Here is a 42,731-nt window from a genome sequence, read left to right on the forward strand (position 1 = left end):
AATTAATTGATCTGGTGGCAGATGCAGGACTGGAATGTGTGGAAGTTGCATGTTGGCCTGTGGAAAAAGCAGAGCGAAGATATGCTGGCGTGAGTCACATAAATGTCGAAAAAGTCTTAACAGATGAAGCATATTGTTGTCATATCCTGGATTATGCAAAGAAGAAAAAAATCGAAACTTCTTCTTTGGCTTATTACCCGAATACTATGGATGGAGATATAGAGAAAAGAAACCGTGCAGTATCACATTTAAAAAAGGTAATTTGTGCGTCAGCAAAATTAGGTGTCAATATGGTAACGACTTTTATAGGACGTGACCAAAGTAAGAATGTTGAAGACAATTTGCAGCTTATGAGAGAAATTTGGCCGCCAATATTGAAATTAGCTGAACAGGAAAATGTAAAAATAGCAATTGAAAACTGCCCGATGTTATTTGGACAAGATCAATGGCCAGGTGGACAAAATTTAATGACCTCACCTGTAATCTGGCGAAAAGTATTTGAAATTTTGGACAGTCCTATGTTAGGTATCAATTATGACCCATCCCATTTTATCTGGCAAAAAATGGATTATATCAAGCCGTTATATGAATTTAAAGATAAGATTTTTCATGTACATTTTAAAGATATAAAAGTCTATGAGGATAAATTGAAGGAAGCCGGAGTAATGGCATATCCTTTGGATTATATGACACCTAAGATTCCTGGTTTAGGGGATGTAAACTGGGCAAAATATGTTTCAGCATTAACAGACATTCAGTTTGATGGATATGGTTGCATAGAAATAGAAGACCGTGCTTTTGAAGCTTCGCTGGATGAAAAGATAAAATCTGTTAAAATTAGCACAAAATATCTGAGAAGTTTTGTGATTTAATTAAAATGAGTAAAAAGGCTATTGCACTATAAAGTGTGCAGTAGCCTTTTTAAATTGTGCGCCCGGTGGCGCACGTTTCTAACGGGTTAAAGTCCCGAATCCACCCGGTAGTGGGAAGGATATAGCCGAAGGCAAGGGTGTCCATCGTGAGGTGGAATCTGAAGGAAGCCGGATGTGGGAACAGACTAACCACGGGCAAATCTCTGGTCTGACGAACAGAAATCTCATATAAGGTCATGCATGAGGGTAAGGCAGCGAGTCAAGTCGAAGCCCAATAACTACACGGAATTATACAGTGTGAATATGCTGGATAATATGATGCTTGGAAGCTATGATCAGAATGCACTTTCCGGGGCAGCCACTGTGAACCAGATTTTCTTTGTTGTAAATCAGCTTGCCATTGCGATCGGAAATGCCCTGATCGTAATGAGTTCCCAGTACTGGGGGAAAAAAGATACCTGTGCGATCAGGAAACTGACAGGAATTGTACTGATATTCAGCCTGCTGGCAGCAATGCTCATCCTTGCAGTGTGTTCGGCATTTCCGGAACAATTGCTTGGCCTGTTCACAACATCACCGGATATTATTATGGAAGGCCAGACTTATCTTAAGATATGGAAATGGACGTTTGTCTTATTTCTGATCAGTAATCTTCTAATCTCCATGCTGAGAAGTGTGGAGACAGTGCAGATTTCATTTATTGTTTCTGTGATATCTCTGATCGTAAACGGTGGAATTAATTATACATTGATCTTCGGACATTTTGGATTTCCGGAAATGGGGATTAAAGGTGCTGCAATAGGAACACTGACAGCCAGAAGCCTGGAGTTTCTGATCGTTCTGTTTTATGTGGCAAAGATTGATAAGAAAGTCCGGATATTTGAAGGTGGCTTGTTAAGAGGAACATTCACAGCTGAGAACAGAAAACTGTGCAGGGATTTTATTAAAGTATCCACTCCTGTCATCCTTTCCGGACTGGTCTGGGCAATTTCGATTCCTATGCAGACTGCAATACTGGGACATCTTTCTTCGGATGCGATTGCAGCGAATTCCGTAGCGACAACATTCTTTCAGTATTTAAAAGTAATAGTAGTAGCGATCGCTTCTGCTTCCTCTGTAGTAATCGGAAAGTCTATCGGTCAGGGCGACAGAAATGAAGTGAAGGCTGTTGGACGGATGTTGTCAGTAATCGATATTTCCATAGGAATTATACTGGCAATAGTTTTACTTATTTTGAGAAAACAGTTGCTGTCTATGTATAATCTCACAGAGGAGGCAACAATCCTTGCAGACCACCTGATGATAGTCATGAGTGTGGTTATGGTGGGAATGTCCTATCAGATGCCTGTTTCTGTAGGTGTTATTCAGGGCGGCGGAGATACAAAATTCCAGATGTATATGAATCTGATCTCAACATGGGGAATTGTAATGCCCCTGTCTTTCCTGGCTGCGTTCGTATGGAAACTTCCGGTGGAATGGGTAGTTGTAGCCGTCCAGTCGGATCAGCTGTTTAAATGTGTGCCTGTGTTCCTGAGATTCAGAAGTTATAAATGGATCAGGAAGCTGACCTGACACATTAGTTACCACGATTGCTATAAAAAAGAGGTTATGCACACATCATATGTGCATAGCCTCGATCCATTCTTTCTCCCTGAATCCGGTAAGTACAAAGTTATCTCCGGTTACCAGCGGCCGTTTCACCAGCATTCCATCTGTAGCAAGGAGTTTCAGCTGCTCATCTTCAGACATATCTTTTAACTTATCTTTTAATCCCATTTCCTTATAGAGCATTCCGCTTGTATTAAAGAATTTCTTCAGTGGAAGACCACTTTTTGCGTACCATTCCTTTAGTTCTTCGTAAGCAGGATTTTCTTCTTTAATAGCCCGTTCTTCATAATTGATATTGTGTTCGTCCAGCCATTTCAGGGCTTTCATGCAGGTACTGCATTTGCGGTAAACTAAAACTTTCATAGACATTCTCCTCGTTTAGATTTATCGTAACTATTTACAGGTAATTACTTCCTTTATTATTGTTCCGGATAGATATATCATAAATTGGAAAGGGCGATTTTGCAAGAGAATGTTATGGAAGAATTGTAAGGCTTAGATTTTCATGTTAATATATCCATATACAAAAGAAAAATGGAATATTTGACGGTGATATAAAAAGGATACAAAAATATTCACATATAAAATGGTCAGAGCCATTTCGGAAGGAGGCAGGTAAAATGACAGGATTTGGAGATAGGATTTACGAAAGAGGAATGCGTACAGGAGAACAAAATGGAATACAGAAAGGAATACAACAAGGACGTCATGAGGGAATGATTCTTGGTGCTCTTATGAGTGGAAAAACTCCGGAAGAGGTTGCTGAGATGCTGAATCTGCCTCTGGAGGAAATAAAAAAAGTTCAGGAACAACAGATGACTGCAAACAGATAGTAGAAGAAAATTACTGATATAAAGTTAATAGGGAACCGGGAAATTTAAAATTGAGAGAGGCTATGCACGTTATGGGTGTATAGCCTCTTTTGTGTTGGTATTTATGTATTGTAAATATCTGCCTGAAATCAATTTTCTGATTTTAATGCATTTTCCAGGAATTTCACCGCATCTCTGACACAGTCATCACAGGAGCGGATTACCTTTCCGGTCTCCACACCCTTTAAGTCTTTACATATTACAGTTCCATTCTGCTGTTTAAACTGATTCATGACAGAGCGGACAGTCTGAGAGGTTCCTGCCTTGTCCTGGTTAATAAGTCCTGCTACAACTGCAGCACCGGAGATTGCTCCGCATGTACCGGCCATAGTGCCAAGACCTGCACCGAATCCCTGTGTGATCTTTTTGAGTGTATCCTCATCCATAGATGCCTCTTTACAGAAAGAACAGGCCACAGCCTGTGCACAGTTATAGCCGTTATGTTTCTTTTCTACTGCTTTTTCACATCTTAAGTTTTCCATATATAAAATCCTCCTGCATATAAATTTTAAACGAAGATATAGCTTATGATAGCATCTGGAGCCTGTTTTTACAACCTTCACAAAAATTTTCAATTTACAAAGATTTTACTTTAGCGTGATTTTACATTTAACTTTGGATTCCTATAATAGCACTTGTAAATGAGGCAACAAGTTATAAAACATAAAAATATTAAAAAGGAAATGAGCCTTTCACTTTATCTTAAAATTAAAAAACATGGCTCATGGGAAGAGGAGAAAATTATCATGAAGAAAAAAATCGCAACAATCCTTACAGCAGCAGTTATCGGAGCAACAGCTTTCACAACAATCGTAAGTGCAGCAAGCGGAGACATCACAGTTGTATCCCGTGAGGACGGTTCCGGTACACGTGGAGCATTCGTAGAACTGTTTGGAATTGAAGAAGAAAAAGATGGCGAGAAAGTAGATATGACTACAGATGAAGCAAGTGTAACAAACAGCACATCTGTTATGATGACAACAGTTGCAGGTGATGAGAATGCGATCGGTTATATTTCACTTGGTTCTCTGGATGATACAGTAAAGGCAGTTAAGATCGACGGCGTAGAAGCTACTGTAGATAATGTTTCCAATGATTCTTACAAAATCGCACGTCCATTCAACATCCTTACATCTGATAAAGAAAGCGATGCAGCAAAGGATTTCGTAAACTACATCATGAGCTCTGACGGACAGAAGATCGTAGAGGACAACGGATATATCAAAGAAGCAGCAGATGCTAAGGCTTATGAAGCAGCAGACGGAGTTTCCGGTAAAGTAGTAGTTGCAGGTTCTTCTTCTGTAACACCGGTTATGGAGAAACTTGCAGAAGGCTATGAAGCAGTAAATAAAGACGTAACTGTAGAAGTTCAGCAGAGCGATTCCACAACAGGTGTAAACATGGCGGCAGAAGGAACAGCAGATATCGGTATGGCATCCCGTGACCTGAAGGATGAAGAGAAAGACCTTGGTCTTACAGCTACAGTTATCGCAAGAGATGGTATCGCAGTTATCGTAAACAAAGACAATGACATTGATGAACTTACAAGTGATCAGGTAAAGGCTGTATACACAGGTGAGACTACTACATGGGAAGATCTTGCTAAATAATGTAACAGATTTAGTTTCAGAGCAGTTCGCCTGTGGATGAAATAATACAGCAGGCGGGCTGTTTGTATGTCGAAAATCATATTTTCAGAATTGCTGTAAAAGTGACAGGTTATGATTTTTGATACAGGGAAAGAAAGGTGTAATGAATGAACCACTTTAAAGAAAAAGCAATGAAATGTGTGTTTCTGATCGCAGCCTGTACTTCAGTGCTGGCAGTATTTCTGATCTGTGCATTTCTGTTTGCAAATGGTGTCCCGGCTATCGGGGAAATCGGTCCGCTGAAGTTCCTGTTGGGAACAAAGTGGAAGCCGTCAAATGATATTTTTGGAATCCTTCCAATGATCGTAGCAAGTATCTATGTAACTGCAGGTGCCATTCTTCTTGGTGTGCCGATCGCACTTTTTACTTCTGTTTTTATGGCACGTTACTGTCCGAAAAAAATCTACAGACCATTGAAATCAGGAATTGAACTGATGGCAGGTGTACCTTCTATTGTATATGGTTTCTTTGGATTGATTCTCATTGTTCCTCTGATCAGACAGATTTTCGGTGGAACAGGAACCAGTATGCTGGCAGCTTGTGTTTTGCTTGGAATGATGATCCTTCCGACGATCATCGGAGTTACGGAATCTGCAATCCGCAGTGTGCCTGAGAGCTATTACGAAGGTTCACTGGCACTGGGAGCAACCAAGGAGCGAAGCATCTTTTTTGTCATGCTTCCGGCAGCAAAGTCAGGTATTCTGGCAGCTGTAGTGCTTGGAATCGGTCGTGCGATCGGTGAGACAATGGCTGTTGTAATGGTTGCAGGTAACCAGCCGAGAATGCCACAGGGAATCCTGAAAGGTGTCCGTACCATGACTGCAAACATTGTTACTGAGATGGGTTATGCAACAGGTCTTCATAGGGAAGCACTTATTGCAACGGCAGTTGTGCTATTTATCTTTATCCTTATCATTAACCTGAGTCTTTCTTTACTGAACAGGAGGGCAGAACATGCAAATTGATACAGCAGCGGCAATTGATTTGTCCAAAGAAAAAAAGCAGAATGAGTCTTCGTTCTCAGATCAGATGAAGGCATATATTAAGCATCCGGGATCAGGTGTTCTTGCATTGCTTACCCTTTTGGGTGCAGTCCTGACATTTGCATTACTGTTCTTTCTGATCGGATATATTCTGGTCAAGGGTGCACCGTATCTGTCAACAGACTTATTCAGTTTAACTTACGATTCAGAGAATCTTTCCTTACTTCCTTCTCTGATCAATACATTTATCCTGACGGTCGTTTCTCTTGTGATTGCGGCACCGTTGGGAATTTTTGCAGCAATCTATCTGGTAGAATATGCGAAAAAAGGAAGCAAGCTTGTAAATGTGATCCGTATCACAGCCGAGACACTTTCCGGTATTCCATCTATTGTATATGGTCTTTTCGGTATGTTGTTTTTCGTGACAGCACTTCACTGGGGGCTGTCACTTTTATCCGGTGCGTTTACACTGGTGATCATGATTCTTCCTCTGATCATGCGTACCGCAGAGGAAGCTTTGAAATCTGTTCCGGATTCTTACCGTGAAGCAAGTTTCGGACTTGGCGCAGGTAAGCTGCGTACAATTTTTACGATCGTTCTGCCGTCAGCAGTACCTGGAATCCTGGCTGGCGTGATTCTGGCAATCGGTCGTGTGATCGGTGAGACAGCAGCACTGATCTATACAGCAGGTACGGTTGCAGAAGTACCGAAGAATCTGATGGGTTCCGGCCGTACACTGGCACTTCATATGTATGTGCTGTCCGGTGAGGGCCTTCATATGAATCAGGCATCTGCGACAGCAGTTGTTATTCTGGCATTTGTTCTTGTGATCAATTTCCTGTCCGGAGCGGTTGCCAAACGAATTGCGAAAGGATAAAAGACATGGGTGAGAATGCAAAAATAACAGTTGAGAATATGAATTTATATTACGGGAAGTTCCATGCATTAAAGAACATCAATATGGAGATTCCTGAGAAAGAAATCACAGCTTTTATCGGTCCGAGCGGTTGTGGTAAATCCACTCTTCTGAAGTCTTTAAACCGAATGAATGATCTGGTAGAGGGCTGTGTGATCACCGGTAAAGTACAGCTTGACGGTGAGGATATTTACGGAGATATGGATGTCAATCTGTTACGAAAAAGAGTGGGAATGGTATTCCAGAAGCCGAATCCATTTCCGATGAGTATCTATGATAACATTGCATATGGACCAAGAACACATGGAATCCGTTCTAAAGCAAAACTGGATGATATCGTAGAGAAATCCCTTCGCGATGCAGCTATCTGGGAAGAGGTGAAAGACCGTCTGAAAAAAAGTGCACTGGGAATGTCCGGTGGACAGCAGCAGAGGCTTTGCATTGCCAGAGCACTTGCGGTTCAGCCGGAAGTGCTCCTGATGGATGAGCCAACATCCGCACTTGACCCTATTTCAACTTCCAAGATCGAGGAGCTGGCAATGGAGTTAAAGAAGGATTATACGATTGTTATGGTAACTCATAATATGCAGCAGGCAACCCGAATTTCTGACAAAACAGCGTTCTTTTTACTGGGAGAAGTCATTGAATTTGCAGATACGGATAAGCTGTTTTCCATGCCTGCGGATAAACGTACAGAGGACTATATTACAGGAAGGTTTGGTTGATTATGTCAAAGTATTTCGAGAGACAGCTGGAGGAACTGCATGTCCAGCTTATTACTCTGGGAAGCTACTGCGAGAAGGCTATTTCTTTTTCCGCAAAAGCGATCCAGAAGGTGCAGAATGAGGAAATTGTCCGTCGGGTTTTTGAGACGGACAGAGACATTGATGCGAAGGAAAGAGAGATTGAGAACCTCTGTCTGAGTCTTCTGCTTCATCAGCATCCGGTGGCAAGAGATTTAAGAGAAATCTCCGCTGCATTGAAGATGGTTTCTGATATGGAACGTATCGGGGATCAGGCCGCAGACATTGCAGATCTTTCCTTATATATTGCAAAGGATACCAGTGCGATACCGGATACGATCACAAAGATGGCAGAGGACACAGTGAGTATGGTGACAGAGAGTGTGGATGCATTTGTAAAGAGTGATCTGGAGCTGTGCCGAAATGTCATTGACAGAGATGATGTGGTGGATGATGCGTTTAATGAGATCAAAGAGAAACTTGCAGATATGATCTACGGGGGAAAACTGGATGCCAAGACCGGACTGGATCTCCTTATGACTGCCAAGTATTTCGAGCGTATCGGAGACCATGCGGTAAATATTGCAGAATGGGTGGAATATTCTATCACAGGCCAGCACAGGAATAATGAACATCAGGATTATCTGAATAATTAACTGAATGATGGAGGTCTCGTGTTATAAGCGACGAAAGTTTGCAGACAGAGACGATATATATCCGCAGGCGGGAACCGTTTGCGGATATTTGAGTATATTTAAGGCTGTAAATACACTGTTGACTTATAGCAATTTTCAAAAATAATGCAATTAATCCAGACCATCAGAGAGTGAAGTCCCGCGTCAGATATCTTTGTCGTGCGCCAGCACGCCGGCAGATATCTTCCTTGCCCTTCGCACTCTGCTGGACTGTCTTATTTGCATTATTTTGTAGAATTGCTATAGGTTATTTTATAGAAAGAATGATATATGGTAATATAACTGAAATCATATAATGAAGGGATGGGAAGAGAAGTGACAAAGAAAATTTTTAAATCTATGATGCTGGTGTGCGCAGTGGTTCTGGCAGCAGGACTGGCACTGGTTCTGGGGATTCTTTACAGAAATTTTGACAGACAGATGCGAGATGAACTGGTAAAAGAAGCTGCTTATCTGGAATATGGAGTGGAACAGCAGGGCGCAGATTATCTTAAAAATATCAAGGATAAGAGTGCCAGAATTACATATATTGCTCAGGATGGAACGGTGCTTTTTGACAATGAGGCAGATGTTTCTGAGATGGAAAACCATAGGGACAGAGATGAATTTCAGAAGGCTGAGAAGTATGGTGCGGGAGAATCTTCGAGGTATTCAGATACTCTTTCCGAAAAAACGACCTACTACGCTCTACGCCTGAAAGACGGTACGGTTCTCAGGGTTTCGGGAACGCAGGATTCGGTGTTTGCTCTGGTGGAGAACCTGGTGCTGCCGTTGTGCTGGATTCTGCTTATTATGCTTGTTCTTTCAGGAATTATTGCGTCTGTGATATCAAAGAAGATCGTGAAACCGGTGAATGAACTGGATCTGGAGCATCCGGAAGAGAATCAGATTTATGAGGAACTTTCACCCTTATTGAGTAAGATACACAGGCAGAACAGGGAGATTCAGAATCAGCTGGAACTGGCAAAACAGCAGCAGCAGGAATTTTCACTGATTACAGAAAATATGCAGGAAGGTCTGATCGTGATCGATAAATATACGATGATTCTTTCGGCTAATTCCAGTGCATGGAATCTGTTCCGGATGGACAAGGTGCGTCAGGGAGAAAGTGTTTACTGTCTGGATCGCGCGGAGGATTTCCGCCATGCAATTGAACATGTTCTGGAAGGGGAACATGAGGAGCTTGTCCTGAAATTAAATGGAAGTGATATTCAGCTGATCGCCAATCCTGTGATACGGGGACAGAAGACGGAGGGTGCGGTGATCCTGCTTGTGGATGTGACAGAGAAGCTTGAGAGGGAGAATCTGCGCAGGGAGTTTTCTGCAAATGTTTCCCATGAATTAAAGACGCCTCTGACTTCTATTTCCGGATTTGCGGAGATTATTCAGGGTGGTTTTGTGAAGGAGGAGGATATTCCTAAGTTTGCAGGACGTATCTATAAGGAGTCACAGAGGTTGCTTCAGCTTGTGGAAGATGTGATCCAGATTTCACAGCTTGATGAGGAGAAGACGCCTTATGTATGGGAGCCGGTGGATGTTTATCAGGTTTGTAAGAGTGCGTTTGACAGTCTGAAGGAGAAAGCATATAAGATGAATGTGCATCTTTATATCTGTGGAGAGTCGATGAAGATGGAGGCAATCAGGACTCTTCTTGAGGAGGCTGTTTATAATGTTTGTGATAATGCGATTAAGTATAACAGGAATGATGGTAGTGTGAGTATCTTTCTGGAGCAGACGGCACAGGAGGTGCAGATTGTGGTTAAGGATACGGGGATTGGAATTCCGAGGGAAGATCAGGATCGGGTGTTTGAGAGATTCTATCGGGTGGATAAGAGTCATTCTAAGGAGATTGGGGGCACTGGATTGGGGCTTTCGATTGTGAAGCATGCGGTTAGTACTTTGGATGGTAGTGTTGGACTTAGAAGTGAGGTGGGAAGTGGAACTGAAATCTGTATGAAGTTTCCGAAGGTGCATAAAGAATAATTGGGAACTGGTTGTGGTAGTTTTTTTGAATAGAGGATGTTACTTGCTTTAAGGGTGGTAGGTAACATTCTTTTTTGGTTGGTTGGTTATTTTTCTGTAAATATTTGGTGTTTCCAATGGGAGGGTTTTCTGATAAGATGGGAAATGGTAAATATTTTGAAAGGTCATTGGGAATGCCATTGCAGTGGTTGAGGTTGTACAAGGGTGTGTGTGATGGCTTTTGTGGAGAAAGGAAATAGATATTATGAATAGTTATAAGCTGGATTTGGAGAAGTATGCTGCATTGGCGAGACAGGCTGTGGCTGAGGGGTGTGTGTTGCTGGAGAATGAGGGGCAGGCGCTTCCGTTGAGAGATGGGGAGAGGGTTGCTGTTTTTGGGCGTATGGCGTTTCATTATTATAAGAGTGGGCTTGGCTCTGGTGGTTTGGTGAATACGAGGTATGTCGTGGGGATTCTGGATGCTTTGAAGGAGTGTGAAGGGGTTCATCTGGATGAGAAGCTGATGGGGATTTATGAGGATTGGATTATGGAGAATCCTTATGATGAAGGTCAGGGCTGGGGGCGTGTGCCCTGGTGTCAGAAGGAGATGGATGTGACAGAGGAGATGCTTGACTGTGCGCGCAGGAATGATGTTTCTCTGGTTGTTATTGGCAGAACTGCGGGTGAGGATCAGGATAACAATGCGAAGGCTGGCAGTTATTGTCTGACGGAGACGGAGGAGGATATGATCCGCCGTGTCTGTGAGGTGAGTAAGCGTACAGTTGTTGTGCTTAATGTTGGTAATATTATTGATATGAGCTGGGTGGAGAAGTATCGTCCGCAGGCTGTTCTGTATGTATGGCAGGGGGGCCAGGAAGGTGGAAATGGTGTGGCTGATGTGCTGACTGGTAAGGTTTGTGCGTGTGGTAAGCTGACGGATACGATTGCTGCTGATATTAAGGATTATCCGTCTACTGAGAATTTCGGGGATCCGTTTAAGAATTATTATAAGGAAGATATTTATGTCGGATATCGTTATTTTGAGACGTTTGCGAGGGATAAGGTGCTTTATCCGTTTGGATATGGGTTGTCTTATACAACTTTTGAGATGAAGGCGGGGGTTCTTAAGAATACAGGGGATGAGATTACGGTGTCTGCAACGGCTACCAATACCGGTGAGGTAAAGGGGAAAGAGGTTGTTCAGGTTTATGTGAAGGTTCCGCAGGGGAAACTTGGAAATCCGGCGAGAAAGCTGATTGGGTTTGCGAAGACGAAGGAGCTGGAGTCTGGAGAGCAGGAAGAGGTTTGTATTGTTATTCCGAAGTATGATATGGCTTCTTATGATGACAGTGGTGTGACCGGGCATAAGTCTTGTTATGTTCTGGAAGAGGGAACTTATGAGATTTTTGTCGGCAGTGATGTGAGAAGTGCGGTATCTGTCGGATGTTATGAGGAAGAGTTCCGGGTGATTGAGGAGCTTGAGGAGGCTTATGCGCCGGTTGAGAAGTTTCAGAGGATGAAGGCTGTTTTGTTGCCGGATGGGACTTATCAGGCAGTGACTGAGGATGTGCCGGTCCGTACGATTGATCCTCAGGAGCGTAGGGCGAATGAGATACCGGAAACTTATGTCTATACAGGCGATAAGGGATATAAGCTGGTGGATGTGCTGGATAAGAAGGTTTCCATGGAGGAGTTTGTTGCGCAGATTAGTGAGGAGGATCTGATCGCGATGTTCCGGGGTGAGGGTATGTGTAGCCCGAAGGTTACTGCGGGAACGGCGGCTGCTTTTGGTGGAGTGACAGATGGCCTGACTGCGCTTGGAATTCCGGTTGGATGTTGTTCGGATGGTCCGTCCGGTATTCGTATGGATTGTGGTACGAAGGCGTTTTCGCTGCCGAATGGAACTTCTCTTGGCTGTACTTTTAATGTGGAGCTTGTGGATGCATTGTATGAGATGACTGGTAAGGAGCTTCGTCTGAATAAGATTGATTCTCTTCTTGGACCGGGTATGAATATTCACAGAAATCCATTGAACGGACGTAATTTTGAGTATATTTCTGAGGATCCGATTCTTACAGGCAGGATTTGTGCAGCTCAGGTGAAGGCTATGGCGAAGTCTGGAATCGGAAGTACGATCAAGCATTTCTGTGGTAATAATCAGGAGGTTGGAAGAAGTACTTCGGACTCTGTGATCTCTGAGAGAGCTTTGCGTGAGATTTATCTGAAAGGTTTTGAGATTGCGGTAAAAGAGGGCGGTGCGCGTTCTGTGATGACGACTTATGGAAGCGTGAACGGGCTCTGGACGGCTGGAAGTTATGATTTGTGTACGACTATTCTTCGTAAGGAATGGGGATTTGATGGTATTGTGATGACTGACTGGTGGGCGAAGTCCAACTACGAAGGACATCAGGCTGAAGTGCCGGTGAAAGCACCGATGGTAGCGGCTCAGAATGATATTTATATGGTAGTAAGTGATGCGAAGGCAAATCCTGAGAATGATGATGTAGAGGAGATGCTTCATGCAGGAAAGATTACTCTGGGTGAATTGCAGAGAAATGCGGCAAATATTCTGGGATTTTTGTTAAAGAGTCCGTCTATTCTGCTTCTGGCAGACAGAATCTGTGAAGAGGAGCTGGAGGCTATGAATACGAAAGAAGAGGATGACGTGGATGCCGGAAGTCTGGTGAATATTGAGAGTGATCCACAGACACAGGAGATTGTAATTGATGGTGCGTTATTGCATCCTGCGAAGGGGAATGCAGATGTACTGGCAGTTACCAATGATTTTATGGGTGATTTCACAATGAAGTTTACGCTGAAGTCTGATCTTGGAGAGTTGGCGCAGCTTCCTGTTTCTGTATTTTTGGATAATATTCATAAGATGACTGTTTCTGTTCAGGGAACCAATGGAAAATGGGTGGAGGAAAGCCGGATTCTGAATATGGGATTTGGACATAATCACTACATTAAACTTTATTATGGAGCAGATAACCTCGAAATTGAGAAAATTGTGCTGACTCCAAATAGGTAAGACCAATTTGCGGAAGGCTTGCAAAATAAAATCCTTTATGGCATAATATGGAAATACTCAAAAACCCGTTGGAAATTATAAGTGTGATGAGGAAAAGATAATATGTCTGGTTTTACAAAGGAAATAATTGCGAGGACTTTTACAGAATTACTTGAAGAGAAATCCATGGCTAAGATAACGGTCAAGGATATTGTGGAGCGATGCGGAGTAAACAGGAATACTTTTTATTATCATTTCCGGGATATTCCGGATGTCGTTGAGTTTATTCTGAAGAAGAAGTGGGATGAGATTCTGGAAGCGCCACAGGAGAAAACGTCAATCCTGGAGTGTATGGAGGAGATGGCTTCTTTAGTCAGGGATAATCGAAAGCTGATGCTGAACGTTTATAAATCAGTAAAAAGAGATACATTTCTTGTTTATATGAACGAGATTGCTACCTATATTATTACGGAATATTTTAAGAAGAATCTGGATAAATTTGATTTGAACAGAGATGAGATCAGTATTCTTATCAAATATTACAAATGTCTGTTTATAGGAATTCTGATGGAGTGGCTGAATAATGCGCTGGAGGATGATCTGGGAGTTGAGATGCGCCAGGCAGTTGAGCTGATGAGCCGTCATCCGGAGCTGACTTCGATTCTTAATAAAACAAGTTAATATTTTGGTCAATTTTGGAACTATAAATACTGTAATTAATCCAATCCATCAGAGCGTGAAGTCCTGCGTCAGATATCTTTGCCGTGCGTCATGAACAGGAGCTTTGGATGAGCATTAATTATTGTGTTTGTCATTATGTCTCGAAATTGAAAAAATATTCTGCAAGATTTATATTATACAAAATCAAGCTCATGTCTGATTTTTGGACATGGGCTTTTTTTTGTCTATTTATTGTTAAAAATATCACAGTTATAATAACAGCCAGAAAGAGGGAAAAACAAAGAGGCTGAGATGAACATTCAGCCTGATAATTCAGGAAGGAGGAGAGGTAGGGTGAATGCAATGAAACAGTTAAAATTAGCGAAGAATGGATATATTATCATGTCTGTTCTGTTTATGATTCTGGGTATCTGCCTGATCATATGGCCGGACTGCTCAATGGCAGTATTTTGTACGGCAGTAGGAATTATGTTTATTGTATATGGTGCCATAAAAATCATAGGATATTTTTCCAGAGATTTTTACTGTCTGGCATTTCAGTTTGATCTTGCCTTTGGTGCACTGCTGGCGGCTGTTGGTGTCGTTATTATTATACGTAGAAACGTGGTAGTGAATCTGATTTTTGGAATATTTGGAATTCTGATACTTGCGGATGCTCTGTTTAAGATTCAGACGTCTATAGATGCAAAAAAGTTTGGACTGAGTCTCTGGTGGAGAATTTTGCTGATGGCAATCCTTGCAGGAGTTCTGGGATTGTTGCTTCTGGTGAGACCGTTTGAGGCTGCAGAGGTGATGATGATTCTGGTTGGAGTTTCACTTCTATTTGAAGGAATTCTGAATTTGTGTGTGGCAATTTATACTGTAAAAATTATTAAAAATCAGAAGCAGGATATCATAGATATGGATGAGTATTGAATAAGATAGAGAGACAGATACGTACGTTGTTGGAAGCAAAAAAGATCTTATTGGTAGTCAGAAATAAAAATTATGCTGGTACAGCGTAAATAAAAAATGTCCATTATGGCAGGAATTATTATACGAAGCACCGGTGTTGAGATATATTACATTACAACAAGGAGGAGTAATCACATGAAGTTAATGGACAAAGCAAAACAGGCTGCACTTGTAGCAGCAGTTAAAACAGGTCTGGGTTATCTGGAGAAAGATCCGGAAGTAAATATACCGAAGTTGATGGAACTTGTAGATAAAGTAGTACCGGATGGCTGGTATGAGGCACAGAGAAATGCAATCCGTAATGCAATCCAGGATAAAAACAGCAACTGGTATAAACTGATTCTCAGAATTTATGATCTGGATCCGGGTGTACGTGAGGCGTTCTTTACAAACTTTATTATCAATGCCAGCTTAAAGGGAAGTGCATTACAGGAGGAAACTGCGGAGGCAAACAACTGTAATGTTCCGTGGGCTATCCTGCTTGACCCTACAAGTGCCTGTAATCTGCACTGCACAGGATGCTGGGCAGCTGAATATGGTCACAAGCTGAATCTTGATTTTGATACCATCTGTTCTATCGTAGAGCAGGGAAGAAAACTCGGAACTTATATGTACATATATACAGGTGGAGAACCTCTGGTTCGTAAGAAAGACCTAATCCGTATCTGTGAGAAATATCCGGATTGTGAGTTCCTTTCCTTTACAAATGGTACTCTGATCGATGAAGAGTTCTGTCAGGAAATGCTTCGTGTGAAGAACTTCGTACCGGCAATCAGTCTGGAAGGTTCTGAGGAAGCAAATGATGGTCGTCGTGGAGATGGTGTATATCAGAAGGTTATGCATGCGATGGAACTTCTGAAATCACATAAACTTCCGTTTGGTGTATCTACTTGCTATACTTCTGCAAACGTAGACAGTGTAAGCAGTGAGGAATATTTTGACCATATGATCGACTGTGGTGCTCTGTTTGTATGGTTCTTCCATTACATGCCGACAGGTAATGATGCAGTGGTAGAGTTGATGCCGAATCCACAGCAGCGTGAAAAGATGTATCACAAAATCAGAGAGTATCGTTCTACAAAGGCAATCTTCAGCATGGATTTCCAGAATGATGCGCAGTATGTTGGCGGATGTATCGCTGGTGGAAGACGTTATCTGCATATCAATGCCAATGGTGATGTGGATCCTTGTGTATTTATTCATTATTCTAATGCAAATATCTACAAAGAGAGTCTGCTGGATGCATTGAAGAGCCCGATTTTCATGGCATATCATGATGGACAGCCGTTTAATGAAAATATGCTTCGTCCATGTCCAATGCTTGAGAATCCGCAGAAGCTGCGTAAGATGGTGGAAGAGTCTGGTGCGAAGTCTACGGATTTGCAGTCTCCGGAGTCGGTGGAGCATCTTTGTGCGAAGTGTGATGCTTATGCAGAGCATTGGAAACCGAAGGCGGAGGAGTTGTTTCATACCAAATAGAAGGGTATGATGTAAACTTATTTATTAAAAAACGTTAACCTGAAATATAACTATATAGCTGCAGAAAAGCCTCTTGTCTGGTCACCCCCTGTCTGGACAAGAGGTTTTTTGTGCCTTTTTTCGGAGGGGGACGCGCGAAGCAGCATCTCTCTGTGGGTTCAGTTCCGGGGGCTAAGTAACTCTAAGGTTTGGAAAATCCGCTAAGGGCATGAAGAAAAATGCAAAACTCGCTCCGCCTCCGACTTCGCTCAGACACGTTGCTATTTTTCTTCATAACGCGGATTCCCCAAACCTAAGAGTTACTAAGCCCCCTCCAAATTCACCCACAGAGAGATGCTGCTTCGCGCTGGAGACTGGCTGTGGGAAAAGTGGCGGTGGGGCGTATTAGTGAAAAATAACTTGCCTGATGGGGCAACATGTATTAAAGTTATATATATTTTCAGTGAGTTTAGATGGGCGCGTGAGTTTTGAGGAGGAGTTTGATTAGATGTTAAAGACGTTTTTGGTAGAGGATGAGGTTGTGATCAGGGAGATGATTAAGAAGATGATTCCCTGGGAGCAGTATGGGTTTGAGCTTGCGGGAGAGGCTTCGGATGGGGAGATGGCGTTGCCTTTGATTTTGAAGAGTAAGCCGGATCTTTTGATTACGGATATTAAGATGCCGTTTATGGACGGGCTGACGCTTTGTAAGTTGGTGAAGAAGGAGCTGCCGAATATTAAGATTGTGATTCTTAGCGGGTATGATGATTTTAATTATGCGAAGCAGGCGATTAATATCGGGGTTGAGGATTATCTTTTGAAGCCGATTACGAAGAATGCGTTTATTGAGCGTCTGCAGGAGATTCATGACCGTTATGAACATGAGAAGACGCAGATGGAGTATTATGAGAAGTTTCGTCTGGAGATGCAGGAGTATGAGAGGAATGCGAGCAGGGATTTTTTTGAATCGCTGGTGAGGGCGGATTCGGATCTGGAGGAGGTTTATCAGAGGGCAGATCGTCTGAATCTGGATATTGTGGCGGAGGCTTATAATATTTTGATTTTCAGCCCGGATATTTCTGACAGTAGCAGTAATTTGTCGGAGGGGTATTCGGACTGGGAGGCGGAGGTTCATAAGAAGATTGAAAATTATTTTCTGAGTCATCCGGTTGCTATGCTTTTCAGACATCAGGTGTTTAGTTATGCGATTCTTGTTAAGGGGCAGAGAGAGAGTATTGAGGCGAACACCAGAGAGTGTGTGGAAGCGGTTCAAAAGATTATGGAGGAAACCAGTAAGGATGTGGACTGGTTTGTTGCTGTAGGGGAAGAGGCGGATCGTCTGAGTAAGATTAAGCAGAGTTATCATACTGCGACGAGAGCTTATGCGTTTCGTTATCTTTATGATGGACATATTCTTTATTATAATATGCTTGAACAGGCAAGGGAAAATTCAGCAGATTCGTCGAAGGCAGAGGCGGTTCAGTTAAAGAGTGTGAATGTCAATGCGCTTAATCCTGAAATTCTGCAGAAATTTCTGAGTAGTGGTCTGGAAGAGGAAGTTAGCAGTTTTGTGCATGACTATTTCCATGCGATCGGGCATGAGCCAATGGAGTCTTTGGTGTTCCGAAATTATGTGGTCTTGAATATTCGCTTTTCGGTGCTGTCGTTTTTGAAAAAGATGGGGTATGACGATACGGAGTTATCCAGGGAAGAGACGGATGATATTGTGGAGAAGACCAGTCAGTCTACGGAGGCGTCTATTGCTTATGCGGAGGATATTCTTAAGAGGGCAATTGCGATTCGGGATGAGAATGCCGGTAATCAGAATCGGAATGTTTTGAAGCAGGCGGTGTATTTTATTGACGGACATTATATGGATGAGGAGATTTCTCTGAATAAGGTTGCGCATGTGGCGAATGTCAGTGCGAATCATTTCAGTGCGTTGTTCAGCCAGAATATGGGGCAGACTTTTATTGAGTATCTGACTTCTCTGCGTATGAGTAAAGCGAAGGAATTGCTTCGCTGCACGGCGAAACGTTCGAGCGAGATTGCGGGAGAAGTAGGATATAAGGATGCGCATTATTTCAGTTATCTTTTTAAGAAGACGCAGAAGATGACTCCGAGTGAATATCGTAAAACGAGAGGGGAAGTCTGATTCATGAGGCAAAAGCAGGAAAAGCTGGAAACTAAGATGAAGTGGATGCTTCTGAGCACTATGATCCCTATGGCAATCCTGATCATAGTGCTTCTTCTTTTTTTCTGGCATTATACAAATAAATATAATCAGTTATCTAATAACCTGGCGGTAAGCGCAGAATATAATGCGAATTTTAGAAACTCTAATAATGATATGAGTTTCAAGGACGAGGTAGATATGGATATCTACTATGTGACTATCGGACGAAAAGGGAAAGATGATCTTCCGACAGAGCAGGTAAAGAGAGCAATCGATACGGTAGAGAAGCTGAAAAAAACTACAGAGAAGGAAGAGAGTTTACGTTCTCTTAAGTATCTGACAAATTATCTGAAAAATCTTCAGAAGCGGATGAATCAGCTTCTTGATATCAAGGATTATCAGCAGCGACAGGAATTTATGGCGAATAATACGGAAATTCTGACGACGCTTTTTGAGAAAGAGATGCAGAATTATATTTATCAGGAAGCAACTCAGCTGGTGCAGGTGGAGTCACAGCTTGCAGGAAATGTCCGGCTGACGATTCTGACGATGTGTGCGGCGATTCTTATTGCAACCTGTATTCTGATGAGACGATCTTTCCGTCTGACTTATAGCATTACAAAGCCGATTTCCGAGATCCTTCATAATATTAAGAAGGTGGGAAAAGGAGAATACAAGACAATTAATAAAGTTCCCGCGGATTGTATCGAGATTCAGGAACTGGATGCAGGTACCAGAAAGATGGCAGGAAGGATTGAAGGTCTTCTGGAAAATGTCCGCAAGGAGCAGGATGCGCAGCACCTGACAGAACTGCAGCTGCTTCAGGCGCAGGTGAATCCGCATTTCTTGTATAATACGCTGGATACGATCGTGTGGCTGGTAGAGGGGGGAATGCAGCAGGATGCGGTAGATATGATCACAAGCCTGTCTGTTTTTTTCCGGACTTCTCTTTCTAAGGGAAATGATATTATTCCGTTGTCTGAGGAAGAGCGTCATACATTGAGTTATCTGGAGATTCAACAATCCAGATACAGGGATATTATGGAGTTTGAGATTAATATTCCGCCGGAACTGGATGGTGTTATGATACCGAAGCTTACTTTGCAGCCTCTTGCGGAGAATGCGCTTTATCATGGAATTAAGAATAAGCGTGGAAAAGGTAAGATTCTTATCGAGGGATTTGACCTGGATGAGGATAATATGATGCTCAGGGTTACAGATAATGGACAGGGAATGACGCCGGAGCGTCTTCATGAAGTACAGGAGGCAATCCGCACTGGTGAGAGAGCGGGATTTGGACTTGCTGCGGTTTCGGAGAGAATCAAGCTTTATTATGGACCTGGTTATGGACTGAAAATTTCCTCAACGGAAGGAGAGGGGACAGTTATGGAAGTGTATATGGCGAAGAAGATTAACCTGAATAAGTAAATAAATGCTTCCGATTTTGGGCATTTTAGCATGAAAAAAGATAGTTTGCCTTTGTTGGATTATTTATAAAAGCTGCATGGAGTTAAGTTTTTTAACCAAATCAAGTAAGTCCCCTGCTTCAATTGCGAAGAGCAATAAGCAGTGGGTGGGGACTTGCTTGTATCAGAAGGGGTACAAGCCCCTTCTGATAAACTGCGAAGCAGTTATTTGGTTATGAGCAAGTAGCGAAAGCGGATTGCGAATATCCGATTGACTTGCCAGGTAGCTTTTTTTAGTATGGTATATTCTGGAAATTAAGCATTAACGTAGTATACAGAAGATTGAAAACGGATTAATGTCAGATTATGTGGAATTATGCAATATGAATATTAAACGAATTAAAAAATCACATCTTATATCCATAGTACACAATAAAAAAATCAACTTTCACAATAAAAAAACAAACTTTGTATAAATTATGAACAAAATATGATAGAAGAATAAACTTTTTGCGGAAAATATTCTATGGAATTTCTCTGGATTTTTACTATAATAAAGACATCTTAAATGAATCGGGAGGATTTACAAAATGAAGAAAAAAATCGTGTCAGCTTTATTAACAGCAACTATGGTATGCGGTATGTGTGTAGTTCCTACAGTGGGTGTAGCAGCAGCGGACGACACAATCACAGTTGGTTTTTCACAGGTAGGTGCAGAATCTGACTGGCGTACAGCAAATACAGAATCCATGAAATCTACATTCAGCGAAGAGAACGGATACAACTTAATCTTCGACGATGCACAGCAGAAACAGGAAAACCAGTTAACAGCAATCCGTAACTTCATCCAGCAGGAAGTTGATTATATCGTACTTGCTCCTGTAACAGAAACAGGATGGGATACAGTACTTCAGGAAGCTAAAGATGCAGGAATCCCTGTAATCATCGTAGACCGTATGGTTGATGTATCTGATGACAGCCTTTACACAGCATGGGTTGGATCAAACTTCAAACTTGAAGGTCAGAAAGCTATGGCATGGCTGGATGCATATCTGGAAGCAAAAGGACGTGGAGATGAAGATATCAATCTTGTAGATATCCAGGGAACAATCGGTGCATCTGCTCAGATCGGACGTACAGAAGGATTTGATGAAGCTGTAGAAGCTCATGACAACTGGAACACAATTGCACAGCAGTCTGGTGAATTTACACAGGCTAAAGGCCAGGAAGTTATGGAATCTATCCTGAAACAGAGCGGTGATGATATCGACGTTGTTTACTGCGAGAACGATAACGAAGCATTCGGTGCAATTGATGCAATCGAGGCTGCTGGTTATGAAGTTGGTGGAGAAGAAGGTCAGATCCTTGTAATGTCCTTCGATACAACAAACGCAGGTCTTACAGATACATTAAGCGGAAAAATCACACTGGATACAGAGTGTAACCCATTACACGGACCACGTGTACAGGAAATCATCGAGAAACTGGAAGCAGGCGAAGATGTTGACAAACAGGCATATGTAGAAGAAGAAATGTTTGCAGCTGATGATACAGTTACATCTATTAAAGTTGAAGACGCTGATTATGAAGTAACAACTATTACTCAGGACATCATTGATGGACGTGCATATTAATTATCAGTAAAATCCGGAGCGTGGTTCATAATTCGGAGAAACCCGGGTTGCGGACCACGCTACCTTTATGCCATGAATTAACCCGCTTTACTGAAAATATTCAGTGATGAGGGGTAAAAACCAGTATAGAAAGCAGGTGGAAAGATTATGGAACAAAATGTAGTATTGGAGATGCGTGATATTTCCAAAAATTTCACTGGCGTCCGTGCCCTTTCCCATGTGGACTTTACCCTTCGTAAAGGTGAAATCCACGCACTGATGGGGGAGAACGGTGCAGGTAAATCAACACTGATCAAGGTGCTGACCGGTGTTCATGAATTTGAAAGCGGTTCTATTCATATGGCTGGAAACAGTAATGCAATTGTAAATCATTCTCCGCAGGAGGCACAGGCAAATGGTATCAGTACTGTATATCAGGAAGTAAACCTCTGTCCGAACCTGACTGTTGCCGAAAATCTCTTTATCGGCAGAGAGCCAAGAAAGTTCGGAATGATTGATTGGAAGCAGATGAATGAGCGCTCAGGAAAACTTCTTGAGAGCCTGGACATTCATGTGCCGCCAACACAGATGCTGGAAGAGTGTTCCATCGCTATCCAGCAGATGATCGCAATTGCCCGTGCAGTTGATATGAAATGTCACGTGCTGATCCTCGATGAGCCAACTTCTTCACTTGATGATGACGAAGTTGAGAAGCTGTTTGTACTTATGAGAAGACTTCGTGATGAAGGGGTAGGTATTATCTTCGTTACCCATTTCCTTGAGCAGGTATATGCAGTCTGCGACAGAATCACAGTTCTTCGTAACGGTGAGCTGGTAGGAGAGTATGAGACAAAAGATCTTCCAAGAGTTATGCTGGTTGCTAAGATGATGGGTAAAGACTTTGATGACCTTGCTGATATCAAAGGCGAGCACAAAGATAAGAAATCGAAGAATCCGGAACCTGTTATCGAAGCCAAGGGAATTTCCCATAAAGGAACGATTAAGCCATTTGACCTTACAATTAACAAAGGAGAGGTTATCGGTCTTACCGGTCTTCTTGGTTCAGGACGTTCTGAACTTGTACGTGCAATCTATGGCGCAGACAGGGCAGAGACAGGAACCCTTAAGGTAAAAGGCAAAGAAGCAAAGATCAACAGTCCTCTGGATGCCATGAAACTTGGTATGGCATATCTTCCGGAAGACAGAAAAGCAGAAGGTATCATTGCAGACCTTTCTGTAAGAGAAAATATTATTATAGCGCTCCAGGCTAAACGTGGTATGTTCCATCCATTAAGTAAAAAAGAAATGGAGGAGGCAGCCGATAAGTATATTAAATTGCTGCAGATTAAGACAGCCAGCCGCGAGACACCAATCAAGAGCCTGTCTGGTGGTAATCAGCAGAAGGTTATCCTTGGCAGATGGCTTCTGACAAATCCGGATTATCTGATTTTGGATGAGCCAACCCGAGGCATTGATATCGGTACTAAGACTGAGATTCAGAAACTGGTTCTTGATCTTGCAGATCAGGGAATGGCAGTTACATTTATCTCCTCAGAGGTTGAGGAAATGCTCCGTACCTGTTCCCGTATGGCAGTCCTTCGTGATGGTCAGAAGGTTGGTGAGCTGGAAGAGGATGAACTTTCCCAGAGCGGAGTTATGAAAGCTATTGCCGGAGGTGACGATAAATAATGAATAAGAGTAAATTAAAGAAAATAACAAGTGCGCGTCTGTTTCTTCCTATCGTGTGTCTCATCGCCGTACTTTTGCTAAATGTGCTCAAGACACCGGACTTCTTTAATGTATCTATCCGAAACGGCGTACTCTACGGTTATATTATTGACGTTATCAACCGAGCTTCAGAGCTGGTTATCCTTGCAATCGGTATGACACTGGTAACAGCAGCATCAGGTGGACAGGATATCAGTGTTGGTGCGATCATGGCTGTTGCAGCTGCTGTTTGCTGCCAGATCCTTTCAGGTGGACAGGTTTCTGTAAACGAATATCAGAATTCTATTATCATTGCAGTAATTGCAGCACTTCTTGCATCTGCATTATGTGGTGCATTTAACGGATTTCTGGTTGCCAAGCTGAACATTCAGCCGATGGTTGCAACATTGATTCTTTACACAGCAGGCCGTGGTATTGCACAGCTTATAACAAATGGACAGATTACTTACATCCGTGTGGATTCCTTTAAGATGGCAGGCGGATACATTGGAAAATGCCCGATTCCAACTCCGATTTTCTTTGCAATCATTACTGTTGCAGTTGTATATCTGATTCTGAAGAAAACAGCTCTTGGTCTTTACATAGAGAGCGTTGGTATCAACGGAAAAGCAGCCCGCCTTGTCGGATTAAATTCCACAATGATCAAATTCCTTACTTATGTGATCTGTGGTGTACTGGCAGGTATCGCCGGAATCGTAGCATCCAGCCGTATCTATTCCGCAGATGCAAACAACATTGGTCTTAACCTGGAAATGGATGCCATCCTCGCAGTTGCACTTGGCGGAAACTTCCTTGGCGGCGGTAAATTCAGTCTGATCGGCTCTGTAATTGGTGCCTATACAATTCAGGCTCTGACCACAACACTCTATGCAATGAACGTAAAGGCTGACCAGCTTCCTGTATATAAGGCAATCGTGGTTGTCATCATCGTTACTCTGCAGAGTGATGTATTTAAGAAATATATTGCCGGCTTAAAAGCAAAGAAAAGCGTGGCAGCAGAAGGAGGTCAGAAGTAATGAAAGCAAATGGAATGCAGAAAAAGAAAATGACAGGAAACGGCTTCCTGCTTCTGATAACTATCGCATTATTCGCAGTAATGTATATCGCAGGTATGATCATCTTTGCTGATAAAGGTTTTGCAAAACCTCAGATGTTTCTGAACCTGTTTGTATCCAATGCAGGCCTTCTGGTTATTGCGTGTGGACTTACGATTGTAATGATCACAGGTGGTATTGATATTTCCGTAGGTTCTGTAACAGCACTTGTTTGTATGGTTCTTGCAGATCTGATGGAGAATAAAGGTGTTAATACATATGTGGCAGTTTTAGTTGCACTGCTGATTGGTGTTGCTTTTGGTATTGTACAGGGATTTCTGGTGGCTTATCTTGATATCCAGCCATTTATCGTAACTTTAGCAGGTATGTTCTTTGGACGTGGTATGACAGCTATCATCAGTACAGATATGATTTCTATTAAGAATGAATTGTTCCTGAAATGGGCTAACTATCGTTTCTATATGCCTTTTGGTTCTACTAATAAAAAAGGGAAATTCATTCCAGCGTACATTCCACCGACAGTTGTGATTGCATTGATCGTTGTAATTATTATTGCAGTTCTTCTGAAATATCGTAAATTTGGACGTAAACTTTATGCAATCGGTGGTAATCGTCAGAGTGCATTGATGATGGGGCTGAATGTTAAGAAGACTATGTTCCAGGCTTATATTCTGGATGGTTTCCTTGCAGGTCTTGGTGGATTCCTGTTCTGCTTAAACAGCTGTGCAGGTTTCGTAGAGCAGGCGAAAGGTCTTGAGATGGATGCGATTTCATCAGCGGTTATTGGTGGTACACTTCTTTCTGGTGGTGTTGGTACTCCAATCGGTACTCTGTTTGGTGTTCTGATTAAGGGTACAATTTCCAGTTTGATTACTACTCAGGGTACTTTGTCAAGTTGGTGGGTAAGAATTATTCTTTCTGTACTGCTTTGCTTCTTTATTGTTATTCAGTCTGTGATTGCTTCTATGAAGAAGAAAAGTAAATAAGGTGTGATTATGCAAGCTGGAGCTCGTATAGAGTTCTGGCTTGTTTTTTTGTATTAACGGGGACGCGCGAAGCAGCATCTCTCTGTGGGTTCAGTTCTGGGGGCTAAGTAACTCTAAGACCGAGGAAATCCGCTAAAAGCATGAAGAAAAATGCAAAACTCGCTCCGTTGCAAACTTCGCTCAGACACGTTGCTATTTTTCTTCATAACGCGGATTCCCTCGGCCTAAGAGTTACTAAGCCCCCTCCAAATTCACCCACAGAGAGATGCTGCATCGCGCTGGGAATTGGCTGTGGGAAATGAGAATTGTATGTTCCGCGTAATTTATAAATAGTGCTTTAGTTGTTTATAACTGCGAATTATGAGGGTTTGCTTGATATTGAGAAAGTTTTACTTTATACTTTAGGCAGTAAAAATAGAAGAGTGTTACCAATTATAAAAGGTAGGTACTTATTTAGGAGGATAAAATAGAAGATGTGGATTGCAGATGGATGGAAAGAATATGAGGTAATTGATACTTCCTGTGGGGAGAAGCTGGAGCGTTGGGGGGATTATCTTCTGGTGAGACCGGACCCGCAGGTTATCTGGGATACACCTAAGGTGAATAAGGGCTGGAAACATATGAATGGTCATTATCACAGAAGTAAGAAAGGCGGCGGTGAATGGGAGTTTTTTGATCTGCCGGAGCAGTGGGATATTCATTATAAGGATCTTACCTTTCATTTAAAGCCATTTAGTTTTAAACATACAGGTCTTTTCCCGGAGCAGGCTACAAACTGGGATTGGTTTGGAGATAAGATTCGTAATGCGGGACGTCCGGTGAAGGTGCTGAATCTTTTTGCTTACACTGGCGGTGCGACTTTGGCGGCGGCAGCTGCGGGAGCGTCTGTTACTCATGTAGATGCTTCTAAGGGTATGGTTACCTGGGCAAAGGAGAATGCGGTGGCTTCCGGTTTAGGGGATGCGCCGATCCGCTGGCTGGTGGATGACTGCGTGAAGTTTGTGGAGCGTGAGATCCGCAGAGGAAATCATTATGATGCGATTATTATGGATCCGCCTTCTTATGGCCGTGGACCGAAAGGGGAGATCTGGAAGATTGAGGATTGTATTCATGATCTGATTAAGCTTTGTACGAAGATTCTCAGTGATGATCCATTATTTTTCCTGATCAATTCTTATACAACCGGGCTGGCACCGGCGGTTCTGACTTATATGCTTTCTACGGAGCTTAAGAAGTTTGATGGTCGTGTGGATTCTCAGGAAATCGGGCTTCCGGTAAGTTCTAACGGACTGGTTCTGCCATGTGGTGCTTCCGGTAGATGGGAAGCAAAATAAACAAAATAAGAATAGTGTGAGATGTAAAAGATGAAAGAACTTAATTTAAAACACGAAGCTAAGCGTTACGGCTGTGCGGTTCTGGCAGCTACGATCATGGCTTTGAATATTAAAACGTTTGTGCGTGCAGGCGGTCTTTTTCCGGGAGGGTTTACAGGGCTTACACTGTTGATCCAGAATATTTTTCAGACATTTATGGGGATTGCGATTCCATATACACTTATTAATGTGTTACTGAATTCGATTCCGGTATTTATTGGTCTGAAGTTTATTGGAAAGAAGTTTACGATCAGTTCCTGCTGTGTGATCGTGCTGTCAGGTCTGCTTACGGATATTATTCCGAGTCAGCCAATCACTTATGATACGTTGCTTATCAGTATTTTTGGTGGTCTGATCAATGGTCTTTGTATCAGCCTTTGTCTGATCGGTAATACAAGTACCGGCGGAACGGATTTTATTGCGATTTATTTCTCTGAGAAGAGTGGCAGGGATATCTGGAATTATATTTTATGTGGAAATGCGGTGATCCTGACGGTTGCAGGTCTGTTGTTTGGATGGGACAGGGCACTGTATTCTATTATTTTCCAGTTTACTTCTACACAGGTGATTCAGATGCTGCACCAGAGATATAAGAAGCATACGTTGTTTATTATTACAAAGGAACCTTACCAGATTTATGAGGAAATCTTTAAACTGACGAATCATACGGCGACGCGCTTTGAAGGAACTGGATGTTATACGGATGAGAAGACCAGCATGATTTATTCTGTTGTGTCTACGGAAGAAGCGAAGTTTTTGGTAAAGCAGGTACATGAGATCGATCCGAAAGCCTTTGTAAATATCATCAAAACCGACTACATAAACGGAAGATTTTACCAGAAAACAGATTATTAATTACTTGTATTCTCCTTTTGTTAAAGTATAATGAAAGTACAAGAATTGTTGTTCATACGCCTGATACATGACAGGGATATTTGATATAGGATTTTTTGCTTTGAAGGGTGAATTGCCTGTGTTATTTTCTGAAGCTGTTATAGGTGGAGTGGGCAGCAATGTATAAGGAGGGTGATATTTATGAGCAATGCAACCGAAAGCACGCTTCCTCTCAACAGTAAAACAGGTTATGACCGTAAAGCCTGTAAGACGTGCGCCTGTTCCACCTGTTATGAACAGGAATTCTGCGACCGATGCAGTTCCTGCCAGAATCTGTCCCGGAAACTGGACCGGTGCAATGCCTATGAGGGAGCATATAACTATTAACCCTGAACCAAAAGCCGCTGTGTGATGCAGCGGTTTTTATGCTATTGTTTTGCATAAGATATTTGTGTGTAGTCAAAATCCTGAGGCACATAAACTTCCAACTATATGGATTCCTGAAAATTACAGATTTACCATATGATTCTGATATTATTATATCGTTGTTCCGATAATTTTTAATTATTGAGGAAAAGAACTCTAAATATAAATATTACAGGAGGCAGGATGAAAAGAAAATTAAACCTCAGAAAATTTATTATATTCCTGGTATTAGTATTATTTGTGGCAGCAGGTAGCACGGTACGTACAGTTTCTGTACAGGCGGCAACATATGTCAAACAGCAGAATACATCAGTCAGCATCACATCGAAGAAAACCGGCTGGCAGAAGATCAATGGAGCCTATTATTTTTATAATTCAAAAGGCAGAATGATATGTGGATCCTTTAAGTACAAAGGATATTATTACTACTGCACAGCCAATGGCAAACGTTTCACCGGCTGGATGAAACGTTCCGGAAATAAATACTATTATAACCGCAAAAACGGCGCAATGTTCCGCAATCGCTGGGCGACAGGAGATAAATATACTTACTATTTCGATAATTCCGGTATTGCCATCGCCAGTAAGTGGCTTACCCAAAATGGAAAGAAATACTATTTTCTCAGCAATTCAACCATGGCAAAAGGCTGGCAGAAAATAGGCGGATATTATTACTATTTCAGCAAAAAAACAGGAGTACTTGCGACAAATACCTGGGTTGGCAACTATTATGTCAACAGCAAAGGCCGGCGAGTGAAAGCTTCAGACTCAAAACCAACAGTCAGCCAGAGTGGAAACACCTATACATACAAAAGCAGCACCTTAAATATTAAACTCTCCCGCAAATCAGTCCATGGAATATCCTACTGGGTAGCGCACATAAAAACAGCTAACGCCAAACAGCTGAAATCCGCCCTTTCCAATGGAACCTACGGTGGCCAGCGCCAGACCACTTCCAACGCAGTATCCTCCAACGGAGGAGTAATAGGCGTAAATGGCAGCGCCTTTGACTACGGCACAGGAAAACCATCTCCATTAGGTATGTGCATCAAAAACGGAATCATTTACGGCGACTACATGACCAGTTACTCCGTCATGGCAGTCAAAAACGATGGAACCATTTATACTCCCGCACAAGGCTTGATGGGCAAAGACCTCCTCGCCGCCGGAGTAAAAGACACCTACAACTTCGGCCCTATCCTGATCCAGAACGGGGAAGCCCAGCTCCCATGGGCAGAAACAGAGAAATACTATCCCCGCACAGCAGTAGGAATGGTAAAACCAAACGACTACGTTCTCCTTGTAACAGACACCGGAACCTACAACGGCTTAAACCACTGGGATATGGTAAACATATTCAAATCCTATGGCTGTACCTACGCCTACAACCTGGACGGCGGCGGCTCCGCAACCTTATACTTCAATGGCAAAGTAATGAACAAACTGATCGGAAACACCCAGCGCCCATGCGCTGACTTCCTCTACTTCACCCGATAACTTTTATCCTGGTAATCTTTTTCCAGATAATAATCACGCCTGCTCGCACACGCCGCCAGCGCCCAACACACCAAAACCAGCAGGGCAGCCCCAATAGCCAGCAACGCAAGCAGGACAACAATAAACACACGAATCAACAAAGACATAAAGAACCTCCTTTCAGATAAGAGTATCAAAAACGAAAAACAGCTCTTGTTTATAAGATATGATTTTTGAAGGTATTTATACACTTGGATAAGCCAGGCATATATTCATAGTTAAAACGGGGAACTTACTTGATTCGTAAAAAGATATCAGACTATTCCTGACAGGAATAATTCAGAAAATGAAAAGATCTGCCAGAGAGTGTTTGAAAAATGTTTTTTGCAAGATGCATGTCACAATTTTGGAGAATGATTTTTCGAACACGCTCTAACTATAGTATTTCCAGAAATGCTATAAATTTAATATACGCTGTTATACTCAAAAAGGCAAGCCGAAACTCTCGATGAATTTCGACCTTGCCTTTAAAATTAAATTACTGTTCACTCCGTTCTCAGTAATACACATTGTAATATAAAAAATTTATGCGATTAGCATAAATTAAGTGATACTCCATGGGCTATGCACAAGGAGGTTTATATTTCCTGCGTAACAACATCCCAGCCACTTTATCACTTCCACATCCAGTTCCCAGCGTGAAGCATATTCTCTTGCCAGGTGAATTTGGAGGGAGCTTAGTAACTCTTAGGCGGGAAAATTCTGCGTTATGAAGAAAAATAGCAACGTGTCTGAGCGAAGTTTGCAACGGAGCGAGTTTTGCATTTTTCTTCATGCTTTTAGCAGAATTTTCCCACCTTAGAGTTACTTAGCTCCCGGAACTGAACCTGGCAAGAGAATATGCTTCGCGCGTCCCTCGTCAAGAAAGCATTCTCTCCGTGTTTTTGGTAAAATATTAACAATTCCCCAAAAACACTTGACAACCACAACTTTACCATACTAAAATGTAAAAAGCATAAAAAATGTTGCCACAGGAAAAACAAATGATTGCAGTATACGGAATCACCCCTTTCCACCTATGGCAGAACAAGGAGGAATATTATGAAAAAATACAGCGACATGAGCAGAGAAGAACTGCTTGCACTCAAAGCACAGCTGGATAAAGAATACGCAGACATCAAAGCACAGGGACTTGCCCTCGACATGTCACGTGGTAAGCCGGCAGTCGATCAGCTTGATCTTTCCATGGGATTAATGGACGTATTAAGCAGCGACTCAGACCTCAAATGTGAAACAGGTGTAGACTGCCGTAACTACGGTGTGATCGACGGTATTCCGGAAGCAAAACGTCTCCTTGGCGAAATGTCCGAAGTAGATCCTGACCACATCATCATCTACGGAAACTCCAGCCTTAACGTAATGTTCGACAGCATCGCACGTTCCATGACTCACGGCGTAATGGGAAATACACCATGGTGTAAACTTGACAAAGTAAAATTCCTCTGTCCTGTACCAGGATACGACCGTCATTTCAAAATCACAGAATTCTTCGGAATCGAAATGATCAACGTACCAATGACACCACAGGGTCCGGACATGGATATGGTAGAGAAACTTGTCAGCGAAGATGCAGCAATCAAAGGTATCTGGTGTGTACCGAAATACTCTAACCCACAGGGCTACACATACTCCAAAGAAACAGTAGAACGTTTCGCAAGACTGAAACCGGCAGCACCTGACTTCCGTATTTACTGGGATAACGCATACAGCATCCATCATCTCTATGATGAGAACCAGGACTTCCTCGTAGAGATCCTTGAGGAATGTACAAAAGCCGGAAATCCTGATATTGTATACAAATTTACATCAACATCAAAGGTAAGCTTCCCAGGATCCGGTATCGCAGCAGTAGCCGCTTCCAAAGCAAACCTGGAAGATTTCCGCAGCTACATGCAGATCCAGACAATCGGTCATGATAAATTAAACCAGTTACGTCACGTAAAATTTTTCAAAGACCTTGACGGACTTCATGCACATATGAGAAAACATGCAGCAATCATCCGTCCGAAATTCGAACTGGTTCTTGATACATTAGAGAAAGAACTCGGCGGCCTTGGAATCGGTGAGTGGACAAAACCACATGGCGGATACTTCATCTCCTTTGACTCCATGGAAGGATGCGCAAAAGCAATCGTTGCCAAAGCAAAAGAAGCAGGCGTTGTGCTTACAGGTGCCGGAGCAACATATCCATACGGAAAAGACCCGAAAGATTCCAATATCCGTATCGCGCCAAGCTTCCCGACACTGGAAGACCTTGGAAAAGCAGCAGAAGTATTTGTACTCTGTGTAAAACTCACAAGTGTAGAGAAATTACTGGAGAACGCTTAAAACAGAATAAACTGTATTTTACTTTCAGGATAAATAATGTATACTAAAACTGCCCGGCATAATCATTTGCCGGGCGGTTGCTGTTTATAAATAAGTTTGAAAGGGGAATGTTATGAGCGCCAGAAAGAAGATCATGATCACTCTGATCGTAATTTTACTTCTGTTGACCGCCGGAGTATATGGTTACGGTGTTTACTATTTTACAGAACATTTTTTACCGGGCTCAATGGTGAATGGATTCAACTGCTCTTACATGACAGTAAAAGAATCCGAAGAACTGCTTACAAAGAAAACAGAAGCTTACGTCCTTACGATTAATACCAGAAACAACGGCCAGGAGAGTATTACAGCAGAAGCAGCAGGACTTTCCTATGAGTCAGATGGAAGCGTGGATAACCTGATTAAGAAACAGGCTCGTTTTACCTGGTTTCTTGCCTTTAATCAGCACAAAAATTATGAAATCGCATCATCTGTTAAATATGATGAGCAGAAAGTAAACACAGCTATATCGAACCTCAAATGTATGCAGCCGGAGAACACAACAGAACCGTTAGATGCTCATATCGAAGAGAAAAACGATAAATTTGAGATTGTTCCTGAAGAACAGGGAAATGCCCTGAAGACAGAAGAAACCAGCCAGGATATCATAAATGCCCTTGTCACAGGAAGAACCCCGATCGATCTGGAAGCAGATGGCTGTTACAAAGAACCTGCAGTCTACCAAAATGATGAGACTCTGGTCAGGAACTGTGAGCTGATAAATAAACTTACAGACGTAGTTGTTACCTATGATTTTGATGACCGAACAGAGACAGTAGATAAAGAAGTAATTAAAAACTGGCTGACAACAGACGAAAATGGTCTTTACACACTTGACAAAAATCAGATAGAAGCGTATATCAGTGAACTGGCGGCAAAATATGATACCGTTGGAACCGAACGGACATTTAATACATATGATGGTCGTGAGATTTCTGTCGGCGGAGGTGACTATGGCTGGAAGATCGACCAGAAAGCAGAAACAAAAGAACTGCTTAGCCTGATTCAGAATGGAGAAACTCAGGTCAGAGAGCCGATATATTCTCATGAAGGTCTGGTACGAAAGACAAATGATATCGGATATACTTATATAGAGATTGACCTGACCGCCCAGAGAATGGTATTCTATAAGGATGGAATACCTACTGCGGATGCGCAGATCGTATCCGGAAATCCGTTTGTGCCAAACTGTGCAACACCGACAGGCTGCTATACAGTAGGTGAGATAAAGAGCGGATGCACCGTAAACGGAGAAGATTATCCTTCAGCAGTAAATTACTGGATTCCATTTAACGGAAATCTTGGAATCAATGATGCTCCATGGAGAACGGCTTTCGGAGAACAGCTTTATGAATTCGAGGGAACACATGGAAGTATCTGTGCACCGTCAGATCAGGTACAGATCATATACAGCAATGTTGAGAAGAATACACCAGTTGTGATTTATGAATAAAGGAGAAGAGAAATGAAAATCGTAGTATTAGCGGGAGGAACAAGTACAGAACGTACTGTCTCCATTACATCAGGAACAGGAATTTGTAAGGCATTACGCCAGAAAGGGCATCAGGCTATCCTTGTAGATATTTTCTGTGGTGTTGAGAATGTAAACTGGGAAGATCCATTCCCGGCAGAATATGATGTTGATGCGGCATCTGAATATATGTCAACATTTAATGATAAAATTGAGCAGATGAAGAAGGAAAGAAGAAGCTTTTTCGGACCGAATATTCTGAAACTCTGTGAAGAAGCAGATATCGTTTTCCTTGGACTTCACGGAGCAAACGGAGAAGATGGAAAAGTACAGGCAACTTTTGACCTGATGGGAATCAAATATACAGGAACCGGATATTTAAGCAGCGCCATGGCAATGGATAAGGGAATTACAAAGCAGATGTTCCTTGTGAACAATGTGCCGACACCACGCGGAGTATCTATGACGAAAGAGGAAATGACTACAGACCTGAGTGCATTTGAAATGGAATTCCCTGTAGTTGTAAAAACCTGCTGTGGTGGTTCAAGTGTAGGTGTTTATATTGCAAATGACCAGACAGAATATGAGCAGGCTCTGAAAGACGCATATTCCTACGAGGATGAAGTCGTAATAGAAGAATACATCAAAGGCCGTGAGTTCTCAGTAGCAGTTGTAGACGGCAAGGCATATCCAATCATTGAGATTGCTCCGATACAGGGCTTCTATGATTATAAGAATAAATATCAGGCAGGATCAACGATTGAAACCTGTCCGGCTGAGATTTCACCGGAACTCACAGAGAAAATGCAGCACTACGCAGAAGCAGGTGCAAAGGCATTATTTATGGAAGGCTACTGCCGTCTTGACTTCATGATGAAGGAAAATGGAGATATGTATTGCCTTGAAGCAAACACACTTCCGGGAATGACCCCGACCAGCCTGATTCCTCAGGAAGCGAAAGTCCTGGGAATCGACTATCCGACGTTATGTGAGAAACTGATTGAAGTATCCATGAAGAAATACAAATAATTAATACGGGCTGCGGCATGAAAAGGCAAAAACTCCATTGCCGCAGGCAATCTGAAATTTTGACTGCGTTACTGAGAACGGAGTGAACAGTAATTCAGTATATTATGATAACAGGAAAGAAGAAATAAAAAAGATTATGAAGAATTTAACTCTGGAAAATATCGCACAGGTTTGCGGCGGTACTTACTATGGTTCTGCAGATAAACTGCAGGAAGAGGTAACATCAATCATTACAGACAGTAGAAAAGCAGAGAACGGATGTCTGTTTGTGCCTATCGTGGGAGAGCGTGTGGATGCACATAAATTTATTCCACAGGTAATGGCAGCAGGAGCACTGGCAACTTTATCAGAGCGAGTACTTGAGGACGCAGATTTTCCATACATTGTAGTGGAATCCTCATTACAGGCAGTAAAAGATATTGCGGAATTTTATCTGAAACAGCTTCAGATTCCTGTTGTGGGAATCACAGGAAGTGTAGGAAAGACGAGTACAAAAGAGGTGATTGCTTCTGTGCTGAGTCAGAAATACCGCACACTGAAAACACAGGGAAACTTTAATAATGAACTTGGTCTGCCGCTCACTGTTTTCCGGCTTCGCGACGAAGATGAGATGGCAGTTCTTGAGATGGGAATCAGTGATTTCGGAGAAATGACCAGACTTGCAAAGATCGCAAGACCGGATACCTGCGTAATCACCAATATCGGAACATGTCATCTGGAAAACCTGGGAGACAGAGACGGCGTTCTCAAGGCGAAGACAGAGATTTTCAAGTTCCTGAGACCAGACGGACATATCGTATTAAATGGCGATGATGATAAACTTGCCACAGTCAAAGGCCATGAAGAAATTAAACCTGTATTCTTTGGGATGGACAAAGACTGTCAGGTTTATGGGGATGAAATCGTAAGCAGAGGCTTAAAAGGAATGACCTGTATGATCCACATGGGAGACACTGCATTTAAAGTAGATATCCCAATGCCGGGACGTCATATGGTATATAATGCGCTGGCGGCAGCAGCAGTCGGAAATATTTATGGGCTGACAACTGAGCAGATTAAAACCGGAATCGAGAGTCTTGAGCCAATCAGCGGCCGTTTCAGAATGATTGAGACGGACAAATTCCTGATTGTGGATGACTGCTATAATGCAAATCCAATGTCCATGAAAGCATCCCTGGATGTTCTTCAGGATGGAGCAGGACGAAGAGTTGCGGTTCTTGGCGATATGGGTGAACTTGGTGAGAATGAAGTACAGCTTCACGAAGAAGTGGGCGAGCATGCCGGCAAATGCGATATTGATGTGCTTATCTGTACCGGAAATCTTTGTAAAAAGATGGCAGAGAAAGCACAGCAGACCAATCCGGAACTGAAAGTAATTTATGAACCGGACAGAGAAAGCCTGCTTGCAGATCTGAAAAAAATTGTACAGAATGGAGATACCATTCTTGTAAAAGCTTCTCACTTTATGAAATTTGAAGAAGTAGTCGGGAAATTGCAGAATATGTAAATCAGCGGGTTCCGAATATTTAACAGATCTTTTGATCCTGACATCATAATAAAGGAACAGTAAAGAAACAGAATCTTCTTTTTTATGTGCCAGAGCATGTTTGCAAAAAGTTTTTAAACATACTCTGATACACAAAGAGGGGATTCTGTTTTTTTATGGAAGAATTTGATGAACGATTTTTGTTTCCTGACATGGTTGTCCGCAGTATAATAATTCTATCAGTTTAATCGATCTAGGTAAGTTTCTCTTATTCTTATTGCAGGAAATAATAAGCAATACCGGGAACTGCCGGAATCAGGAGGATGTTATGCTGGAGAAAATCATGGATCTGCATCTCCTGCTTTACGCCATGGTGGTATTGGGCGGACTGGGCGCACTGGGGATGCTGGCAACACATCTTACATACCGAAGACTGATAAGAAAAAATACAGAGACAAGAACAAATCTCAAAGAGAAATGGATGAACCTGTGGAAAACAAGAGACAAGCTGTTAAACCGCATGAACCGGCTTGTATGGTATCCGTCACTTTTTTGTACTGCGCTTTTGGGAGCGGTTTTTTTTCTCTATTCGGGAAATGGAGAATGGGATGGTATGCCGCTGGCATATCTGTATGTGGGTGCGATCATCCCTGCAGCGCTGCTTTTGCTAAGACAGGCACTGGATTTTACGTACAAGGAAGAACTTCTTATGAATACGCTTTCTGATTATGTGGAACATGTCAGAACCTGGGTTGAAGAAGTTCCGGCGGAAAAGAAACCAAACGAAGCTGCAAAGGAAGAAATCATAGATCATATTGCGGAGAGTATCCGTCAGACAGCCGCAGCCGGAAGTCATTTCAGCCGGATGCTTACGCCGGAAGAGGAAGAGATAATGAGAGAAATCATAAGAGAATTTATGGAATAGAAAAATACATGTGAAAAAATATAGAAACTGTTAAGGTATTGAGCAGTTACGAAAAATTTATCTGCAGAACTGCCATGAGATGTCTATAGTAATTCCATGAATATTTCATGGCAGAACAGGCAGATAAAATAAATTAATAATCGTCGTCTTCTTCAATTACCTGAATCTCCAGGTAGTCAAAATCAATCTGTTCTATAAAATTATCCTGATAAAATCTTGCCTTTCCATGTTTCTTAAAATGTTTGATGGTAGACTCCAGCCAGATCGGATTGCCCAGATCCATTTCATAGCAGATACTTTCCAGTCCCCGGAAAATCTTATGAGTCCTGGTATCTTCTGAATCATCACAAATTACAGTGTCTTTTAACAAATGGTTATCTTTCCAGATTTTTCCCCATAAACGAAACATTATATATCCTCCTGATAAACTGCGAAGCAGTTACTTAATATTCGCTGTACTAGTGTACCAACAAGTTGATTTCTTGAACAATCTTACGTCTAAATTTCTTATTTCCGCGTTGTCGTCGGTCGCCGTAGCCACCGCTACGCCTCTCTCCTCCGCCTTGAAATAAGAAAATTTATCCTGCAAGATTGTTTCAAGAATCAACTTGTCGGTACACTAGTATAGCGGATTTGGAATCGGAAGTAAAGGAAAACAAAATATGGAAGAAATCTGGGAGCCGGTGTCGGAATATTAACGAAAACGTTTACGTTTAAAAATTGAAAATTAGTCAGAAATATTGAAAATGTCGAAAAATAGAGGTATATGGTAATGTGCGACGAAAACGATTTGAGTAAAAATACACAATACAAAAGCTTAAATATAATACAATCTATACGAAAAGCATAATTTAAGTAAAAATCCCATTGACAAATTGGATGATATGCTGTTTAATAAAGGAAAGAAAACGATTAAGTAGAGCGAAATCAAACAAAGCTTAATCGAAAAATGTGTTTCGAAAGTATAAGCGTAAGAAACACCACACACCAAAGGGTACGAAATCATTTATTTATTATTAAAGGAGGACACACAATGAAGAAAAAAGTAATGGCAATTGCACTGGCAGCAGCAACAGTATCATCTATGATGGGAGCATCTGTGGCAAGCGCAGCAACAGACGTTGCACAGTCTGATCTTGCTTACAAGGGAGATCTGGAAATCATGCATTACTCCACATCCGAAGAATCTGAAGGAAATGGTGGTTCCGATGGATTCCGTACAGTATTAGCAGCATGGAACGATGCTCATCCGGACATCAACTTAAACGAGAACGTTCTTGCAAACGCAGAATACAAAACACAGATTGCTACTCTTGCAGCAGCTGACAACCTTCCGGATGTATTCCTTCTTCAGGGTATGAATACAAAGGCATGGGCTGAGCAGGGACTGGTCATGGACTTGACAGATACCATTAAAGCTTCTCCATATTATGATCAGTATGATCAGGATTACTTTACACCATTCAAAGATGGCGACAAGATTTACGGCTTCCCTGTACTGACAGGTGGTACCTGTACAGTAGTTATCTATGACAAAGCAATGTGGAAAGAGGCTGGATACGATCAGTTCCCATCAACATGGGAAGATGTTGAGAAAGCTTCCGAATACTTCAAAGAGCAGGGAATCGACACTGTAGCGTTTGGTAATGGTGGAAAATGGCAGGCAAACAGTGACTTCCTTTCTACACTTGGTGACAGATACACAGGTAAAGACTGGTTCCAGAGCCTGATTGACAAGAGCGGCGCAGCATTTACAGATGAAGCGTTTGTAAAAGCTCTGGCAGAAACACAGCACCTGTTTACAGAAACAGATATCTTCAACGAAGATTACAACTCAGTGACAAACGAAGATGCACGTGAATACTATATCTCTGGTGATGCAGCAGCATTCATCGGTGGTAACTGGGATGAATCCTACATTGCAGCAACTCTGAAAGACAGCGATGAAGAGAAATTCAACAACATCGGATTTGCAGTTCTTCCACAGCCTGCAGATGCAACAGAAGATCCGGATTCCCCAGAATATCGGTCTTGGATACGCTGTAGCAATCAATTCTAAGGTTGCAGATGATCCTGATAAATTAGCAGCAGCTATCGACCTTGCACAGGAAGTTACAGGACCTGCATTCTCTACATATGTAGCAGAGAACTATGCACTCGGCGGATTAACAAAGACAGACGATGTTGACCTGGGCAAATTTGACCAGATCACACAGGATTTCTACAACTACTCATATGTTGATACAACAAAATGCGAGATTTATGACTCCTACATCAACAGTGCAGTATGGGATGTTCTTAACACAGACCTTCAGACTATGATGAATGGTGAAATGACACCTGAAGAAGTAGCTGAAAACGCTCAGAAAGCATACGAAGAGAACTATTAATATCTGATTCGAATCGAAGAGGAATCATGCTTCGGTTGCGGATGCAATGAAAAAGTAACCGTTCTGCCCACTGTGGTGGGCGGAACGGTTTTGTATTACTGTTCATTAGGTGATCGGTAATGACAGAATACTATTATATGAATGGGCTGACTTTTCTGTAATAGTATATAGGGATTTTCAGGAAAGAGAGGTACAGCATATGTTGACAACAATTAAGCCCAAAAAGAAAACGCTTATTTTATATTTGCTTGTTCCCGTTTTAATGTTTGTATTTACAGTATTTGTCCCATTGGTAACTGCGCTGGTTTACAGCTTTTTTGAGTGGAAAGGCGGCCCGCAGAAAACATTTAATGGACTTGCTAACTACGTCCAATTGGTTCATGATTCTACATTCTGGCAGTCTTTTGGACATAACCTTTATCTGGTAATTGCATGTATCATCGGACAGATTGGTATCGCATTTATCCTTGTTCTTATGGTAAATGCCAAATCCACTAAATTAAAAGGAATGCATCGTACATTCGGTTTCTTCCCAAGTACGATCGCAGCAGTATGTATTGGTTTGATCTGGAACATGATCTACCACAATAAATATGGTCTGATCAACTGGTTCTTAAGAGCAATCGGAAGACCGGATCTCTGTCAGGTATGGCTGAATAATTCTGATATTGTTATGCTTTGTGTAACGATTCCTCTGATTTGGCAGTTCATTGGATATTATATGGTAATTATTCTTTCTGCTATTTCATCAATTGACTCAGAAATTTTTGAAAGTGCACAGATTGACGGAGCAAATGGAATCCAGACAGCATGGTACATTACTCTGCCATTGATCAAGAACACAATGCTTGTATGTATTACCCTCTGCGTGGCCGGTAATATGAAAGCTTTCGATAACATTTATGTTATGACAAAAGGTGGTCCTGGTACAGCATCCATGGTTATGGCAATGTATGGATATCAGGTATCCTTTAATCAGAGTAACATGGGATATGGTAGCTGTATTTCTGTAGCGATCTTCGTATTGTCTCTCGTGGTAATCGGAGGTTCACAGGGACTTATCAAATATCTGACAAGGGGAAAGGAGGCATAAGATTATGAATAAGAACGTACCTAAAACTCATAAAGTGAGAAACGGGATTGCGGCAGTGATCATGAATGTGATCCTTATCATTTTCTCCCTGTCCTGTATTTTCCCGATCGTATGGATGGTATATTCTTCTCTGAAAGAGAAACGAGTATTTAATGCGGATATCATGGGTCTGCCGAAAAATCCATCATTGATCAACTACATAAAGATTCTCAGCAATAAGGATTATCATCTGGGACAGTCCATGATGAACAGTGTCAGAACAACAGGACTTTCCATTATCCTGATCATTCTGTTCAGCTTTATCGTTGGATATATCCTTGCACGTGTTCATTTCAAACTGAACCGTGTGTTATATGTAATGTTCCTGATGGGTATGCTGATTCCGATTCATTCCCTTCTGGTTCCGATTTATGTTGTATTCCAGAGATGTGGAATCAACAACAGATGGTTTACACTGCTTCTGCCATATGTTTCCTTCGGCCTTCCAATGGGAATCTTCCTGGTAGAAGGTTATGTAAAAACAATTCCGGTTTCACTGGAAGAAGCAGCGGCAATCGATGGAAGTAACTTCACCCATACATTATGGACGATTATTCTTCCTATCTGCCGTCCAATCCTTACAACAGTAGCAATCATTCAGGTGTTCAGCTGCTGGAATGAATTCTCTTTCGCATTGGTATTGCTGAAAAACGTAAGTCTGCAGACCGTACCGCTTGCACTGACACAGTTCAAAGGACAGTTTGCATCTGACTATCCGAAGCAGATGGCAGCCATGCTGATCACGATGGCGCCGGTTGTTGTTCTCTACTTCGCATTCAGTAAAGAAATTATCAAAGGTATGGTATCCGGAGCTGTTAAAGGCTGATTACCATTGGACACTGTACAGTTGGTAATGCCAATACCTCTTATGATTTAGCCAAGAATCCCCTGGAAGGTGTGTGACTCCTTACTTTCCGGGGGATTTCTTTGTCTTGAAATATTTTTATCTCAGATTATTTTACATTTTACAGGTCAGGAAACAGATTAAAAAATGCCTGCAGAGTTTGTTTTTAAGAAAATACTTATCGTCACAGGCTTGATTAATCAATAGGAATACACTATAATTAACTTTAAATTTCCATAAATTAGCGTGTCAAAGTGTACATGGCACAAAAAAACAGAATGGAGGATACATTATGAAATTATACGATACCGGTGTATATTTACTGAATGGTCAGAAGATTGTTCCGGAGAATCAGGCAGATGTTCCTGTTTCCAAAGAGGATGCAGCGAAGAATACCATTGCCTATTCAATTCTGGAAGCACACAATACTTCCGGAAATATGGAGAAGCTTCAGATCAAATTCGATAAACTGACTTCCCATGATATCACTTTTGTTGGTATTATTCAGACAGCCCGCGCTTCGGGACTTGAGAAGTTCCCGGTGCCATATGTCCTGACCAACTGTCATAACTCTCTCTGCGCAGTAGGTGGAACCATTAATGAAGATGACCATATGTTTGGACTTACCTGTGCCAAGAAATATGGCGGCGTATATGTACCGCCTCATCAGGCAGTTATCCATCAGTTTGCAAGAGAAATGCTTGCGGCAGGCGGTAAAATGATCCTCGGTTCCGACAGTCATACCCGTTACGGTGCTCTGGGAACTATGGCAATGGGAGAAGGCGGACCGGAGCTTGTTAAGCAGCTTCTTTCCCAGACTTATGATATCAATATGCCGGGAGTAGTGGCAATCTATCTTACAGGTTCTCCTCGTCCGGGCGTAGGTCCTCAGGACGTTGCCCTTGCAATTATCGGAAAAGTATTTGCGAATGGCTATGTGAAGAATAAAGTTATGGAATTTGTCGGACCTGGTGTTGCTAATTTAAGTGCTGATTTCCGTATCGGTGTGGATGTAATGACAACAGAGACTACCTGTCTTTCCTCTATCTGGCAGACAGATGAGAAGATTCAGGAATTCTATGAGATTCATGGAAGAAGCGAAGATTACAAAGAACTGAAACCAGGCGAAACTGCTTACTATGATGGCTGCGTGGAAATCGACCTTAGCGAGATCAAACCAATGATCGCAATGCCGTTCCATCCAAGCAATACTTATACAATTGATGAACTGAAAGCAAATCTGGATGATATTCTTGCAGATGTTGAGAAGAAAGCACAGATCAGTCTGGACGGAAAAGTTCCTTATACATTAAGAGATAAAGTAGTAGATGGCAAGCTTTATGTAGAGCAGGGAATTATTGCCGGATGTGCCGGTGGCGGTTTTGAGAATATCTGTGCAGCAGCTGATATCCTTAAAGGCAAGAGCATTGGTGCAGATGCATTTACATTAAGTGTTTATCCGGCAAGTACTCCGATTTATATGGAACTGGCTAAGAATGGCGTTCTGGCTGAACTTCTTGCGACAGGTGCTGTTGTAAAAACTGCTTTCTG

General features: G+C 42.1%; 37 protein-coding genes (1 of these 37 only partly in view). 33 read left to right on the top strand and 4 right to left on the bottom strand.

The window, feature by feature from the left end:
* Together AC058W_RS07565 and AC058W_RS07570 are read left to right on the top strand one after the other, a co-directional pair.
* On the top strand, positions 1-872 hold the 3' portion of the coding sequence (locus AC058W_RS07565) for a sugar phosphate isomerase/epimerase family protein (protein ID WP_118411248.1). The gene continues 49 nt to the left of window position 1, outside the view; 872 of the gene's 921 nt are visible here — the last part of the coding sequence; the start codon falls outside the window, past its left edge; it ends in the stop codon at positions 870-872.
* Between the two features lie 303 nt (positions 873-1,175).
* A complete protein-coding gene (locus AC058W_RS07570; RefSeq protein ID WP_479389922.1) occupies positions 1,176-2,444 on the top strand; it encodes an MATE family efflux transporter in 1,269 nt (422 codons plus the stop codon).
* 45 nt (positions 2,445-2,489) lie between these two features.
* On the opposite strand, the gene AC058W_RS07575 is transcribed toward AC058W_RS07570, so the two are convergent.
* Positions 2,490-2,849 carry an arsenate reductase family protein gene (locus tag AC058W_RS07575; RefSeq protein WP_182448710.1) on the bottom strand — a complete coding sequence of 120 codons (360 nt, stop codon included), beginning with the start codon at positions 2,847-2,849 and terminating at the stop codon, positions 2,490-2,492.
* Positions 2,850-3,100: 251 nt separating this feature from the next.
* Between AC058W_RS07575 and AC058W_RS07580 the strand changes: the two genes are divergently transcribed.
* Positions 3,101-3,313, top strand: a complete 213-nt coding sequence (locus AC058W_RS07580) for a hypothetical protein (protein WP_479389912.1) — start codon at positions 3,101-3,103, stop codon at positions 3,311-3,313.
* Between the two features lie 128 nt (positions 3,314-3,441).
* Here the strand turns inward: AC058W_RS07580 and AC058W_RS07585 are convergent, their stop codons facing one another.
* A complete protein-coding gene (locus AC058W_RS07585; protein WP_118590655.1) occupies positions 3,442-3,834 on the bottom strand; it encodes a C-GCAxxG-C-C family protein in 393 nt (130 codons plus the stop codon).
* A gap of 264 nt (positions 3,835-4,098) precedes the next feature.
* Between AC058W_RS07585 and AC058W_RS07590 the strand changes: the two genes are divergently transcribed.
* The 20 genes from AC058W_RS07590 (at position 4,099) to AC058W_RS07685 (ending at position 29,497) form a co-directional block, all read left to right on the top strand.
* Complete coding sequence (locus AC058W_RS07590) at positions 4,099-4,962, top strand: substrate-binding domain-containing protein (protein ID WP_117844351.1); 864 nt, start codon at positions 4,099-4,101, stop codon at positions 4,960-4,962.
* Positions 4,963-5,108: 146 nt separating this feature from the next.
* Complete coding sequence (pstC, locus tag AC058W_RS07595; RefSeq protein WP_479389913.1) at positions 5,109-5,966, top strand: phosphate ABC transporter permease subunit PstC; 858 nt, start codon at positions 5,109-5,111, stop codon at positions 5,964-5,966.
* Complete coding sequence (pstA, locus tag AC058W_RS07600) at positions 5,956-6,861, top strand: phosphate ABC transporter permease PstA (protein ID WP_479389914.1); 906 nt, start codon at positions 5,956-5,958, stop codon at positions 6,859-6,861. Before pstC ends, pstA begins: the two co-directional genes overlap by 11 nt.
* A 5-nt stretch (positions 6,862-6,866) precedes the next feature.
* Entirely contained in the window at positions 6,867-7,625 is a 759-nt protein-coding gene (gene pstB, locus AC058W_RS07605; protein WP_117674897.1) for a phosphate ABC transporter ATP-binding protein PstB, read from the top strand.
* Positions 7,626-7,627: 2 nt separating this feature from the next.
* Positions 7,628-8,299: a phosphate signaling complex protein PhoU gene (phoU, locus tag AC058W_RS07610; protein ID WP_117674896.1), complete on the top strand. Its 672-nt coding sequence runs from the start codon at positions 7,628-7,630 to the stop codon at positions 8,297-8,299.
* Between the two features lie 354 nt (positions 8,300-8,653).
* Positions 8,654-10,321, top strand: a complete 1,668-nt coding sequence (locus AC058W_RS07615; protein ID WP_479389915.1) for a sensor histidine kinase — start codon at positions 8,654-8,656, stop codon at positions 10,319-10,321.
* Between the two features lie 244 nt (positions 10,322-10,565).
* Entirely contained in the window at positions 10,566-13,331 is a 2,766-nt protein-coding gene (locus AC058W_RS07620) for a glycoside hydrolase family 3 protein (RefSeq protein ID WP_479389916.1), read from the top strand.
* 102 nt (positions 13,332-13,433) lie between these two features.
* On the top strand, positions 13,434-13,991 hold the full coding sequence (locus tag AC058W_RS07625; protein WP_118774870.1) for a TetR/AcrR family transcriptional regulator C-terminal domain-containing protein: 558 nt from the start codon (positions 13,434-13,436) through the stop codon (positions 13,989-13,991).
* 342 nt (positions 13,992-14,333) lie between these two features.
* Positions 14,334-14,906, top strand: a complete 573-nt coding sequence (locus AC058W_RS07630; protein ID WP_243102419.1) for a DUF308 domain-containing protein — start codon at positions 14,334-14,336, stop codon at positions 14,904-14,906.
* A 174-nt stretch (positions 14,907-15,080) separates the two neighbouring features.
* Positions 15,081-16,424 carry a radical SAM protein gene (locus AC058W_RS07635; RefSeq protein ID WP_117674891.1) on the top strand — a complete coding sequence of 448 codons (1,344 nt, stop codon included), beginning with the start codon at positions 15,081-15,083 and terminating at the stop codon, positions 16,422-16,424.
* Between the two features lie 487 nt (positions 16,425-16,911).
* Complete coding sequence (locus AC058W_RS07640) at positions 16,912-18,558, top strand: response regulator (RefSeq protein WP_118590663.1); 1,647 nt, start codon at positions 16,912-16,914, stop codon at positions 18,556-18,558.
* A 3-nt stretch (positions 18,559-18,561) separates the two neighbouring features.
* Positions 18,562-20,007 carry a sensor histidine kinase gene (locus AC058W_RS07645; protein WP_118590665.1) on the top strand — a complete coding sequence of 482 codons (1,446 nt, stop codon included), beginning with the start codon at positions 18,562-18,564 and terminating at the stop codon, positions 20,005-20,007.
* 568 nt (positions 20,008-20,575) lie between these two features.
* Entirely contained in the window at positions 20,576-21,619 is a 1,044-nt protein-coding gene (locus AC058W_RS07650; protein ID WP_117674888.1) for an ABC transporter substrate-binding protein, read from the top strand.
* 147 nt (positions 21,620-21,766) lie between these two features.
* On the top strand, positions 21,767-23,287 hold the full coding sequence (locus AC058W_RS07655; protein WP_117674887.1) for a sugar ABC transporter ATP-binding protein: 1,521 nt from the start codon (positions 21,767-21,769) through the stop codon (positions 23,285-23,287).
* Positions 23,287-24,342 carry an ABC transporter permease gene (locus tag AC058W_RS07660; protein WP_118590667.1) on the top strand — a complete coding sequence of 352 codons (1,056 nt, stop codon included), beginning with the start codon at positions 23,287-23,289 and terminating at the stop codon, positions 24,340-24,342. The genes AC058W_RS07655 and AC058W_RS07660 overlap by 1 nt, the downstream gene beginning before the upstream one ends.
* Positions 24,342-25,367, top strand: coding sequence for an ABC transporter permease subunit (locus AC058W_RS07665; RefSeq protein ID WP_117674885.1), 1,026 nt, complete (start codon positions 24,342-24,344; stop codon positions 25,365-25,367). Before AC058W_RS07660 ends, AC058W_RS07665 begins: the two co-directional genes overlap by 1 nt.
* A gap of 473 nt (positions 25,368-25,840) precedes the next feature.
* Positions 25,841-26,701 (top strand): class I SAM-dependent methyltransferase, encoded by an 861-nt coding sequence (locus AC058W_RS07670; protein WP_117674884.1) that lies wholly within the window; start codon positions 25,841-25,843, stop codon positions 26,699-26,701.
* 30 nt (positions 26,702-26,731) lie between these two features.
* Positions 26,732-27,595, top strand: a complete 864-nt coding sequence (locus AC058W_RS07675; RefSeq protein ID WP_118411269.1) for a YitT family protein — start codon at positions 26,732-26,734, stop codon at positions 27,593-27,595.
* Between the two features lie 180 nt (positions 27,596-27,775).
* A complete protein-coding gene (locus AC058W_RS07680; RefSeq protein ID WP_117674882.1) occupies positions 27,776-27,961 on the top strand; it encodes a hypothetical protein in 186 nt (61 codons plus the stop codon).
* A 222-nt stretch (positions 27,962-28,183) separates the two neighbouring features.
* Positions 28,184-29,497, top strand: coding sequence for a phosphodiester glycosidase family protein (locus tag AC058W_RS07685; protein ID WP_117674881.1), 1,314 nt, complete (start codon positions 28,184-28,186; stop codon positions 29,495-29,497).
* Here AC058W_RS07685 and AC058W_RS07690 read toward each other — a convergent pair.
* On the bottom strand, positions 29,482-29,643 hold the full coding sequence (locus tag AC058W_RS07690; protein ID WP_178761628.1) for a hypothetical protein: 162 nt from the start codon (positions 29,641-29,643) through the stop codon (positions 29,482-29,484). The genes AC058W_RS07685 and AC058W_RS07690 overlap by 16 nt on opposite strands.
* 934 nt (positions 29,644-30,577) lie before the next feature.
* On the opposite strand from AC058W_RS07690, the gene AC058W_RS07695 reads away from it, so the two are divergent.
* The 5 genes from AC058W_RS07695 (at position 30,578) to AC058W_RS07715 (ending at position 36,814) form a co-directional block, all read left to right on the top strand.
* Positions 30,578-31,864 (top strand): aspartate aminotransferase type Ic, encoded by a 1,287-nt coding sequence (locus AC058W_RS07695; RefSeq protein WP_118590671.1) that lies wholly within the window; start codon positions 30,578-30,580, stop codon positions 31,862-31,864.
* 112 nt (positions 31,865-31,976) lie between these two features.
* Positions 31,977-33,356: a L,D-transpeptidase family protein gene (locus tag AC058W_RS07700; protein ID WP_118137932.1), complete on the top strand. Its 1,380-nt coding sequence runs from the start codon at positions 31,977-31,979 to the stop codon at positions 33,354-33,356.
* A gap of 12 nt (positions 33,357-33,368) precedes the next feature.
* Positions 33,369-34,403 carry a D-alanine--D-alanine ligase family protein gene (locus tag AC058W_RS07705; protein WP_118247903.1) on the top strand — a complete coding sequence of 345 codons (1,035 nt, stop codon included), beginning with the start codon at positions 33,369-33,371 and terminating at the stop codon, positions 34,401-34,403.
* Positions 34,404-34,539: 136 nt separating this feature from the next.
* Positions 34,540-35,910, top strand: coding sequence for a UDP-N-acetylmuramoyl-tripeptide--D-alanyl-D-alanine ligase (locus AC058W_RS07710; RefSeq protein ID WP_118590681.1), 1,371 nt, complete (start codon positions 34,540-34,542; stop codon positions 35,908-35,910).
* Positions 35,911-36,217: 307 nt separating this feature from the next.
* Positions 36,218-36,814: a hypothetical protein gene (locus AC058W_RS07715; protein WP_117844371.1), complete on the top strand. Its 597-nt coding sequence runs from the start codon at positions 36,218-36,220 to the stop codon at positions 36,812-36,814.
* 133 nt (positions 36,815-36,947) lie between these two features.
* On the opposite strand, the gene AC058W_RS07720 is transcribed toward AC058W_RS07715, so the two are convergent.
* Entirely contained in the window at positions 36,948-37,223 is a 276-nt protein-coding gene (locus AC058W_RS07720; RefSeq protein WP_117674877.1) for a hypothetical protein, read from the bottom strand.
* Between the two features lie 624 nt (positions 37,224-37,847).
* Between AC058W_RS07720 and AC058W_RS07725 the strand changes: the two genes are divergently transcribed.
* The 5 genes from AC058W_RS07725 to AC058W_RS07745 form a co-directional block, all read left to right on the top strand.
* Complete coding sequence (locus tag AC058W_RS07725) at positions 37,848-38,873, top strand: ABC transporter substrate-binding protein (protein WP_479389917.1); 1,026 nt, start codon at positions 37,848-37,850, stop codon at positions 38,871-38,873.
* A complete protein-coding gene (locus AC058W_RS07730) occupies positions 38,809-39,204 on the top strand; it encodes a hypothetical protein (RefSeq protein WP_479389918.1) in 396 nt (131 codons plus the stop codon). The genes AC058W_RS07725 and AC058W_RS07730 overlap by 65 nt, the downstream gene beginning before the upstream one ends.
* A 199-nt stretch (positions 39,205-39,403) precedes the next feature.
* Entirely contained in the window at positions 39,404-40,297 is an 894-nt protein-coding gene (locus AC058W_RS07735; protein ID WP_117674875.1) for a carbohydrate ABC transporter permease, read from the top strand.
* A gap of 4 nt (positions 40,298-40,301) precedes the next feature.
* On the top strand, positions 40,302-41,162 hold the full coding sequence (locus AC058W_RS07740) for a carbohydrate ABC transporter permease (protein WP_117844372.1): 861 nt from the start codon (positions 40,302-40,304) through the stop codon (positions 41,160-41,162).
* 310 nt (positions 41,163-41,472) lie between these two features.
* The coding region (locus tag AC058W_RS07745) for a hydratase (protein WP_479389919.1) at positions 41,473-42,731 on the top strand (1,259 nt) is incomplete at its 3' end.

Source organism: Blautia sp. CGZ-1-C1 (genome assembly GCF_056504575.1).

Coding starts and splice junctions, on each gene's coding strand:
- AC058W_RS07570 (WP_479389922.1), top strand. CDS start 1,176: ATGCTGGATAATATGATGCTTGGAAGCTATGATCAGAATGCACTTTCC.
- AC058W_RS07575 (WP_182448710.1), bottom strand. CDS start 2,849: ATGTCTATGAAAGTTTTAGTTTACCGCAAATGCAGTACCTGCATGAAA.
- AC058W_RS07580 (WP_479389912.1), top strand. CDS start 3,101: ATGACAGGATTTGGAGATAGGATTTACGAAAGAGGAATGCGTACAGGA.
- AC058W_RS07585 (WP_118590655.1), bottom strand. CDS start 3,834: ATGGAAAACTTAAGATGTGAAAAAGCAGTAGAAAAGAAACATAACGGC.
- AC058W_RS07590 (WP_117844351.1), top strand. CDS start 4,099: ATGAAGAAAAAAATCGCAACAATCCTTACAGCAGCAGTTATCGGAGCA.
- pstC (WP_479389913.1), top strand. CDS start 5,109: ATGAACCACTTTAAAGAAAAAGCAATGAAATGTGTGTTTCTGATCGCA.
- pstA (WP_479389914.1), top strand. CDS start 5,956: ATGCAAATTGATACAGCAGCGGCAATTGATTTGTCCAAAGAAAAAAAG.
- pstB (WP_117674897.1), top strand. CDS start 6,867: ATGGGTGAGAATGCAAAAATAACAGTTGAGAATATGAATTTATATTAC.
- phoU (WP_117674896.1), top strand. CDS start 7,628: ATGTCAAAGTATTTCGAGAGACAGCTGGAGGAACTGCATGTCCAGCTT.
- AC058W_RS07620 (WP_479389916.1), top strand. CDS start 10,566: ATGAATAGTTATAAGCTGGATTTGGAGAAGTATGCTGCATTGGCGAGA.
- AC058W_RS07625 (WP_118774870.1), top strand. CDS start 13,434: ATGTCTGGTTTTACAAAGGAAATAATTGCGAGGACTTTTACAGAATTA.
- AC058W_RS07630 (WP_243102419.1), top strand. CDS start 14,334: ATGAAACAGTTAAAATTAGCGAAGAATGGATATATTATCATGTCTGTT.
- AC058W_RS07635 (WP_117674891.1), top strand. CDS start 15,081: ATGAAGTTAATGGACAAAGCAAAACAGGCTGCACTTGTAGCAGCAGTT.
- AC058W_RS07640 (WP_118590663.1), top strand. CDS start 16,912: ATGTTAAAGACGTTTTTGGTAGAGGATGAGGTTGTGATCAGGGAGATG.
- AC058W_RS07645 (WP_118590665.1), top strand. CDS start 18,562: ATGAGGCAAAAGCAGGAAAAGCTGGAAACTAAGATGAAGTGGATGCTT.
- AC058W_RS07650 (WP_117674888.1), top strand. CDS start 20,576: ATGAAGAAAAAAATCGTGTCAGCTTTATTAACAGCAACTATGGTATGC.
- AC058W_RS07655 (WP_117674887.1), top strand. CDS start 21,767: ATGGAACAAAATGTAGTATTGGAGATGCGTGATATTTCCAAAAATTTC.
- AC058W_RS07660 (WP_118590667.1), top strand. CDS start 23,287: ATGAATAAGAGTAAATTAAAGAAAATAACAAGTGCGCGTCTGTTTCTT.
- AC058W_RS07665 (WP_117674885.1), top strand. CDS start 24,342: ATGAAAGCAAATGGAATGCAGAAAAAGAAAATGACAGGAAACGGCTTC.
- AC058W_RS07670 (WP_117674884.1), top strand. CDS start 25,841: ATGTGGATTGCAGATGGATGGAAAGAATATGAGGTAATTGATACTTCC.
- AC058W_RS07675 (WP_118411269.1), top strand. CDS start 26,732: ATGAAAGAACTTAATTTAAAACACGAAGCTAAGCGTTACGGCTGTGCG.
- AC058W_RS07680 (WP_117674882.1), top strand. CDS start 27,776: ATGAGCAATGCAACCGAAAGCACGCTTCCTCTCAACAGTAAAACAGGT.
- AC058W_RS07685 (WP_117674881.1), top strand. CDS start 28,184: ATGAAAAGAAAATTAAACCTCAGAAAATTTATTATATTCCTGGTATTA.
- AC058W_RS07690 (WP_178761628.1), bottom strand. CDS start 29,643: ATGTCTTTGTTGATTCGTGTGTTTATTGTTGTCCTGCTTGCGTTGCTG.
- AC058W_RS07695 (WP_118590671.1), top strand. CDS start 30,578: ATGAAAAAATACAGCGACATGAGCAGAGAAGAACTGCTTGCACTCAAA.
- AC058W_RS07700 (WP_118137932.1), top strand. CDS start 31,977: ATGAGCGCCAGAAAGAAGATCATGATCACTCTGATCGTAATTTTACTT.
- AC058W_RS07705 (WP_118247903.1), top strand. CDS start 33,369: ATGAAAATCGTAGTATTAGCGGGAGGAACAAGTACAGAACGTACTGTC.
- AC058W_RS07710 (WP_118590681.1), top strand. CDS start 34,540: ATGAAGAATTTAACTCTGGAAAATATCGCACAGGTTTGCGGCGGTACT.
- AC058W_RS07715 (WP_117844371.1), top strand. CDS start 36,218: ATGCTGGAGAAAATCATGGATCTGCATCTCCTGCTTTACGCCATGGTG.
- AC058W_RS07720 (WP_117674877.1), bottom strand. CDS start 37,223: ATGTTTCGTTTATGGGGAAAAATCTGGAAAGATAACCATTTGTTAAAA.
- AC058W_RS07725 (WP_479389917.1), top strand. CDS start 37,848: ATGAAGAAAAAAGTAATGGCAATTGCACTGGCAGCAGCAACAGTATCA.
- AC058W_RS07730 (WP_479389918.1), top strand. CDS start 38,809: ATGCAACAGAAGATCCGGATTCCCCAGAATATCGGTCTTGGATACGCT.
- AC058W_RS07735 (WP_117674875.1), top strand. CDS start 39,404: ATGTTGACAACAATTAAGCCCAAAAAGAAAACGCTTATTTTATATTTG.
- AC058W_RS07740 (WP_117844372.1), top strand. CDS start 40,302: ATGAATAAGAACGTACCTAAAACTCATAAAGTGAGAAACGGGATTGCG.